The organism is Neptuniibacter sp., assembly GCF_024231755.1.
Lineage (GTDB): Bacteria > Pseudomonadota > Gammaproteobacteria > Pseudomonadales > Balneatricaceae > Neptuniibacter.
In genome coordinates this window covers 1-56,367 of sequence record NZ_JAAEQH010000233.1, presented here as the reverse complement: position 1 = coordinate 56,367, position 56,367 = coordinate 1, and the positions used below count along the sequence as shown (strand labels likewise).

Sequence of the window (56,367 nt, the reverse complement as noted above, 5' to 3'; positions counted from 1 at the left end):
ATCACGTGTAGAATGGCTGTCCCTTTTTGCTGAGTGGCGCATATATTGCAGCAGAAAGAGTTTTCAAGATATTGATTTTTAAGTATTTTTAAGTGGGAATGGCTTATGAGCAAAGGTCTTTATCGCCCCGGTGAGTTTAAAGATAACTGTGGCTTTGGCCTTATGGCACACATGCAGGGTCAGGCTAGTCACGATCTGCTGGAAAAGGCGATTGAAGCACTGGCGTGTATGACACACCGTGGTGGTATTGCTGCTGACGGCAAAACTGGTGACGGGTGTGGCCTGTTGATGCAGAAGCCTGACAGCTTCATGCGTACAGTTGCGCAGGAAGAGTTGGGAGTAGAATTGGGTGAGCACTACGCAGTAGGTATGATTTTCCTACCGCGTGATGCTGCTAAGACAGAAGCTGCACGAGAGGCAGTTAATGCTGCTATTACAGCGGAAGGCTTGGGTGTGGCTGGTTGGCGAGTTGTGCCAACGGATGAATCCTGTCTGGGACCTATCGCGAAAGATACGCTGCCTTTAATTGAGCAGGTATTTATCAAGGCTGAAGGTAAAAGCGAACGTGAGCTGGCGGTAAGCCTGTTTGTGGCGCGCCGTAAGGCTGAAATTGCGATGTCTGCAGATGAAGATTTCTATATCTGTAGTTTCTCCGACAAAGTCATCTCCTATAAAGGTCTGACGATGCCGGTCGATCTGCCGGTATTCTTTAAAGATCTGGCAGACTCGCGTCTGGAAACGGCGGTTTGTACTTATCACCAGCGTTTCTCTACAAATACAGCGCCACGCTGGCCTCTGGCCCAGCCTTTCCGCTTCTTGGCTCACAATGGTGAGATCAATACTGTAGAAGGTAACCGTAACTGGGCTAAGGCTCGTGCGGGTAAATTCTCTACAGATCTGCTGCCTAATTTGGATGACCTGCAGCCAATCGTTAACACTACAGGTTCAGATTCCTCCAGTATGGATAACATGCTGGAATTCCTGCTGGTTGGTGGTGTAGATATCTATCGTGCGGTACGCATGATCGTTCCTCCGGCATGGCAGAATGTAGAAACTATGGATGCAGACCTACGTGCATTCTATGACTACAACTCTATGCATATGGAGCCTTGGGATGGTCCGGCAGGTATGGTAATGACCGATGGTCGTTTCGCTGTATGTATGCTTGACCGAAATGGTTTACGTCCATCACGTTGGGTAATGACCAAGCAGGGTTATATCTGTACTGCATCAGAAATCGGCGTATTCAGCTATCAGCCAGAAGATATTGTGGCTCAGGGTCGAGTTGGGCCAGGTCAGATTCTGGCAATTGATACTGAAACTGGTGATGTTCTACATACTCAAGATGTAGATAACCGTCTTAAAGCTGCTCAGCCATACAAAAAATGGCTAAAAGAGAATGCTCTACGCCTTGAACAGACAATGAATCTGGAAGAAGAGTCACGTTCATTCCCGGAGATGTCCGCGGATGAAGTTAAGACTCACATGAAAATGTTCCAGGTTACCTTTGAAGAGCGTGACCAGATCCTGCGTCCACTGGGTGAATCCGGTATGGAAGCAATCGGTTCTATGGGTGATGACAAGCCGATGGCTGTACTGTCACACCGTGTACGCTCACTGTATGACTACTTCCGTCAACAGTTCGCTCAGGTAACCAACCCACCAATCGATCCTCTGCGTGAGGCGATTGTAATGTCTCTTGAAACCTGTATTGGTTCAGAGCAGAACGTATTTGAAGAAACACCACAGCATGCTCGTCGTGTAATTCTGACTACGCCGGTACTGTCTGCGAGTAAATTCAACCGTCTTCGTGATAACAAAGAAGAGGGTTTTGAAGTTGCTCAGATCGACCTGAACTACAATCCTGAAAAACAGTCGCTGCAAGCAGCGATTGAGGGTATTGCAGATCAGGCGGAACAGAGTGTTCGCGATGGTAAGGTAATCCTGATTCTGACAGATGCTTATCTGTCTCGCGGTTCCCTACCTGTGCATGCCGCTCTGGCAACAGGTGCTGTTCACCATCGCCTTATCGATAAAGGTCTGCGTTGCGACGCAAACATTATTGTAGAGAGTGGCACTGTACGTGATCCGCATCACTTTGCTGTTTTGTTTGGCTTCGGTGCGACGGCTGTATTCCCGTATCTTGCATACCGTGTGCTGAATGATCTTTGTGCTGCAGGTGAGGTTCAAGTGGACCCGCTTCAGTCACATGAGAACTATCGCAAAGGCATCAACAAAGGCCTGATGAAGATCTTGTCTAAGATGGGTATCTCCACAATCGCCTCTTACCGTGGTGCGCAGCTGTTTGAAGCTATTGGTCTGAGTTCTGAAATCGTTGACCTGTGCTTCAAAGGTGTTACCAGCCGAATTGAAGGTGCTCGCTTTGAAGACTTCCAGTTTGAGCAGGGCCTGCTGGCTAAAGAAGCTTGGACTGCGCGTAAGCCAATTCAGGCAGGTGGTCTGCTGAAGTATAAGCATGACGGTGAATACCATGCTTATAACCCGGATGTGGTTCGCACTATTCATGAAGCGGTTGAGACAGGCAGTCAGGACGCTTACCAGCGTTATGCTGATCTGGTTAACAACCGTGGTTATGCAACTCTGCGTGATATGTTGGGGCTGCGTAAGGACGTTAAATCGATCTCCATTGATGACGTTGAACCAGTAGAAAATATTTTCCCACGTTTCGACTCTGCTGCGATGTCTCTGGGAGCACTGTCCCCAGAAGCTCATGAAGCGCTAGCGGTAGCGATGAACGAACTGGGTGGCCGCTCTAACTCTGGTGAGGGTGGTGAAGACGAAGCTCGTCACGGCACGATGAAGCGCTCTAAGATTAAGCAGGTTGCTTCCGGCCGTTTCGGTGTGACACCTCAGTATCTGTCCAACGCAGAAGTTATGCAGATCAAAGTAGCTCAGGGTGCTAAGCCGGGTGAAGGTGGTCAGCTGCCAGGTGGTAAGGTAAACAGTTTGATCGCACGTCTGCGCTACTCTGTGCCAGGTGTGACTCTGATTTCACCTCCGCCGCATCACGATATCTACTCTATCGAAGACTTGGCTCAGCTGATCTTTGACCTGAAACAGGTAAACCCTGAAGCACTGGTATCGGTGAAACTGGTATCTCGTCCAGGTGTAGGCACAATCGCCTGTGGTGTTGCCAAGGCATATGCAGATCTGATCACTATTTCAGGTTATGACGGCGGTACTGCGGCATCTCCAATGACCTCTATCCACTATGCAGGTTCTCCTTGGGAGCTGGGTCTGGCTGATGCGCATCAGTCTCTGCGTGGTAACCAACTGCGTGGTTCTGTACGTCTGCAGACAGACGGTGGTCTGAAAACGGGTCTGGATGTAATCAAAGGCGCCATTCTGGGTGCGGAAAGCTTCGGTTTCGGTACTATGCCGATGGTTGCGTTGGGTTGTAAGTACCTACGTATTTGTCACCTGAATAACTGTGCGACCGGTGTTGCAACTCAGAACGATAAACTGCGTGAAGAACACTTCCGCGGTACGGTTGAGATGGTTAAGAACTTCTTCCGCTTTGTGGCAGAAGAAACTCGTCAGATCATGGCTCAGCTGGGTGTTCGTACTATGGAAGAGCTGGTAGGTCGTGTTGATCTGCTGGAGATTCTAGATGGGGAAACACCACGTCAGAAGAATCTGGATCTGTCTCCAATTCTGACTTCTGCAGGTGATGAGTTCCCGAATACTTGTCAGGTAGAGCGTAACGAACCATACGATCTGGCTGAACTGAATACTCAGATGCTGGCGCTGGCTGAGCAGGCTATCGCAGATAAGACTGGCGGTGAATACGAGCTGGTTATCACTAACTGTGACCGTTCTGTAGGTGCACGTACTTCAGGTGCTATTGCTAAGCAGCATGGCAACCTGGGTATGAGTGATCAGCCGGTAACCTTTAAGTTTAAAGGCCACGCGGGTCAGTCCTTCGGCGTTTGGAACGCTGGTGGTCAGAATCTTTACCTTGAAGGTGATGCCAATGACTACGTTGGTAAAGGTATGGCCGGCGGTAAGATCGTTATCCGCCCATTTGATGAAGTGACATTCAAGTCCAATGAAACTTCCATCATGGGTAACACGTGTCTGTATGGTGCGACTGGCGGTAAGCTTTTCGCAGCAGGCCAGGCGGGTGAGCGTTTTGGTGTACGTAACTCCGGCGTACATGCGGTTGTTGAAGGTGCGGGTGATCACTGTTGTGAATACATGACAGGTGGTCTGGTAACGGTACTGGGTGCAACGGGTTATAACTTCGGTGCGGGTATGACAGGTGGTTTCGCCTACGTACTGGATCTGGATAACAGCTTTGTGGATAAGTACAACCATGAGCTGGTAGAGATTCAGCGTGTCCACACTGAAAATATGGAAGCTTATAAAAATCATCTGCGTTCTGTGATCATTGAGTTCACTAAAGAGACAGGTAGTGCCTGGGGTCAGGAGATCATCGACAATCTTGATGATTACATCGGCAAGTTCTGGTTGGTTAAACCAAAAGCTGCCAGCCTAGGTGACCTGTTGGCAAACATGCGTACCCGCCCTGAATAAGAGCGGGTCTGATCTAAGCAGATGAAGAATAATCCGCAGCTGTTTGTGTTACTGACAGCTGCCATGAAGAGGTGAGGACCATGACTGACCGTTTAAATAACGATTTTCAGTTCCTCGATGTGGGCCGCGAAGGGCCACAGAAAATTGATGCAGACGAACGTAAGCAGGGCTTTGGTGAGATCTATGAGCCGTTTGCGAAAGATGATGCGTCAGAGCAGTCTCATCGTTGTCTAGAGTGTGGCAACCCGTACTGCTCTTGGAAATGTCCGGTACATAACCATATTCCGAACTGGCTGAAGCTGGTTTCTGAAGGAAATATTTTGGAAGCGGTAGAGTTGAGTCATCAGACTAACTCTCTGCCAGAAGTATGCGGTCGAGTTTGTCCACAGGATCGTCTGTGTGAAGGCGCATGTACATTGAATGATGGCTTTGGTGCAGTAACCATTGGTTCTGTTGAGAAGTACATTACTGATACGGCTTTCGCAATGGGCTGGAAACCTGATATGTCTCAGGTGCCTCAGACTGATAAACGCGTAGCGGTAATTGGAGCAGGCCCGGCGGGAATTGCAGCCGCAGACGTTTTAGTACGAAATGGCGTAAAACCAGTAGTATTTGATCGTAATCCTGAGATTGGCGGTTTGCTAACGTTTGGTATTCCAGAATTTAAACTGGAAAAAGACGTAATGTCCCGTCGTCGTGAAATCTTTACTGAAATGGGTGTTGAGTTCCGTCTTAATACTGAAGTTGGTAAAGATATCCAGATGCAGGATCTGATTGACGAATATGATGCAGTCTTCCTGGGTATGGGTACTTATACCTACATGAAAGGTGGTTTCCCTGGTGAGGATCTGGAAGGTGTTCATGATGCGTTGCCATTCCTGATCTCCAATGTGAATAACTGCCTTGGCTTCGAACAGGATGAGAACGGTTTCATCGACATGAAGGGTAAGAAAGTTGTAGTTCTGGGTGGTGGTGACACTGCGATGGACTGTAACCGTACTTCTATCCGTCAAGGTGCAGAGTCAGTTATCTGTGCTTATCGTCGTGATGAAGCCAACATGCCGGGTTCCAAGAAGGAAGTTGAGAACGCTCGTGAAGAGGGTGTTCAATTCCAGTTTAACCGCCAGCCTGTAGAGGTTGTTGGTGAAAACGGTAAAGTTACTGGTATCAAAGTAGTTAGCACGCAAATGGGTGAGCCTGATGAAAATGGTCGCCGTCGTGCTGAGGTAGTTCCAGGTTCTGAGGAAGTGCTGGAAACGGATGTGGTTCTTGTTGCATTTGGTTTCCGTCCAAGCCCAGCACCATGGTTTGCTGACTTTGGTATTGATCTTCACGAAGATGGTCGTGTTAAAGCACCTGAACAATCTTCTTTCCCATTCCAGACGACCAACGAGAAAGTTTTCGCTGGTGGTGACATGGTGAGAGGTTCAGATCTGGTAGTAACAGCTATTGCTGAAGGCCGTAAGGCGGCAGAAGGTATTCTCGACTACCTTGAAGTGTGATCCTATAGATCGAAAAAGGCCGCTTACAGCGGCCTTTTTTACGATCTAAAGAAGCAGGTATTTCTGCTCAGAAATCGTTAGAATAGCGTCCAGATTAAATTTATAGATACTAAGTGATAGAAACAGATGGCTGAATTGAAAAATGATCGTTTCTTGCGAGCTTTGCTTCGCGAACCCGTTGATGCGACACCAGTATGGATGATGCGCCAGGCTGGACGCTATCTACCAGAATATCGTGAAACTCGTGCCAAGGCAGGTGACTTTATCAGCCTGTGCAAAAACAAAGAACTGGCATGTGAAGTAACGATTCAGCCACTGGAACGATACGATCTGGATGCTGCGATATTGTTTTCTGACATTCTGACTATCCCTGATGCAATGGGTCTGGGTCTTTACTTCGAAACGGGTGAAGGTCCGCGTTTCAAGAAAATCATCCGTACAGAGAAAGATGTCGCTGACCTACCTGTACCTGATGCGGCGACTGACCTTGATTACGTGATGAATGCGGTTAAAGAGATCCGTCGTGAGCTGAACGGACGTGTTCCTCTGATCGGTTTCTCTGGTAGCCCATGGACACTAGCAACCTACATGGTTGAAGGTGGTTCCAGCAAAGATTTCCGACACATCAAGCAGATGATGTACGCAACTCCAGAAATCATGCACGAGCTGCTGAATAAACTTGCACAGTCTGTAACGGAATATTTGAACGAACAGATTCGTAGTGGTGCTCAGGCGGTGCAGGTATTTGATACTTGGGGTGGCGCTCTGAGTGGTCCGTGTTACGAAGAGTTCTCTCTGAAATATATGAAGCAGATCGTAGATGGTCTGATTCGCGAACATGATGGTCGTAAAGTACCAGTGATCCTGTTCACTAAAAATGGTGGCCAGTGGCTGGAGTCAATGGCTGAAGCAGGTTCTGATGCACTGGGTCTGGACTGGACAACTGATATTGGCAATGCCCGTGCTCGCGTGGGTGATAAGGTTGCTCTGCAGGGTAATATGGATCCAAGTGTTCTGTATGCGCCAGCAAATCGTATCGAGCAGGAAGTTGATTTTATTCTGAGTCGCTTTGGTAATGGTTCAGGTCATGTGTTTAATCTGGGGCATGGTATTCACCAGTTTGTCGACCCAGCACAGCCTAAAGCCTTTGTTGATGCGGTGCATGAGCTCAGCGCTAAGTATCATTCTTAATTAATAGTTATGGGAATTTAGTTCCCCCGTTAAATAATTCTTCAGATCAAGGAAGATAAAATGTTAAAAAAAGTAGTTCTTTTAACTACGGCAGCAGTTGTGTTGAGCGGTTGTGCTGGTAGTGCCAATCATGAAGTTGTGACTGCCTATAATGCGTCTGACGATTCAATGACTTGTCAGCAGCTGACTTCTGAGCAGGTTCGGGTTCAGGCGATTATCAATGCGGTGAATCAGGACAAAAATGATGTTACTGGTAAAGATTTGCTGGATGGGATTTTATGGTTTCCGTTCAACTTAATTGCAAAAAACAGTAACTATGAATCAGCGCTCAACGCTGCGGGGGCTCGTCTAAGTCGTATCGATAATTTGCGCCGCGATAAGGAATGCAGCGAGGAACAACTAGCTGAACAAACAAAGAATCTGGAAGAGCGGCTCAAGGAGTTAAAGAGCTTAAGAGAAAAAAATCTCATCACGGAAGAAGAGTATGCTGCTTCCAGAAAGGCCGCCTTGTCTAAAGGGTAACCCTTCTGAGAATTCTATAGCGGGCACATGTGCCCGCTTTTGATATAAGAAATAGCGATGGAAAAACTAACCGATTTACTTGAAAAGAACCGCGAATGGGCGGAAAAAATTAATCAGGAAGATCCTGAGTTTTTCGAAACATTAGCGCAGCAGCAAGCGCCGGAGTATCTCTGGATCGGTTGTTCTGACAGCCGTGTACCTGCCAATGAAATTGTAGGCATGCTTCCAGGTGAACTATTCGTCCACCGAAATGTGGCGAACGTCGTTGTACATACGGATATGAACTGCCTTTCTGTAGTCCAGTATGCAGTTGAAGTGCTAAAGGTTAAACATGTGATGGTTGTGGGCCACTACGGTTGTGGTGGTGTTGCAGCATCAATTGAAGAGCAACCTCATGGCTTGATCGATAACTGGCTGCGTAATATCCGCAGGGTTTACCAGAAACACCGCGATTTTCTTTCCACTTGGGATCATTCTCACCAGCAGCTGGACCGTTTATGTGAATTGAATGTTATTGAACAGGCGGTTAACCTTTGTGAAACAACCATTGTGCAGCAGGCGTGGGCTAATGGTCAGGAGCTGACTGTTCATGGTTGGATCTATGGGTTGAGTGATGGCTTGGTAAATGACCTTGAATTCAACGCTTCGGGTGCTGAAGAGGTCGAGCAGCAGTATCAGTTAGCAATGGATAAGATGGGTAAGTTGCGTGAGCTTGCTCAGGCATCTGATAAGAGCCAGCATGATGCGCGAACCCTTTGGGATAAGGTTAAATCTATCTTTGAATAAGATAGGAATATAAAAAAGGCCGCATTAGCGGCCTTTTTTATTTCGGTATTTATCAGATAGCAGCCAGAGCCTGCTCCAGATCTGCAATCAAATCATCAGCGTGTTCGATACCCACTGAAAGTCGAACCATCTCAGGTGATACACCTGCAGATGCAAGTTCTTCATCATTTAACTGGCGATGAGTCGTTTCTGCCGGAATAGCAGCCAGAGATTTACAGTCACCGATGTTAACCAGACGAGTAAAGATCTGCAGTGCATCATAGAACGGTGCTGTTGCTGCACGCCCGGATTTCAGGCCAAAGCTGATAATGCCGGAAGCTTGTCCGTTCAGGTATTTCTGTGCCAGCTCGTAATCTTTATGGCTTTCCAGACCTGCATATTTAACCCAGCTTACCTGATCGTGCTGTTCTAGGTAGGAAGCTATTTTCTGGCTGTTTTCGTTGATGCGTTCCATACGCAGTGCCAGAGTTTCCAAGCCCTGCAAGATCATAAATGCGTTCATTGGAGAGAGCGCAGCACCTGTGTTACGTAGAGGAACGACACGGCAGCGGCCAATAAATGCAGCTGGACCTAGCGCTTCGGTATAGACTACGCCGTGGTAAGAAGCATCTGGAGTGTTAAGTAGAGGGAAACGTTCTGCATTATCCGCCCATGGGAACTTACCGGAATCAACTACTACGCCACCAATAGAGTTACCGTGACCGCCAATGTATTTCGTGACTGAGTGAACAACAATGTCTGCACCGTGTTCGATTGGGCGCCACATTGCTGGGCTTGGTACGGTGTTATCCACAATCAGTGGGATGCCATTGCGATGAGCAACATCCGCCAGCTTCTCAATGTCTGCGATGCCGCCAGATGGGTTGCCTACTGATTCACAGTAAAGCGCTTTAGTGTTTGCATCGATCTTGCTCTCAATATCTGTCATGTCATCTTTATTGGCAAAGCGTACATCAATGCCCTGATGTGGAAGAGTATGAGCAAACAGGTTGTAAGTACCGCCATAAAGCTCGCTGGTAGAGATAATATTATCTCCAGTCCGTGCGATCGTTTGGATGGCGTAAGTAATCGCAGCCATACCTGAAGCAACTGCAAGGGCTGCTATACCACCTTCCATCTCAGCTAGACGTTTTTCAAGCACGTCAGTCGTCGGGTTCATAATGCGGGTGTAAATATTACCCTCGACCTTCAGGTCAAAAAGATCTGCACCATGCTGCGCATCATCAAAAGCATAAGATGTCGTTTGATAGATCGGAACCGCAACGGCTTTGGTGGTAGGGTCAGGTGAATAGCCACCGTGAACGGCAATGGTTTCCAGTTTCATGAACATCTCCTTTGATGCGCAAGTGAGTACTTGTTTTTATGTAAGAGCTCGATTGTAGTGCAATCATAAAATAAAAAAAGATCTATAGGTTATAAGCAGAGCCTTGGGTAGAATCAGCATTAATAACGATTGCTTTGGAGATATAGATGGCACGTCAGAAAACCGCATATGTCTGTAATGATTGTGGCGCGGATTACACCAAATGGCAGGGGCAGTGTACCTCCTGTCAGGCATGGAATACTCTGACGGAGGTGCGTTTGGCTTCCGCTAAAACCGCAGCTCAGGAAAGCCGTAATGTGCGTTTTGATGGTTATGCTGGCGCAGCCGGAAAGCAGGCGGTTGTTAGTTTGTCTGAAGTGGCTGTCGAAGAGATGCCTCGTTTCTCCGCAGGTGCGGGAGAGTTGGACCGGGTGTTGGGTGGAGGCCTGGTTCCCGGCTCTGCTGTATTGATTGGCGGCCATCCGGGGGCGGGTAAAAGTACCTTGTTACTACAGACTATGTGTTTTCTGGCAGAACAGATGCCTGCTCTGTATGTAACAGGTGAGGAATCTCTACAGCAAGTTGCGATGCGGGCGAACCGTCTCGGTCTGCCAACAGGGCAGTTGAAGATGCTTTCGGAAACCAATGTCGAAACGATTTGTAATACGGCTCAGCAGATCCAGCCCAAGGTGATGGTGATAGATTCCATACAAGTAATGCATATGGCTGATGTGCAATCAGCGCCAGGGTCCGTTGCTCAGGTCCGTGAGTCTGCCGCTTATCTAACTCGTTATGCAAAACAGACGGGCACGGTACTTTTTCTGGTCGGGCATGTAACAAAAGATGGTTCGCTAGCTGGGCCAAAAGTACTCGAGCATATGATCGATTGCTCCTTGCAGTTGGAAGGTTCTTCAGATTCTCGTTTCCGTACTCTACGTTCCCATAAAAACCGTTTTGGTGCTGTAAATGAACTGGGTGTTTTTGCCATGCTTGAGCAGGGGCTGAAAGAGGTTAAAAACCCTAGTTCGATCTTTCTGAGTCGTGAAGAAGGACCAAGCCCGGGTAGTGTAGTGATGGTGGTTTGGGAAGGTACTCGCCCGCTGCTGGTTGAGATTCAGGCACTGGTTGATCAATCGCATATGAACAACCCTCGACGGGTCGCTGTGGGTCTGGAACAGAATCGCCTGTCGATGCTATTGGCTGTTCTTCATCGTCATGGTGGTTTGATGACTGGTGATCAGGATGTGTTTGTGAATGTGGTTGGTGGAGTGAAAGTTCTGGAGACAAGTGCGGATCTGGCCTTGCTTTTGGCTGTTGTCTCTAGTTTTAGGGATCAGACCTTGCCACATGATCTTATGGTATTTGGTGAGGTGGGTTTGTCTGGAGAGATCCGTCCTGTGCCAAATGGGCAGGAGAGAATTCGTGAAGCGGCAAAGCATGGTTTTAAGAGGGCGATAGTGCCAAAGGGCAATGTGCCTAAAGAATCATTGCCCGGAATGCAGATTGTGCCGGTAACGAAGCTATCTGAAGCGCTGGAAGCGCTTTAGTCATAAAAACTTAGCCGTGAAACAGGTGATCCATTTCCCGTTCAAGAAGTGCTTCATCACCTAGATTGAGCTCAATTAAACGGCGTAATTGGGTTAGAGAATCCAGATCCAGGTTTTCAATCAGGAAGCCGTATACCAGTTCGTTTGTATGAGCAAGGGTTGCTGGTGTTTTGATCGTAATGTCATTACCTAGAAGATGGATCGTGGCCTGAACCTCATCCCCTTTGCTCAGTGCCAGTGCCTGCTCGCTTTTAACCAGGATGCCATTGAAAGATATATCAACCAGCTTTACTTCCCAGTTGCTACCTTCATGCTCTAATTCAGTAGTGGCATCAAAGGTAACGCGGGTAAAACGTCGGCGTTCGGTTTCAGTTGTCGTCACAGTCTTATTTCCGCTGTTTTATGGTCACTTCTCCATCTTAGTATAGACCTAAGGCGAAATGGAACAGTTCAATACCCTGATTTTATATTAATATTATGGTGTGCTGTTACCGACTCAGTGGTTGGTTTTCTGTTTCACTGTTCTGGATCAACGATGGTAGTCCCACTGAGCTGTATGATCTGCACTCAATAATAAAAACAAATTAAGGATGAATGAGCAGATGTTAGTAGAGACACTTCTGGATGTTTCCAGTGGTAGAAGACATTCTAGGTACTTTAATCAGACTCGTAGCCACTACCTTTTTCGTCGGATACGGATTATCACAATTCTTTTGGCTCTGATTCAGCCAGCATGGTTATTGGTGGATTATCTTCTATTACCTGAAGATATGCTGCAATCGATCTCTATAGTCAGAGCAGTCGCCGCCGCCGCGTGTCTGGTTCTGGCCTTTTGGAGTATGAAGCGCTACAGCCTAAAAGTTTCTTATATACGCTTGGCTGCTCTGGTCATAGTGCTTTCTGCCTTTCAGACCGTTTCCAGCTCCCTTTTGCTTGCTCATGGCCATGAATCCAATGTGGCGGGTTACCACTTTTTCCCTTTCATGATCATCTCCATGATGGCAATTTTTCCGTTGTCGATTGTTGAGGCTGTTGTATATACCGTTGGCTTATTGGTTATTGAGCTTGTTACCCAGAGCTTTCGCGGTACTTTGGGAACTGTTGATGGGATTAATAATCTTTGGTTGCTTGGTGTGCTGGGTTTGATCGCAGGTTGGGCGGCAGTTAATCAGCTGAATATGTTATTGGGTTTGTATCGTCAAGCGACACGTGATCCTCTGACAGGGCTATCCAATAGGCGTCAGGCGATGGAGCAATTATCCGGTGATATGACACAAAGTCGTGAGAGGTCTCAGCCTTTGAGTGTCTTGCTGTTTGATCTGGATAAATTCAAAAGCTTTAATGATACCTACGGTCATGCTGCGGGTGATATCGTTTTGAAGTCCTTCTCAAAAGTGATGCGAAAACATACGCGTAAGAAAGCAGACCTTGCCTGTCGTTATGGTGGTGAGGAGTTTCTGATGGTTTTACCAGGAATGGACACTCAAGAAGCTTCTGAAGTGGCAGAAGCAATTCGAAGCGCTTGTCATGATGAAAAAGTTAAAACGCCTGGTGGGGAGAAAACAAGTTATACAACGAGTATAGGCGTGGCTACTCTGAGCTCAGAGGATACACTTGATACTCTTTTGCAGCGTGCCGACGATGCGCTTTATGTAGCCAAAGACCGTGGGCGCGATCAGGTTTCGCTGGCAGCTTAACTTTTTGTTGAGCAGATACGAATTAATAAAAAAACCGAGGCGTTCGCCTCGGTTTTTTTGTTTCTAAAGGGTTAATTATTAACCCAGATCAGTCATGCGCTTGTACTTGATACGCTCTGGCTGATGTTCTTTGCCGTGACGGCGTTTGTAATCTGCCTGGAACTCGGTGTAGTTACCCTCGAAGAACTCCACATGTGAGTCGCCTTCGTATGCCAACATGTGAGTACAGATACGGTCGAGGAACCAACGGTCATGCGAGATAACTACTGCGCAACCAGGGAATGCCAGTAGGGCTTCTTCCAGTGCTCGTAGTGTTTCAATATCCAGGTCGTTGGTTGGTTCGTCCAATAGCAGAACGTTTCCGCCCTCTTTCAGAAGCTTCGCCATGTGTAGGCGGTTACGCTCACCACCGGACAGATCTTTAACAAACTTCTGCTGGTCGCCACCTTTAAAGTTGAAACGGCCACAGTAAGAACGTGATGGAGTCTGGTAGTTACCTACAGTGATAATATCCTGGCCGTCAGAGATTTCTTCGAAAACGGTCTTGTCGCCGTTCAGGTCACGAGACTGGTTAACGTATGCTAGCTCAACGGTAGAACCGATCTCGATCTCACCAGAATCTGGCTGCTCTTCACCAGCAATCATGCGGAACAGTGTGGATTTACCCGCACCGTTACCACCGATGATGCCAACAATCGCCCCCTGTGGAATAGAGAAGCTCAGGTTCTCGAACAGTACTTTGTCGCCGTACGCTTTGGAGATGTTTACAGCGTCGATAACTTTGTCGCCCAGACGTGGTCCAGGTGGAATATAAATTTCCTGAGTCTCGTTTCGGGACTGGAACTCTTTAGAGTTCATCTCCTCAAACTGTTTCAGACGAGCCTTAGACTTAGACTGGCGACCTTTTGAGCCTTGACGAACCCATTCCAGCTCTGCAGCGACAGATTTACGGTGAGCTGCTTCCTGTTTCGCTTCTTGTTCCAGACGGGCTTCTTTCTGCTCTAGCCATGAAGAATAGTTGCCTTCGTATGGAATGCCGCGGCCACGGTCTAGTTCCAGAATCCAGCCTGCAGCGTTATCAAGGAAGTACCGGTCATGGGTGATCGCCACAACTGTGCCTGGGTATTCCTGTAGGAAACGCTCAATCCAGGCTACGGATTCGGCATCCAGGTGGTTGGTTGGTTCGTCCAGCAGCAGCATGTCTGGTTTATCCAGAAGCAGGCGGCACAGAGCTACACGGCGGCGCTCACCACCAGACAGGTGTTTAACTTCTGCATCCCATGCTGGCAAGCGCATAGCGTCAGCGGCACGCTCCAGAGCTGTTTCCAAATTGTGGCCATCTTTGGCCTGAATTAGATTCTCAAACTCAGCCTGCTTTTTCGCCAGCTCATCGAAATCAGCATCCGGTTCAGCGTAAGCAGCGTATACCGCTTCGAGGCCATCCAATGCTTCTTTTACGTCCGCAACGGATTCTTCAACGATTTCACGAACGGTTTTGCTCTCATCCAGTTCAGGCTCCTGTGGCAGATAACCCACATTGATACCCGGCATTGGACGAGCCTCACCGATTATGTCGGTATCAAGACCCGCCATGATTTTCAGCAGGGTGGATTTACCTGCGCCGTTCAGACCCAAGACACCGATTTTCGCACCTGGGAAAAAGGAAAGAGAGATATCTTTCAGAATTTCACGCTTTGGCGGAACAATCTTGCCAACGCGGTTCATTGAATAAACGTACTGAGCCATGCAGTGACCATCTCTTATCTGTGACAAATTAATGAGCAGATTTTACCGGAAAGCAGTGCTCAAAGGCTATCTTGATTGAGAGGGGGTGAAAATAGAATGGTTAAATTCCTTCGTGGCCTTTAAAAACAAGCATTAACCATCGCCTATAAGTTTAAGAGGACGGTTGAATGGGTTTCAAAAACACTCCCTAATTAGGTAAATGCGTATGGCTATTCCTTGAGGTCTTTTCTTTCGCATATATGGGTGGCACCATCATGCAGACCTTCTACTACTGAGATAGAGAGATCATATGAAATCCCGCATTGGTATTCTTCACCCTGGTGAAATGGGAATCAGTGTTGCCGTTAGCGCAAAGCTTGCTGGAAATGAAGTTTACTGGTGCGAGGATAATCGCAGTGATGCAACCCGACATAGGGCGGAGAAATATGGCATCACGGCCCTATCTGATATAGGGGAGCTCTGTCAGCGCTGCTCGATAATTATTGCTGTTTGTCCACCGCAGTTCGCCGTTGAAACTGCCTATAAAGTTGCAGAAGAGGGCTTCACGGGTATCTATTTAGACGCAAATGCGATTGCTCCTGAAACAGCGCTTATCATCGAAGAGCTGTTTTCAAAAACAGATATTAATTTTGTAGATGGCGGTATCGTTGGTCCCCCCGCATGGAAAAAAGACCGAACTAAACTTTACCTCTCTGGGCCAGCTGCCGATTTATTGGCGAATATTCTTCATGGAGGTAACTTGTCAGTTAAGGTGATTGGCGAGCAGATAGGTCAGGCTTCAGCATTCAAAATGTGCCATTCAGGTCACTCTAAGGCTTTCACTGCTTTGATGTTATCAGTGATGTCTGCCGCCGAAGCTTATGGTGTTTATGACCAGTTACTTGAGCATTGGCAGGAAGAAAGACCTGATGTGGTAAAGGAGGCGGGGGAGAAGATTGAGCGGGCAACTCCGTTTCAGTCCAGAAATGCAGGAGATAGCCAATACGCTCGGTTATAAAGGTATTCCCACAGGGATACATAGCGCGGCCTGCGATATTTTTCAGCGTATTAGCCATTTTAAAGGCAGCGAGCCAGGACAGGTGTCTACCAAAGAGGTATTAAAAGCCGTTATCAGAGAGAATGAAGAGGGATTGATCGAGTAATCACAGCAGTGAAGTGTGAATGGTGGCTACAAGCAAATTCCTATTCTTTCTGTTGAGAAAAATTGAAGCAGTTTTGAAGCGGATTCAAGTGTATCTGGGAAAATGTTTCGCTATAACACTCGCTTTCCCAAATCCCAGAAGATTCTGCGGCCGCTGCTTTCAGCGGCGAGAAAGGTTAGGGGCTTTCTGTCGCATCGTGTCAAAAGTGTTATTCCGCGCCTACCAGCAAGTAGCACCCAGGGGGCAAGCAGGTTTTATTCTGTTTGTGCAAACATGGATAAGTGCAACGTCAAATAAGTAATTGAAGGCGTGTATCTAGAGCTTGAACTTGATAGATGTTAAGGCGGCATCGAAGTTAAGTATCAACGGTTTAGGGTTAACCTGTTTCTTTTATTTTTAGAGTCATGTAGCTTTTGTCATTAGATTTTATACCGCTATTTCATTAGCACTCAGATAGTGCCGGAAATCGGTGGCTAATACGCAAAATTTGGGGGCAATCCCCATTTCTACAATTTGAAGGGATGCACCGATGAGCACACTCACGGAAACAGAGACCAATAATACTTTTCTTACGGCGAATGAACTGCTAATAGGCAATGAGATCAGCGGCGTTGTGGTTGCTGATTATGATCCGGATTATTTTCAGATAGATATAGCCGATCCAGGAATATTAGGCTTACAACTCGATGTTGATGATGGCCAAGAGATTTTTTTGTCTATTTTTGATGAAGAGGGAACACTCCTAAGCAATTACAGAGCAAAACCTAATACCGAGTATCAAACATTAGTTACGAACTCTGGCAAATACTATGTTGAGGTCGGATTGGGCCAATATCCATACTCTAACAATGTTGAATATTCACTTACCGCTTCTCATAGTGAGGGCAACTCGGTTGCCTTGGAGCATGAAAAAAATGACTCTTCATTAACGGCTAACGCACTGGATTTAGATACAGAAATCACAGGGCAGTTAGCCCATTCAACAGACAGTGATTACTACCGCATCGAGTTACTTGAGCCCGGCGTTATAAGTGCTGAGATCAATCTTCAGCTCGATAGTTATGGCTCCTGGCCTCTAGACATGACATTTAAAGTTTCAATTTATGATCAAGCTGGAATTTTAGTTGCTAGTAAAGAGTCTGAAGAAAGCACCAGCTTTGAAACATTGGTTGATCAAGCTGGGGTGTATTTCATTGAGGTCTGTTCGGCTTATAAAGATCACCATTATGAGTTGAATACCCAAGCGTATAGTTTAAAGGCTGGCTTTAGCTCCGAGCCTACTGCAAATATTGAATCCGAAAGTAACGATTCCATGCTTTCAGCTAACCTGATTGCCTTTGACGATGAAATTATTGGTCAGTTAGGAAATGAATTAGATAAGGATTACTACCGTTTAGAAACTTCTGAACCAGGTATTTTGGGTATTGGTTTGCAAACAGATGACGAGCTGTTAAAGGTTTCGCTGTATGACCATAGCAACAATTTAATATTGAGTTATTACCCTGCGAGTGAAGACGAGGTTAGAACAGGTATAGAACGGGTGGGGGAGTATTTTGTAGTAGTTGAAACTTATGCTCATGGGGATGAATTACCTAGCGGTTACAGGTTACAAACTACATTTGATGAGCAGACTGAATCTTTTGAAACTGAGAGCAACAATACATTTATAACAGCTGATGAATTAGTGCTAGGTGAATCGGTTGAGGGGCAGTTGAGCAGTAGTGGTGATAAGGATTTTTATACACTAGATGTACCCGCCTCTGGGGTTATAACGCTGAACTTCGTTTCCGCAGAGAATGATAATAGCGATTATAAGCTTTCTGTTTATGATGCTGCGGGGAATTTATTTTACTCTTCTTTGACAAACTCTGAGGCCTCTGCATTGGTTGCTGTGCCAGAGTCTGGAGCCTACTATATTGAAATCAGCGGGTTCACAGGCTCTGGCTTAGCCTACAGCTTAACAGCCTCTTATTCGAATAGTGGGACGGATGGCCTGGAACTTGAGCAAAACGGCTCTTTGTCAGATGCACAGTACCTTGATTTAGGTGCGGCGATAAGTGGTCAGATTTCAGGCTCAGAAGATCTGGATTTCTATCAGATCAATATTACAGACGTGGGTGTTTTGGAGATTACACTGGAACAAATCGTGTCATTGGAAGACATTGAAAACGAGAGAGCTCTCATCTCGTTGTATGATTCTGAGCAGAACCTTATACGCAATTTTAAATCTCAATGGGGCAGCAGTCATACAGCGGCAATAGATCAACCGGGCAATCATTATATTAAAATTGAGCAAAACCCCGAATATTACTCAGATACAACTCCAGTAGATTACCTTCTCATGACACAACAGAGTGTTGGAAGTGTTGGAAGTGTTGGAAGTGTTGGAAGTGTTGAAGGTTATGAAACAGAAACCAATAATTCTTTTCTTACTGCTGATCAGCTTGCCCTCGATAGCGCTATTCAGGGGCAATTTATAAACACTTCTGACGATGATTATTATCGTTTAGATATAAGCGAAGCGGGCTTTTTGCGTATCGATGTAAAAATTGACGTCGATAGTACTGGGCCATTTGAGAATTCTTCTGAGGACAGCCGCTATCAACTAGAGCTTTATAGTAATGATGGGCAGTTACTAAATAGCGTCGATGCAGTAACCGATGATATTTTCAAAATGGTGGTTCCTGATGCCGGCGCATTTTATCTGGTTATTAACTCATCTTCTGGGCAGTTAGACAGCGCGACCTACATTCTTTCTGCGAGCCATACCCCTGACTCAGAAACGCAATTTGAACATGAGTTGAATGACTCATTTGCTGCAGCTAATTCTGTTGAATTTGATACGCCTATTTTAGGCCAGCTTGGAGGTCATTATGACCGCGATTTTTACCAGCTGGAGACAACAGAGGCGGGTTTACTGCAGCTTAGCTTAGAGCTAGCGCATGAGAATAGTTACCGTGACAGCTTCACTATAGGTATCTACGACGACCAAGGGGAGCTGCGCTATCAATTTCATAGTGGTAAGGATAATGACTATGAAGTTGGGTTGGCTGAGGCAGGGACCTATTACATCGGGGTTAGCCTAGAAAACTATAGTCACTATGATCCACAGCCCTATCAACTGATAGCCAATCATATCCCTGATATGTCTAGTCGGTTTGAAACCGAAGATAATGACATCACTTTGTCTGCTGAATTATTAGTGTCGGGGTCAGCGATAAAAGGACAATTGCTCGATACTGATGATGCTGATGTTTATCGCTTCGAAGTCACTGAAACAAGCACATTACGGGTTGATCTGGAATCATCCCTTAACGATGCTATCGATAAAGGCTTTGGTGCTGCTGTATTTAATGCACAAGGTGACTATGTTGCGGGGGGGATTGACGGAGTACAGTTCACTGCTGATGCAGGTGTCTATTATATCGAAGTCAGTGATGGTTATGGTGACGATCGTTACACCGACTCAAATTATACATTAACAGCAACACAGCTTAACTATGTAAATAGTGCCCCTTCAGGTTCAGTCACTATAGAGGGTGAGGCAATGATAGGTCGAACACTTACAGCGGTTGTTGATATTGCTGACCCCGATGGTTTAGGCGAATTGAGCTACCAGTGGTTGAGTAACGGTGGGACCATCAGGGGAGCTACTAGTGAGACATATGCTATTCGTACTAGAGATTACAATGATGAAATAAGTGTCCGGGTGAGTTATGTCGATGCCCTTGGATCTGAAGAGACCGTAGATTCTGAGCGTATTGGTGATATTGCTCGTTATGAGCAGACCTTAAAAAATGAAATTAAGGAACAGTCCAACTCCTTTATTATTCAGGCGGCCTATATTGCTTATTACGGTCGACCTGCCGATCCCGCTGGGCTAGCGGCATGGAGTGAGCAGCTGGAAAAAACAGGAGGCGAACTTTCTGGTATTTATGATTCATTTAGCACCTCGCCAGAGTTTGATGAGCGATATGGTGGCATGTCTTATGATGATTTAGTAACTGAGGCATTCAGTCAGCAATTTAATCGTCATACAAATTACAATGAACTAAATGCATGGGTCGATGTTCTAGAAAGCGGCGCTAAGACATTCCAAACCATCGTTTTAGACATTCTACTTGGGGCGAGAAACCAAGATGCTTTGACTGTTCTGAGGAAAATAGATTTTTCCGAATATTTTACCGAACGTGTTGAGTCCGGGGAGATTGAATATCAGGGTATTGAACATGCTAATGCAATCGCCGTCGTCCTTCTTGGTGTTACCCATAATACCGATTACAGCGAATTTGATGATCTGATTGCCGAATATCAAGATATTATCGATGGTGATAATTTCTATACGGCTGATCTGACATCTCTTCAGCCGGTTGTTATCACCGGTGCAGATGATGCTGTAGACGCGGCTACCCCTTCATATATCGGACTAGATATGGAGCCAGTCGAACAGACTCTTGGTATGCTGGAGGTTCGTTTTGATCTGGATACAGAGGTTACAAACTTAATCTCACCTTCGAATGACCAGACTTTCAGCAAACATACATCCTATGAACTTGGTTTTGATATTGATGGCGATGATCTGAGTGATCTCTTCATCTCAATGGAGATTGAAGCGGACTTCTATGAATTTGATGTTGAGAATAATCTTATTGCGTTAGATGCTCCTAAAGGTCAAGTAGAGTTCCACTATTTTGATGATTATGGCGATGAGAGCGTGAACTTGAGTAGCGCATATTCTTTGAATGGTGACCGTTCTTCCTCTTCTGATTCTGGCCCTTGGGCTACCTTTGATATCTTGGATGAAAGCATATCGTTGGATATTGATCTTGAAATGAGTTTACCCGAGAGAATAGTAAATATAGATGGTTCAAACTGGCATACATACTTGCTTGTAGAGCGGATCCGGGATAATGCTGAATTATTAACTGGAGATATGTTTAATTCTTTTTCTGTAAGTTACCTAGAGCAACAGGTGGATCTGGATACAGGGGAAATTACTACCCTCCATGATGGCCTTGTTGAGTATCTGTTCGCAGCTGGCGATATCTTGTTTGTCTAACCCTTTTTAATTAGTACGTGGCCCAGTGCCTGGGTCGCGTATTTATAACCCTAGACCTCCTCAACCCTCTCCATTTAAACGAAGTAGTAGCTGTTATAGAATTCTTGCAAACCGATTACATAACCTGCTGATTTGCCAGGAACGTCATTACGGACAGTATGTAAGGCGCCTTTCTGTGGGTGATGATGTTGATCCTGCAACGATCAAAGCATGTTTCGAAAATGGGGTGCTGCAGTTGGATCTGCCAAAACTAGAGCCTAAAGCACCGGAGACCACAAAAGTGGCAATTGACTGAACGGCGTTCAACCAAAGAAAGCCTGTAACCGTAAAACGTTACAGGTTTTTTTTGTTGAGTAAAATTGAAGTAGTTTTGAACTCGTTTCAAGTGTAACCGGTCTAATGTTTCGCTATAATATGCGCTTTCCCAAATCCCAAAAGATTCTGAATCTGTATCTGCAGCGTTCAACGCGTAGTTTTTTACAGAAGAATCGGGTCCATATTCTATTCAGGGGACAGTAAATCCAATGTTTAGCAAAGATATGACAATCGCTGATTTCGACGCAGATCTGTGGAACGCAATGCAGGCTGAAACAGTACGTCAGGAAGAACACATCGAACTGATTGCGTCTGAAAACTACACTAGCCCTCGCGTAATGCAGGCTCAGGGTTCAGCGCTGACCAACAAATACGCTGAAGGTTACCCTAACAAGCGTTACTACGGTGGTTGTGAACACGTTGATGTTGTAGAGCAGCTGGCGATTGATCGAGCTAAAGAACTGTTTGGTGCAACTTACGCAAACGTTCAGCCTCACTCCGGTTCTCAGGCAAACGCAGCTGTATACATGGCTCTATGTAAGCCTGGCGATACAGTTCTGGGTATGAGCCTGGCACACGGTGGTCACCTGACTCACGGTGCTACAGTTTCCTTCTCCGGTCGTATCTACAATGCTGTACAGTATGGTCTGAACCCAGAAACTGGCGAGATCGACTACGAAGAAGTTGAACGTCTGGCTGAAGAAAATAAGCCAAAAATGATTGTTGCTGGTTTCTCTGCATACTCACGTGTTGTTGATTGGCAGCGTTTCCGTGATATTGCGGACAAAGTAGGTGCTTACCTGTTCGTTGATATGGCGCACATTGCTGGTCTTGTTGCTGCTGGCGAATATCCATCTCCAATTGGCATTGCTGACGTTGTTACTACAACGACTCACAAAACTTTGGGTGGTCCACGTGGTGGTCTGATCCTGTCTGCTCGCGCGGATGAAGATCTGCAGAAGAAGTTGAACTTCGCAGTATTCCCTGAATCACAGGGCGGCCCACTGATGCACGTTATCGCTGCAAAAGCGGTTTGCTTCAAAGAAGCGATGGAACCAGAGTGGAAAGCGTACCAGGGTCAGGTTGTTAAGAACGCACAGGCAATGGCTGATACGTTCAAGGCTCGTGGTATCAAGATCGTTTCTGACGGTACTGACGATCACCTGTTCCTGGTTGATCTGATTGATAAAGAGTTCACTGGTAAAGATGCGGATGCGGCGCTGGGTCGTGCAAACATCACAGTAAACAAAAACTCTGTACCAAATGATCCACGCTCTCCATTTGTTACATCGGGTCTGCGTATCGGTACTCCAGCTGTAACTCGTCGTGGTTTCAAAGAAGCTGAAGTAACTGAGCTGACTAACTGGATCTGCGATATCTTGGACGATATCGATAACGAAGAGACAATTGCTCGGGTTAAAGGTCAGGTTACTGAGATCTGTGCACGTTACCCTGTATACAAGTAAGGTATATAAGTAAGTGCTGTTCCCGCTGTAAGTTATAGCTGGAAAAATGTACAATCCCCGGGCCGTTCATAGAACGGCCCTTTTATTCTCTGCATATGTGCATCTACAGTGGAGAATAAAGAACGCTCTTTACTCAGGATTAGTTATGCATTGTCCGTTTTGTAATGCCAATGAAACCAAGGTTGTTGACTCCCGTCTGGTGGCAGAAGGCCAGCAGGTGCGTCGTCGCCGTGAATGCATTAACTGTAATGAGCGTTTTACCACCTATGAAGCTGCCGAGCTTCTAATGCCTCGCCTGATCAAGGCTGATGGCTCTCGCCAACCTTTTGATGATGATAAGCTTCGTGCCGGTATCCATCGGGCACTGGAGAAGCGTCCTGTTTCCATTGAAGAGTTTGAGGCTTGTATTAGCCGGATTAAACATCGCCTGCGTGCGACAGGAGAGCGTGAGCTTCCATCGCGTCAAGTGGGTGAAGAAGTGATGGCGGAACTACGTAAGCTGGATGAAGTGGCTTATGTGCGGTTTGCCTCGGTTTATCGCAGCTTCCAGGATATCAACGAATTTAAAGAAGAGATCGAGCGTTTATCTGAGGCCCATGCCTCTCAGGATAATGGGAGCAAGCAGTAAATGTCTTGGTCTGTCGCTGATCGACAGTATATGGCCCGTGCAATTCAGTTAGCACGTAGAGGCCGATATACCACACAGCCTAATCCACGTGTGGGTTGTGTATTGGTCAAAGAGGGTGAAATAGTCGGTGAAGGCTTCCACTTTCGTGCGGGTGAAGGGCATGCAGAAGTTAATGCTCTGACTGCTGCTGGTGATAAGGCCAGGGGAGCTACTGCGTACGTTACGTTGGAGCCTTGTAGTCACTATGGGCGTACCCCTCCTTGTGCTGAGGGGTTGATTAAAGCCGGTGTGGCACGAGTAGTCTCAGCCATGGTTGATCCCAATCCGCAGGTGGCGGGGCGCGGAATCAAAATGTTGCAGCAGGCGGGTATCGAAGCTGATTCAGGCTTGCTTGAAAACGATGCAAGAGGCCTGAATCCCGGTTTTATTAAAAGGATGGAAACCGGTCTGCCTTTGGTTCGGGTGAAAATAGCGACTAGTCTGGATGGCCGTACAGCGATGGCATCTGGTGAGTCAAAATGGATTACTGGTTCAGCTGCACGAAGTGATGTGCAAAAGCTAAGAGCACAAAGTTCTGCGATTCTGACGGGTGTAGAATCTATTTTGCATGATGATTCAGCTTTAACTGTGCGGGAAGAGCAACTGGGTCTGGATAACGCAAAAGAGATTGTTAAACATCAGCCTCTACGTGTGGTGCTGGACTCAAAACTGCGTATGCCACTGGATGCATCTATTCTTAAACAGTCAGGGCGTACACTGGTTGTGACATGCTCCTCAGAAGTTTCAGCTATAGCTGCTTTGGAAAAGGCAGGTGCTGAAGTATTGCAGATGGACGCAGATATTAATGGGCGCGTTGGTCTGCTCTCTTTGCTTAAATGGCTGGGGAAAGAAGAGCAGTGTAATGAGCTGCTGGTTGAAACCGGCGCGACACTTGCGGGTGCTTTTCTGCAGCAGAGATTGGTTGATGAGATCCGCTTATACATGGCGATGAAGTTGATGGGTTCTGATGCGCGTCCGGCGTTTGCGCTACCATTGACTAAAATGTCAGAACAGATTGAATTAAAACAGGTGGATATGCGCATGTTGGGGAGTGATCTTCGCATGGTGCTGGAGCCTGTTTATGGAGATGGGCAGTAAGTGTTCACAGGAATTATTGAAGCGGTTGGCAGTATTGCCGGAATTGAAGAGCAATCCGGCGATATGCGTCTTTATGTTCGTACCGGAGCGTTAGATCTGGCTGATGTGAAGTTGGGCGACAGTATCGCTACCAATGGCGTTTGCCTGACGGCAGTAGAACTGCCGGGTGATGGTTTCGTTGCTGATGTATCCCGCGAAACCCTAGCTCATACCCGTTTCCACACGCTTAGCGTTGGAGAACGTGTGAACCTCGAAAAAGCACTGATGCCAACTAGTCGTCTAGGTGGGCATATCGTAACCGGCCATGTAGATGGTCTAGGGGAGATTGTTGAGCGTAAAGAAGATGCACGCTCAATCCGTTTCAGTGTTAAGGCTCCGAAAAATCTGCAACGCTACCTTGCGGCCAAAGGTTCGGTGACAGTTGATGGTATCAGCCTGACGGTAAATGCTATTGACGGTGAGTGCTTTGAATTGAATATTGTGCCGCATACGGCACAAGAAACTATCATGACCGAATATGTCCCAGGACGTCTAGTCCACTTGGAAGTGGACATAATTGCCCGTTATCTGGAGCGATTGGTCGGTCATGATTCTGATACAAATAATAATCAAGGCGAGGGCTTAACAATGGATAAGCTGATCGCCAGCGGTTTTAACCGCTAATGACGGTATATATATGAAACTGAATACACCTCAGGAAATTATTGAAGATATTCGTCAGGGTAAAATGGTTATCCTGATGGATGATGAAGATCGCGAGAATGAAGGTGATCTGGTTATTGCTGCGGAGATGGTGCGTCCGGACGATATCAACTTTATGGCGACACATGCTCGAGGCCTTATCTGCCTTACGCTGACACGCGAACATTGTGAACAATTGCAACTGCCTTTGATGGTGCAGAGCAATGGTGCACAGTTCTCCACGAACTTTACGTTGTCGATTGAAGCGGCTGAAGGGGTTACCACAGGTATCTCTGCAGCAGATCGTGCACACACGGTTCGTACAGCGGTTAAGACTGACGTCAAACCTGAAGATATCGTACAGCCAGGTCATATTTTTCCACTAATGGCACAGCCGGGTGGTGTCCTGAGCCGAGCAGGTCATACCGAAGCGGGTTGTGATCTGGCGCGTTTGGCAGGGTTCACTCCAGCTGCAGCGATTGTTGAGATTATGAATGACGATGGCACTATGGCTCGTCGTCCGGATCTTGAGAAGTTTGCCGAAAAGCACGATCTCAAGATCGGTACCATCGCAGATTTGATTCATTACCGTACCACCAACGAACACACGGTGATGCGTGAGAGCGAAGGTATTCTACCAACTGAATTTGGTGACTTTAATTACATTACCTATCGTGATGAAATTTTGGGTTGTACTCATCTAGCGATGACCCTAGGCGATATCAAAGAGTCCGCTTCAACTCCAGTACGAGTTCATCTGAGAACAGAAGTATTGAGGGATGTTGTCGGTGTGGCTCAAGGTGAAGAGATAAAGTGGACCATGCGTCGTGCTTTGGAGAAGGTTTCCCAACTGGGGGAGGGTGTTGTACTTCTTCTCGATACAGGTCCAAAAGTTGATATTGGTGAAGCGGTTGAGCAGCTGTTAAACCCTACTCAGAAAATCCGTCAGCACAATATCAGTTCATCAGGCTCTTACCTAACAGTAGGTACGGGTTCTCAAATCTTGCGTGATCTGGGTGTGCGCAAAATGCGTCTACTCAGTTCACCAATGAAATTTAATGCGATTTCCGGTTTTGATCTGGAGATCGAAGAATATATTCCCTGTGAAGACTAATCGGACAGGTATTTAAAGATGGCTGTAAAAACCTTTGAAGGTGATTTTGTAAACGCAGACGGCAACTACGCAATCGTAGTGGGTCGTTTTAATGCATTTGTTGTTGAAAGCCTGCTGGAAGGGGCGATTGATGCCCTGAAGCGCCACGGTGTAAACGAAGATAATATCCGTGTTATCCGTGTGCCGGGGGCATTTGAGATTCCACTGGCAGTTAAGCGTGTTGCTGCACAGAAACAGGACGACGCAATTATTGCACTCGGTGCGGTAATTCGTGGCGGCACTCCTCACTTTGAATATGTATCAGGTGAGAGCTCTAAAGGTGTTGCTCAGGTTTCCCTGGATTATGATGTGCCGGTTGCTAACGGTATCCTGACTGTTAACAGCATTGAACAGGCTGTTGAGCGTTCTGGTACTAAGATGGGCAACAAAGGTGCTGAAGCAGCGCTGTCTGCTCTGGAAATGGTTAGCCTGCTGAAACAGCTAGAGGTTTAAGCTCAGATGAGTGAGAGCGAAAACAAACCTGCAAAGAAAAAGAAGCCCTCCCTAACTACGCAGCGTCGTAACGCGCGTAGTTATGCGTTACAGGCGTTGTACTCCTGGACGCTGGCGGGTCAGCCTCTTAATGAGCTTGAAGCGCAGTTCCGCGTTGATAATGATATGCGCGATACAGATGTGAAGTTGTTCTCTGAACTACTGCACAATATCGCTTCAACAAAAAGCGAACTGGATGCGTTGTTCACTGACTTTTTGGATCGTCAGATCGAAGATCTGGATCCGATCGAGCTGAACGTGCTGCGTATTGGTGCTTACGAGTTGTCCAAGCGTATTGTGGTTCCATACCGCGTAGCGATCAATGAGAGTGTTGAGCTGGCGAAAACCTTCGGTGCTACAGACAGTCACCGTTATGTAAACGGTGTTTTGGATAAGCTTGCACAAAGAGTACGTATGGCGGAAATCAGAGAGAAGCGGGAAGGAAAATCCTGATCCATGTCTCTGGGTGAGTTCGAACTGATTAAGCGTTTCTTTGCGCCTCTTACAGAAGCATCTTCGGATGCTTCTGTTGTATTGGGCGTAGGGGATGATTGCGCCATCCTTAATGTGCCTGATCAACATCAGTTGGTGTTATCGATCGATACGCTGGTGGAAGGCACGCACTTTCTCCCAGATACACCGGCTGAGCATTTGGCTTCTCGTCTGTTTGGCGCGGCTATGAGTGATCTGGCGGCGATGGGCGCTACCCCTGCTTGGCTCACTCTAGGGCTGACCCTGCCTGAATCTGATATCAATTGGCTGCAGAGCTTCAGCACGAAGCTAGGACAGCTATGCAGGGAATATCAGATAAATTTGATCGGTGGTGATACCACAAAAGGTCCGCTTGCGCTGACCGCGCAGGTACACGGCTTTGTTCCCACAGGTAAGGCATTGCGTCGAACTGGAGCGCAAGTGGATGATCTTATCTGTGTCAGTGGTTATCTGGGGGATAGTCGTGGTGGACTGGAAGGCCTGCTAAACGGCTTTCCTGATCAATCTGCTGCTGAGTATCTGCATAAGCGTTTTTATGCGCCTTCTCCACAGATCGAACTCGGCCAATCACTGCTTAATAAAGCTTCCTCGGCGATAGATATCTCGGATGGTTTGCTCTCTGATCTTGCGCATATTCTGAATAGCAGCGGCAATTTGGGAGCGCGTCTGCAGCTTGAAGCTATTCCTCTATCACCTCAATTAGTTCAAAGCTTTGGTGAAGAGAAGGCAAGGCAGTGGGCTTTGACTGGAGGAGAGGACTTTGAGTTATGTTTTACTCTGCCTCCGCAAGCACTGGCGCAATTGGCGCAGTTGCCTGCTCCCGTCGCTGTGATTGGTAAGGTGACTGAGGATACAGATCTGCAGCTTTTCCTTCGTGGAGAGCTTTGCGAAATCTCTGGTTCTGGGTATGATCATTTCCGCAATTCAGGCCAAGTATCAGAATAAAAGTAGTAAAGATTAACTATGAATAAAGTACCTTCCTCCGTTTGGAAAAATCCTGTCCACTTTCTGGCGTTTGGTTTGGGTAGTGGTGCGGCTCCGTTTGCCCCGGGAACCTTTGGTACCTTGGCGGCAATTATTCCTTACCTGTGGTTTCAGAACCTGAGCCTGCCTTTTTATCTGCTGATGTTGGTGGTTACCACGCTGGTAGGTATCTGGTTGTGCGACAAAACCTCAAAGGATATTGGGGTGCATGACCATGGCGGTATCGTTTGGGATGAGTTTGTCGGCTTTTGGCTGACAATGACCTTAGCGCCTTCTGGTTGGGAATGGATTCTAATTGGTTTTGTACTGTTCCGTATTTTCGACATTCTTAAGCCTTGGCCGATCAAATGGGCGGATAGCAAAGTGTCCGGTGGTTGGGGCATTATGCTGGATGATCTTTTGGCGGGTGTTTATGCCGCTATAATTCTTCAGCTTCTAGCCTTCTTTTGGCTTTGATGCCGATATTATAAAGTTTGCTAAGACCCGCTCTTAGCGAGCATTCCCTCCTTTTCTGTGCAGTGCTGTAGCTCCTGGCTTTGTTCAGGAGCTTGGCTCAGTCAGCTTTGTATTCAAAAACAAAAATTAGAATTTGCTCATATTTTGTGGGCTATACTGCATAAATTCCTATTACGCATTGCCTATCTGACTCTGTGGTCGGTGATATGTTGAAATTCCTTCTGAGCGTTATTGTTTCGTTAATGCCTATAGCGGTTTGTGCGGATATTAGAATCATACCGCCCCAATCTGTCTATGATTCCAGTCATGCATATTTTTCGAGTTTATTAAAACGAGTGTTGGTTGCTACTCAGGATGAGTTTGGCGAAGAGCTCTTGGTGTACAGTTTGCCGATGGAGCAAGGTCGAGCTATACAGGAATTAGAACGAGGGAATCATATTGATGTCTATTGGGCCGGGACTTCGACAGAAAGAGAAGCAAAGTTAGGTGTGGTCAAAATTCCTCTTCTTAAGGGGTTGTTAGGCTATAGGGTGGGGGTTATAAGAAGAGATCAAGCTGAGCGTTTCAAAGGTATTAACTCCTTTGAGCAGCTCAAAAAGTTGAGTGTTTGTCAGGGTAGTCACTGGCCTGATTCAGATATTATGGAAGCCTCTGGCTTAAATGTTCTTAGAAGTCCTGTTTATGAGAGTATGTTTAAACAGGTGTCTTTTGGGCGATGTGATATTTTCCCCAGAGGTGTGCATGAGGCATATGTGGAGATCTCAGTACGAAATGAAGCCTATCCTGAACTAGTGGTCTTTCCGGAGTTACTGATTTATTACCCATTCCCAATGTATTTCTTCACTTCGACAAAAGCCCCGCAGCTGCAGAGGCGCATAGAGGTTGGATTAACAAAGATGATTAAGAGTGGGGAGTTTGCCCGTTTTCTAAGAGAGCATCCTACTACGCGCCATCTATTTCCCCTGAGCAATTGGATTAACCGCAAGACCTTTGTAATCGAAAACCCTCTTCTTCCTGCAGCAACGGATATCACCAATATGGAATTGTGGGTTCAGCCCAATCTGAATTGATTAGTGTTATTCGCTTGGGAGTAAGCTCGTTTAGAAGTGTTCTGGGTTTCTACTTAGAGGCTTGTAACTTCTCTGTGATGGCCTTTTGAATCCCTGAGCTGTCCAATCCACACATCTCCAGCTGTTCTTGTCTGGATGCATGATTAACCCAATGATCTGGGATGCCTAGTGTCAGTAGTGGAGTGCTGATATTCATAAAGTGTAAATACTCACTTACGGCTGATCCTGCGCCACCGATGATGTTATGGTCCTCGATGCTGACAAGCAAATCGTGCTCACCCGCAAGTTTTTGTAGCATTTCTGTATCCAGAGGTTTAACAAATCGCATATCGATCAAGGAGTAATTATGCTGTTCAGCAACCTCGTGAGCGGTATCTAGCAGTGGCCCAAAGTTCAGAAGGGCGACTTTTTCACCTTTCCTTTTAGGATTGCTTTTACCTGTTTCAAGTAACTGCATAGGCTCAGATACATGGTTTGCTACGCTACCGCGTGGATAGCGAACAGCAGCAAGGCCATTAAACTGGTAACCGGTGTAGAGCATATTTCTCAGCTCTTCAGCACTTGATGGCGTCATAATAAGGGTGTCGGGCAAGTTGCGCAGCATAGCGATATCAAAACACCCCGCGTGCGTTGAGCCATCTTCACCAACCAGCCCGGCACGGTCTATCGCCAGGAGCATGTCCAGTCCTTGAATCGATACATCATGAACTAGCTGATCATAGGCTCTCTGCAGGAATGTAGAATAGATCGCGACAACAGGTTTTATTCTTTGGCAGGCCATACCTGCCGCCAGGGTCAGAGCATGTTGCTCAGCGATAGCAACGTCAAAGTAACGCTCTGGAAAGCGTTGGGAAAATTCGACCAGATCGGAGCCTTCGCGCATGGCTGGGGTAATGGCTGTCAACCTTTTATCCTGGTCAGCCATTTCACAGACCCAGCGACCAAAGATATTGGAGTAGCTGATTTTTTTCTCTTTTGGCTGGTGGATAGGTTCTATCTTGGTGATGGCGTGATATCCCACTGGATCATCTTCAGCCGGTTGGAACCCTTTACCTTTCTTTGTCCCAAGGTGAAGAAACTGGGGACCGGATTTGTTGAGTACGGTTTCAAGTGTGGGTAATAGCTGGTCGAAATCATGACCATCTACAGGTCCGGTGTACTCAAAATCCAGTGCTTCAAATAGCGCCGCAGTGGTCTCCCCGTCAGTTTTTCCTTTCAGGTTTTTAGCGAAATAGGTAGCAAGCCCCCCCTCATTATGTGAGATCGACATATCATTGTCGTTCAGGATAACAAGTAGGTTGGTGTCTGTATGAGCCGCATGATTGAGGGCTTCAAATGCCATGCCAGCGGTCATGGCACCGTCACCTATGACCGCTACAGTTTTGGTTTTTTTACCCTGTAGCTTATCTGCGATAGCCATCCCCAATGCAGCACTAATCGATGTGCTTGAATGGCCCACGCCAAAATCATCAAACTTGCTTTCACTTCGTTTCGGAAAAGGGGAAGGGCCATCAATTTGGCGGATTTTCGGCATCTGCTCGCGGCGGCCCGTGATGATCTTATGCGGGTAACACTGGTGGCCTACATCCCATACCAGATGATCTTCAGGCGTATTTAACAGGTAATGCAGAGCGATAGTCAGTTCTATAACCCCTAACCCCGCGCCGAAATGCCCACCACTTTGTCCTACGCTGTAGAGTAAGTATTCTCTGAGCTGATAAGCCAGATCCGTCAGCTGGTTTTTATCCAGGGCGCGAAGATCGGTTGGATCAGATATCTGGTCCAGCAGCGGTGTATCTGGGCGCTGCGTAGGAATGGTATGGAACATATTCTAATGGTCGTGTGTTAGTGGTCGCGCTGAACGATAAAGTCAGCCAGTGCCTTCAGCTCTTCAGCTTTATCGCCAAACGGTTCAAGTGCCTGAAGCGCTTGTTCGTGAAGTTGTTTTAGCTTCAGCTTAGCACCTTCGAGGCCGAGTAGAGCAGGGTATGTGGGTTTATTTTGTTCAAGATCAGAACCCTGCGGTTTGCCGATCGTAGCGGAGTCGCCTTCAATGTCCAGAATGTCATCCTGAACCTGAAAGGCTAAACCGATAGCGCTGACATACTGTTCTAACTGTTTCAGCTGCTGTTCTGATGCTGAGGTATTAAGTGCAGCTCCCATTAGCACTGAGCAGCGTAACAACGCACCGGTTTTGTGTTGGTGCATTGTTTCCAATTCTTCCAAGGTAAGGGGCTTACCTACATTTCTCAAATCAAAGGATTGGCCAACCACCATGCCGTGGTGACCTGAAGCGTGGCCTAAAAGCTGGATCAGATTGATGCGGGTTTCTGCAGGTAACTCCTGATTGTTTGATAGCAACTCGAATGCCAGACATTGTAAGGCATCGCCAGCAAGAATTGCTGTCGCCTCATCAAAGGCTATATGACAGGTAGGTTTACCTCGGCGCAGATCGTCATCGTCCATAGCTGGCAGATCATCATGAACTAATGAATAACTGTGGACACATTCAATGGCCGCTGCAGCACTGTCTGCCTGTTCCAGCTCACCGCCAAGCATATTGTTGACCATGTAAACCAGGGCCGGGCGTACGCGTTTTCCACCGTTAAACAGTGAATAAAGCATCGACTCCTGCAGGATAGGATCAATACTGCATCGGTTAATACATTTCTCTAGATGAACATCTACCCGTTCCTGATAAAACTTGAGCTGTGTGCGGATATCCAAGGTTAGATATCCTCTTCAGGCGTAAAGGGTTGTGTTGTGAGTTCGCCACCGGATTCCAGCAGTACCTGAACTTTCTGTTCTGCCTGGGCCAGGATGGTTTGGCATTCACGGGTTAAACCTACACCCTCTTCAAAAGCTTTGAGTGATTCTTCCAGTGAAAGATCCCCTTGCTCCATTTTAGTAACAAGAGATTCCAGTTCTTTCAGAGATTGTTCAAAATCGGGTGCTTTTTTCTTGCGCGGCATGGGAGAAATCTACATTGAAAGGGCTAAACTTACCTAAGCCTCGGTTCAGAATCAATTATCTCGCATTATTCTTGATTAAACGATTGTAGGATGGATGACTGTGTAGACATTTTTGCTATCATAGGCAGTTCGCAAATAAGGCTTGAACAGGGTTTTCGGCTTTCATTTAAGGAGTACTGAGTGGATATAGCAACGCTCGTCGGCTTATTGGGTAGTTTTGGTATCGTAGTAGCCGCGATGGTTATGGGTGGAGACGTGGGTGTCTTCATTAACCCTCCATCACTATTGATCGTAATAGGTGGCTCCCTATTTGTTGTTTTGATGTCGTATACGCTTGGACAGTTTTTGGCTGCAGGTAAGATTGCGGCTAAAGCATTCATGTTCAAGTCCCTGAACCCTGAAGATATCATCGCAGAAACCGTTGACCTGGCTGATGCTGCACGTAAAGGTGGCCTGCTTTCTCTGGAAGATAAAACGGTAAGTAGTGATTTCATGCAGCGTGGCATTCAACTGTTGGTTGATGGTCACGACCCTGATGTAGTTAAAACCCTCCTGAAAAAAGAAGCCAAGCTTACCCGCGACCGCCACGAATTCGGTGCCACCATCTTTGCTACTATCGGTGATGTTGGCCCAGCGATGGGGATGATCGGTACTCTGGTAGGTCTGGTACAGATGCTGTCCAACATGAGTGACCCGAAGTCGATCGGTCCTGCGATGGCGGTAGCCCTTTTGACAACATTGTATGGAGCGATGTTGGCCAACATGATCTGTATTCCTATTGCGGCGAAATTAGATGTTCGCAAAGATGAGGAAGCGATGAACAGTGACCTAATTATTGATGGTCTGTTGGCGATTCAGGCAGGTCAGAACCCTCGTGTAATCGAGCAGATGCTACGTAACTATCTGCCTGAGAAAAAACGCGCAGCGGCTGAAGGTTAATTCGGATAAGGTACTGAAAAATGAGTGACGACTCCGAAGAACACGAATGCCCCCCCTGCCCCGCGGGCTTGCCAGCTTGGCTGGCGACCTTCGGGGACTTGATGTCGCTGTTGATGTGTTTCTTCGTACTTCTGCTCTCGTTCTCCGAGATGGACGTACTGAAGTTCAAACAGCTTGCAGGTTCTATGCGTGAGGCATTTGGTGTTCAGAACCAAATCAAAGTAGAAGATATCCCTAAAGGTACCTCGATTATTGCGCAGGAGTTTAGCCCTGGGCGCCCGGAGCCTACACCCCTGAACGAAGTTCGTCAGATGACTGTAAACAACGATATGAATACGTTGGATATCCGGTCAAAAGAGGGTGACAGTGACTCACCAGATAAAGAGGCAGGTGAAGCTCAGGAGTTGCAGAAACAGCAGGAGCAACAAGCTAAAGAGGAAGCTGTAGAATTTGCTGCGGCGCTGGCTGAAGAGATTGGTCAGGGTAGTGTTGAAGTTGAGACAGATGGTAAGAAAATTATCATCCGAATTAAGGAGAAAGGCTCCTTTGATTCCGGTTCTGCAGAACTGAAATTTGAGTCTATTCCTGTGTTGGCAAAAATTCGTGACGTACTTCTTGGCGTGCAAGGTAATGTGGCTATCGAAGGCCACAGTGACAACATTCCTTATGCTGGGCGTGAGTTTGAGTCCAACTGGGATCTTTCTGTTGCCAGGGCGTTAGCTGTTGCGCATGAACTGTATGGCGATCCACGAATTGATCAGACCCGTTTCCGTGTGATTGGTTATGCTGATACTAAGCCGCTGGTGCCAAATACAACGCGTGAAAACAGGATTAAAAACCGTCGTGTAGAGATTATTGTGACCAAAGGTAAAGATAAGGAATCTTTGGATAAGATTAAGGCTACCCGTGACGGTGATCCGGATGCGCAGTTGATCGATCTGCGACCAACCGACATTTTCTAAGGTTAAACCTTATAAATAAAAAAACCGCCTAATGGCGGTTTTTTTATGTGGCAGCTCTAAGATTACTTAGAGTTGTCCAGCATGTACTGAATGCCAGCCTGTAGTTCGGTATCAGTACAGTCCATGCATAGACCGTATGGAGGCATAGCGCCTTTACCTTTTTTAGCTGTAGCCATCAGTGCTTCCATGCCCTGAGCCGCACGTGGGCCCCAAGCTGCTGCGTCGCCCATTTTAGGAGCGTTCGCTGCACCAGATGCGTGGCATACGCCACACTTAGTGTTGTAAACAGTTGCACCATCGCGCTCAGCCATAGCTGCAGCAGGTACCATCAGGGCAGCAGCTGCAGCTGCAATCAGTACTTTTTTCATTGTAATTTTCCTGTAAGTGCTCATAAGTTGTCGGTTGGCTCTACTTCTGACTTCCCCACGGAGCAGCCAAATTGCCTAATTAGCGTATATTAGTACACCAACCTGTGTGAATTGTATCTGAACAAAAAGCAGAGAAAAATCGAATAATGCTAAAGATTGAGGAAGATCAGTATCGTTTTAGGAAGGAAGTAGCAATTAGACGGTTAAATTAACCGCCTAAACGCATCGCAAAGCTTGCTTGGTTATGCTGAATACGGATTGTTTGTTCGTTTAAACGCTGGTCAGCATTAAATTCTGCAATAGCCTGGTCTACTAAGTTCTTTGGAGCAATTGCCAGATTGCGTACATCTATTTCAGAGTAACCGCGTTTCAGCAACTGCTTCAGCTGAGTTTTAAGATGGTGATCATTCATTTTGTTAGCCTCATTTAATTATTCAGCTAATCATGCACCCTCTTTGTTACATTAATATTTCGGGCTATTTATTTTTAATACTGATACCTAAAGCCTCATATGCCGCTTGTGTCACCTCTGGGTTTAGTGGTGGTGGAGTGGTATCAATGCCTTCAGCCAAACGTTCGACGACAGTTTTAAGTACTTCGATACGCGCAAACCATTTGTGATTGCCCGCCACAATATTCCAAGGGGCTGAGTTGGTGGAGGTATAACGAAACATGTCCTCAATCGACTCTTCATAATCCGGCCAGCGCTCCCGGTTCCGAATATCCTCGGTTGTCAGCTTCCAGCGCTTAACTGGATTATTTAATCGTTCCTCAAAACGCTTGAGCTGCTCCTCCGGTGATATGTGCATAAAAACCTTAATAATCCGGGCACCATCATCGATCAGACTACGTTCAAACTCATTGATCTCCTGATAAGCCCTTTGCCACTCTTTCTCAGAAGCAAAACCTTCTATCCTCTCTACCAGAACTCTGCCGTACCAGGAGCGGTCAAAGATGGCGATTGCTCCCGCTTCCGGTAGTCGAGCCTGAAAACGATGCAGGTAGTGTTTGCTCTGCTCTTCTGGTGTTGGCGCGCTGATCGGGTGGACGATAACCCCTCGAGGATCCAGTTTCTCTGTAATGCGCCTTATCGCGCCACCTTTGCCGCTGGCATCCCAGCCTTCAAGAACGATTATGGCGCGTTTCTTTTGGTGGAAATAAGCCTGCTGAACTTGCAGCATCTTCTTCTGCCACTTTTTCAGTTTTTTAAGGTAGTCATCTTTATCGGAAAGCTCGCTACTTTCAAAATCAACGGCTTTAAGTGTTGGTGGCGGGAACTGCAGGATAATCGGGCTAGGTTGATACATGGCAAACTCCTTAGCGAACTTACTATGAGCATAAGCAGCTAATAGAAAAGGAGCAATGTGGATAGACCAATAGATGAGTTACGTTATCGAACTGTTATCTGCCGCCATAGAAACCAGAGAGCTGTATAGCTGTATGAGATTCCCTAGTACTACATGGTTATCAGGAAGGTTGATGGCACAGGCATTCAGGTTCTGGATCGCCTTCTGGAACTGCAACAGGAAGTCTAGATCCCCTTCTGTTGGTGGCTCATTGTTTTCCAGACGTTCTTTTAAGGCGTAAGCGTAAGGTAATAGCCGTTTTTCTATATCTAGCAAACAGATATCAAAGGTGTGTTTAGTATTTGAAATAGGCATGTAGTCACCTATTTGTTGATGACGTGTTTATAAGGGTAGTTGATATTTTCTAAAGACGAGGTCAGCTGCAGTTGAACTGCTTTAGCCGAAACGCCTGTGACTAAGGAAAACCTTAAAGACTCGCTAATAGCTATTCAGGCTTAGTTTCACATTTGGTGGATTATTGCGCTGTTACAAATCTTCATCATGAATGTTGAATCTGGCGCACAATCCGGGTGAGGTATTTTCAAGTGTAATTGAACCACCCATCACCACAGTAATCAGGTTATACACTCTATACAAGCCCAGGCCTGAGCTGCCTTGACCAAATTGGGTAGAAAAAAAAGGGTCAAAAGCATGCTTCAGAGCTTCTTCATCCATACCGCAGCCATTGTCTTGAAATTTGATTTCAATGTTATTGTTTCTGCGTGTTGCCTGAACTTCTACCTCGCCGCTACTAGCAATGCCGTGAGTGATGCTGTTTTCCAGTAGACTGAACATAATCTGTTCAAAAGCTTCTTTATAACTGGTGATAGACAGGTCTGCGGGGATCAGATTGTTAATTCGAATGTTCTTTTTCTGGCATTCATGGGCAGAGAGGGTGTAAACATCGTTCATGACTTCATGGGGGGAAAACGGGACCGATTCAGTATGGTTCTGATCATTGGCCATCTCTTTGAAACGATTAATAAGGCTGGTGCATCGCTTGAGATTGGAATCAATAATGGAAAGCGCGTTCTGGTTTTCAGTGATGAAGTTGTCCAGTTGCTTGCGGCTTAACTGCCCTTCATCAAAACTTTCTATCAGATCATCTAACATGGCTTGAGCAACACTCTGGCCCATTAATATATTACCCAGAGGTGTGTTTAACTCGTGTCCAACACCGGCTGCCAATCGTCCTAGTCCGGCTAGTTTCTGAGCTTCCACCAACTGTTGCATGGTTCTCTGTAATTCCAGGTGGGAAGCTTGAAGTTGCTTATAGTGTTTACGTTCCGTCTGCTCAGCTTTTACGCGAGAAGATACGTCCTGTAGCGTTTCTATTGCACCTACTGTATGGCCATTAATGTCTTTTAAGGGGGAGGCATTAAAATGAAGCCATAAACCGTTGCTGCCCATCTGAGGGAAAAAGGCTTCCGCCTCGCAGGCCCCCGGAATCAGATTGGAAAAGGAAAATTTGTTGCCATAATGGTGGCGAACCAATTCTGTTGGGGAAGCGGCGACGACTAAGTCTGCCATAGTGGGGCGCTCCTCCCGATAAAACCCCTTCCAGCTCTCTTTCTTACCGATAATATCCTTCGCCTCAATGCCAGTTAAATTCGCGCAGGCGGGGTTCCAGTGGGTAACAACGTGATCAGAATCGATCACAAAAGTTGGAATAGGGCTGCCCAGTAAGATCTGTAATAGTTTCTGTTGGCTCTCTTTTACCGCATTCTGTGCTGATCTTAGTTCGGTGATATTGCGTCCAATTCCTCGGTAACCGGCAAACTCCCCTTGATCATCATAAAAGGGGGTGCCGCTGATGGAGTAACGCTGCAAACTGTTGTCATCACCTGGTACTTCGTATTCAAAATCACGGAAGGATTGATGGTTCATACAGCAGTCAATATGGGCCTGAAGCTGCTTCTCAGAGAGATCACAAATAGGCATATCCCAGCGCCGCTTGCCGAGAAAAAGCTTCTGATCTCGTTGTAGCTTTTCGGTAGATAGACCGAAAAAACGAGTAAACCTAAGTTCAGAGTTCTGCTCCCAGAACCAGTCGGATGAGAGATCAGCGAAATCGGAAAGTATCTTGTTGTCCTTTTCTAACTCCTTAATCCGTTGTTCCAACTGCTGAATTTTTGTTTTTGGGTCGGACATCAACTCTTTTGCGCCAGTAAACAGTAAGTTATTTCAGAATAGTAAATGCTGGGGGGAATACAAAAGTTGTGTGTGGGAGAGGGGCAATTGATGGTTATAACCATAGTGCCTGAGTAATCCCGTTGAAAGAGTTAAGCAGTCTTGGGGCGATTAAACTTCTTTCTCATTTATCTCTGGTCATAAATACTGTTACTCTGCAGAAAGACTTAGTTAAACAGTTGTTTTAAGGAAGGGTTATGGGGATATATGAGCAGCATGTTTTACCGGAAGGTATAGCTTATGAAGTTTTGCAATATTGTGATGTGCCCTATGCGATAGTGTCTTCCACTTTGGCGATTGAATACTGCGCTTCGCCACTAAGGTGTGATTTGGTGGATGAAGAGGAATTTCTCAACCAGCTTAATCAGGTTTTGACGGATAACTGTATCGGGAGTGAAGAGCCGATAACGTTTAGAGCTAATGAAAGCCTCTTAATGAGAGTTCATGAGCTCAATAACGGAAGCTATCTCGTTATCCGTCAGCAAGAAGATGATGCTTCTGAAGAGCTCTCGATGATCAATCATGGATTGGCGGAGTTAGCTGACTGTAATCTCAATGCTCAAACCAAGCCTAATCAGCAGAAGGATTTTCAATCAGAAGCGTTTTTACAAACGACGATTGCTAACCTTAATGAAGTCGTAAAACAGATCTATAAAAGCTGTTCACGTATTAACGGAACATCATTGCACTTGAATGCTCAGAGTAAAGAACTAGCTGAGCGCTCTTCACAGCAGTCAGAAGCCACAGAGCTTACGAGTTCCAGCATGGAGGAGCTTAACGCGACGATTGCTAGTAACGCCCAGAAAACAGCCCATGCGGAGAAAGTTTCGGTTGATGCTGTGGGCTTGGCAAAGGATGGAAATCGTTCAATTGAAGATATGTCGCGCTCGATTGCCAATATAAATGATAGTGCTGAAGAGATGCACAAAATTATTGAGACGGTGGACCTGATCGCCTTCCAGACCAACATTCTTTCGATCAATGCAGCGGTAGAAGCGGCTCATGCGGGGGAGCACGGTCGAGGGTTTTCTATTGTGGCTCAGGAAGTCAGAGCCTTAGCTCGGCGTTCAGCCAATGCATCGTCAGAAATTAAGGATCTCATTACGTCAACCATTGAGGCCTGTGCCGAGGCCAAGGCGGTGGCTGAAGAATCGAGCAAAGCCGTCACCCAGATGAGCCAGAAGATTCTTGAAATATGCGATGATCTTTCCTCCATCAGTACCGCTTCACAGGAACAAGCCACAGGTATTGGCCAAGTGACAAGGTCTGTTGTGGAAATTGCTTCTTTAGCAGATCTTAATAATAGTGAATCAAATCTGCTATCTAATCACACAGCGCAGCTTCAGCATGAAGTGGAACAGATGCAGGATGTGATTGGGATTTTCAAAATTAATGAAAATAGCTTTTCCCACCCTCTGCATAGAGAGATATGTGACCTCGTTAAGCAAGCGGGTAGTGATATTAAGGCGCGTATTGAAGATTCTATTCTTAGGAATGACATCACTCGCGAAGCCTTATTCGACCGTAACTATATTGAAATCCCTGATACCAACCCTGTCCGTTTTAATACAAAATTTGACCAGTTTACGGATGATTATATTGGCCCTGTTCAAGAGCTGTGGCTTAAGAAACATCCTAGTTTGATTTACCTTATTCTGAGCGATGAAAACGGGTATGTGCCCACACATAATTTGGCCTTCTCACAACCTCTAACCGGGAACTACACATTAGACGTTGCAAGAAATCGCACTAAGCGAATTTTCACAGATAGAGTAGGTCAAACAGTGGGTAAGCATACAGAGCCATTCCTGATTCAGACATACAGAAGAGATACTGGTGAGCTGATGTTTGATCTCTCTATTCCTTTGTTTGTTCAGGGCGAGCATTGGGGTGCGATTAGGGCTGGGTATAGGTTGCAGGTTTGAGGTAGGGTTGGTTAGATAGTTTTGAGATGGTGATATAGGGAGATACGCCTTGATACAAGAATTAAAGCATCTTACTTGGCGACAAGGGTTGATCTCCTTGTTTGTCTTTTTAGGGTCTTTGGCTCCCGGAGCCCTAGTTCTTTTCGTTTTTGATCGTGAACTCTTCATGGCGCTGGACACGTTTAAGCTGGTGCTTCTTTCACTAGCAATTACACTTCCAATTTCATTAATTAATATCTTCTGTGCCTCTGTTTTCTCTGAGGCGCTGGACAAAGAGTGGCATAGCGAAGCGAAGTCTGACGATGAACAAAAAGAGAAGTTGCTGACAGCTGAGACGGCGGTTTCATTTTGGATTACCTCTGCAGTCTACTACACCGCATTAGGGGTTTCGGTGTTTAAGTCTCAAGGTATTCAATCGTTTGCGACAAATGTGTTCATAGCGGAGTGTATTGTTGTATTAGCTGCTGTATTTACTGCTGGGAAACTGAAATGGAAAGCCAGAAAGGAAGATAAAACTGCGGTGGTGGATTAGCTTTGCAATCACAAGGTCAAGTCTTTCATTTTTTCTTAGCAGCCGAAGGCGTTCTCTCCACTCGTAGCGAAGCGTGCTGCTGTTAGGCCGATGGCGGGGGTCGAACCTTGAGAAATCTTCATTAAATTAATTGGTTACGTTTATTAATGAGATTATGGTGCCTAATTAAGAGAAAACCTGCAGCAAGGATTGAATGGTTGCGTGTTGTGAATCGGTAAGAACTTCTTTGCCGAATAACTGTTGGTAGCTCTCTCTACAAGTAGGTTGACCATTAAGTTGTGGGTGTAGTTTGCTTTTACACTCCTTATTTGTTGAAGGTGCTTTTTGCCCCAGAACTTCGAGGAGCATGCCTTCAAGGCATACAGGGGAGGAGATAAAAATTGTTACGCCAAGTTCTTCGGCCAAATCTAATTCTTCCTGTGAAATTGGAATATCTTCATCAATCAGAACAAACTTTTTGTCGTAACTTGCGTGTTGGTATTTAGCTGCAGTTATGATGACATCTTTGGGTGAGCCTCCATCTGCCGCAGCCACTTTAACTTTATTGCCTGTTCTTGAATTTACTGTGTTATGTATATGTTGCAGGAAGGCTTTATCAATCGGCCCTTCTCCAACTATGAGTAATGCTGTTTTATTCTTATGATGTTTTCTTTTTGCCATTAACTAGCACCTTATATGTTAGGAACGGCATCAAGGGCGCCAGCATTGTATTTTGCATACAGGTTATCGTCAGGTCTCAGTCCTTCTATTTCGTCAGCTCTCCAGGCTTCACTCTCCAAATTAATTTTCTCTACCAAATAAATTTGATGTTTCTTTAAAAGGTTGAGAGCTTCAGGTGTATGGCAAGTAAAGATTATTTGAGCATTATGCGGATTCGTATGCTCAAATTTAAAGAGATCTAAAAGAAATGGAAGCATATGAGGGTGTAGATCATTGTCTATTTCATCAACAACGGCTATACCTCCGTCCTCCAAGACAGGCAAAAGGGTCCTTAATAAAACAAAGGCTGATTTTGTTCCGCTAGACTCGTTGAGCATAGGAAGAGCAAAACCTAGTTTCCCTGTTGTGTGATGCACAAACGGGTAGAAGACAGTTTCCTCTTCCCCGGAATCGTTCATTTGCTGAATCTCTTTTAACTCAATATCATCGATTCCAAGATCCATATCTTTGAGAATTCGAGTAGCGTACTCAAATGTGGAGGGGTACTCATTGTAGAAACTGCCGCAATCAATTAAGTCCGCATCATGGTAATCATTCCTTCCATAATGACGCACATTTGAACCTAGCGAGTTCAAAAATTGAAATAAGAAATCAACACTTTCTGCTTTGTAAACCAATGCCGCAGAAATAATGGAACAGTTGGCTTTAAGGTTATCTGCTAATTTATTTGTAAAAGAGAAATTTTTGTATTTATAAGTGTAGGTGTCGCCAGTTCTTTCTCTTTTGAAAATATAACTAAATGCACGGCTTGTTTTCTCAAATAGTGCTTCGGAGATGACATGTTCTTCTGTTAACTCAAGGGAATACTTATACTCTTTACCATTGAGTAAAAATTCATATTCTATAGAGCTGGGCTCTTCGGCATGCAGCATATGAGGACTGAATGGTATCGTTTCATCAGCTTTTAGTCTGTCAAAAGATGAACTCATAAACCAATGTAAAAATACCAAGGGTCTCAATAATTGAGTCTTGCCAGAACCGTTTGGTCCAATCACAGCTAGAGCTTTATTTAATCTATGTTCTCCGATTTCTGTATCAAAATATGTGAGAGCGGGCTTCTTATTCACTGAGAAGTCAATTTCCGTTTTCTCATAAAATGAGTAGAAGTTCCGGAAAGTTAGTTTTTTTATCATTATCTACTCAGGTTTTTACGTTATTTTTGTTAAATCTAGCCTAAAACGTGTTTTTTTTCAATTTCTCTTTAGTCGCTTATCCATCGCCCGTAAACTTTTCTAATCATCCCCCCAGTCTCTATGCTCAATCTGTTGGGCTGCTCAAATGGACGTTGATGCGGTTAACAATAGATTTAGATTGTTCTAGAAAAGCTGACCTGTTTTCTTGGTTTAAATAATCGTACTCAGGTAAAGAATCGAACAGATCATTCAGAACGTATTCAGAGATGCAGCCCAAGTGGTGTTCGTCATTGAGGAAATAGTTAAGGTTGCATGCTGAGCAAATACGGGGTCAAGTCTCCCATTTCCCACTAGTGTGGTTGGAGAGATTGTTCTGGTTGCTAGCAGCCGAAGGCGTTCTCACCACTAGTAGCGAAGTGTGCTGCCGTTAGGCCGATGGCGGGCGTATTCGGCTTATGGCCTCACCCTTCGGGCCGTTGCAACTCTGTTGCAACGTTGTCTCACCAGCAAAGCTGGCTCGGCTCGAACCCGCTACGCGGGTGCTCTCAACACAGCCAAACAAAATCCATAAAAAAGCCCCGCTAGCGATGCTAGCAGGGCTGTTTTATGAATTTGGTGGAGATGGCGGGGTTGCTGGTTGTATTTCTTTTAACTTATTGATTATTTGGGAGTTATAAGGATTATAAGCTGTTGGGGTCTGACACTCAGGTCTGACACTAATCGTGTCCAGAGTGTAAAAAAAATGCCATTTCCAAACGGATATAAAGATAAGTATGGGACATACTATGCTCGGTATGTCTTCGATACCGAAAGTAGGGTTCGAATAGGATTTCTGCCACGAGATATACGAGTATCTCTGCGAACAAAAAATCGACGTGAAGCGGCCTTCCGGGTAAGGTGGTTCCTCTTTGAGATGGACTGTTTGCTGGAGCTGTTGAAGTCGATGGGCGATCAAAAGAGACAACACAATAAATTTTTGCAAAAGGCAGTAGAGATTCGCAGTCAATTGACTGAAGACTTCTCAGTAAGTACAGCAGAGACAGTGCGTGCTCAGATGAATGAATTGCAGACTGCTGAGCGTCTTGCGGATTCTAAAAAAGAATATGCCCAAGAGTTAGAAGATGAGGCCAAGAGTAGGCTTAACGTAGCAAGTAAGCAGGCTGACGTGCTAAGGCGGTTGGCAAAGCTTGGTGATGTTGCTGGAACTGAGATTGATGCCATTGAAGAAAAGGCGTTAAAAAGGGCTGAACGTGCTGCGGAGCTTATCAGTATCATCGAAGATCAATCTCAAAAGCATGCTAATCATGCTAAACAGCTTGGGGATGACTTGCCAGGCCTCGTTCTTCAGCGCATGGTTGAAGCAGAGCAGAGTGTTTTAGAGCGAGGAGGGTACAATGAGCGCCTATCAGTTATAGCGGAAGCCTTCTTCAAGAGAACTAAGAGAAAGACGGAGAAAGGCAAGAAGGAACAAAAGAGGCAGGTGATGCTCTTTATTGAGCTTCTTGGAGATCCGTTGGCTAGAGACTTAACAACAGCAATGTTGGATGACGCTGTTGAGAAAAGTGCTCAATTGCCCAAAGAACAGGGCATTGCTGTTGGAAAAACAGGGGCAGAAATGCTTGAGTTAGGGCTGCCAGCCAGAGCCTTGCAAACTACAAATAACCACTTCAACTCTGTTAGAACGTTTTTTCGTTGGGCTGCTAACCGTAACCGTATTGAGCGAAATTATGCGGGTGTGATCGAAGATTTCGAAATTAATTCCGCGCAAGAAACTTCAAACCGAAGAAGCTGGAATCTTGAGGAACTGCAGCAGCTATTTGACAGTTATGTCTATCGTTTCGATGGAACCGCTATAGGTAAGAAACATGGTAATGAAGATCTGCATGAAGGGAGCTTCTGGATACCGCTGATTGCTCTTTTCTCCGGTGCTAGAGCAGAAGAGATTTGTAGCTTGAAACCAGAGCATATTGTGGAAATTGATAATGTCTGGTGTTTTGACATGGTTGAGTTCGATGAGGATGGAAAGCCTATTAAGAAGAATAAAAGTAGTGTTAGGGTTTTTCCGATCCATAAGAGGCTTATCGATTTTGGCCTTGTAGAGTATGCGCAAATGCGATGTGAAGCCCGCCGAAAAATGCTGTTTGATCTGAAACTCAGTGAAGGTAAGTGGAGCCATGCTTTTAGCAAGTGGTTTAATCGGACGTTTAAAGTCAGGGCGGGTATCGTACCTGGTGAAAATGTCGATAAGAACGAGGTAGTGTTCCATTCTTTTCGAAATAATATTGTTGAAGAGTTTGAGGTCAGAAAAATACCTGAAAGCAGCTATTCATGGGTGACAGGGCATAGTACAGGTGGTGTGGCAAGGCGAACTTACCCTTTTAAAGGCAAAAAGATTTTCCCGCCTCGAGAACTGATTGATGTCGTCAATGCTGTTACTCATGAGGGACTTGATTTGTCGCACGTCTCTTTTGATGGTTTCAAGAAGAAGTACATGAAGAAGAGACGAAAGGCGAGGGTAAGGTGTTGAAGTGTGCGGTTAGAATGGGGGATCGTGTATAATGCTGGTTCAGAAAAATCTAGGATTGGATTGTGAATAATTATTCGTCACTCGTTAGTATTCTGCTCAAGGACGAGGCTCTGGGAAATCCGCAGCACGAAAGGGTATTGCAGTTAGGGCCTACTCCTGAGTATTTAGTTACCCATGCTGGATTTCCTGCACTGGATATAGCTATACAAGCTAAGGTTATTGGGAAAGCCCATTTTGATCATGGTATCAAGGCTTCTCTGATTCAGAGGCTGCCAGAAATTCTTGCCACGCCCAAGTCAGTGTTTAGGTCAGCAAATGTGCATCAAGTAGATTCGGTTGTCGTACTTACTTATGAAGTCAAAGGAGTTGCACCAATCATTGTGCCTATAAGGAAAAATAGGCAGGTTGGTCGTGGTCAGTATTTCAATCTTGTGGGTAGTATTTATGCTAAAGAGGGGCCTGACCCAAGTGTTAAGTGGGCCAGGCAAGGCCTGAAAATTATATAGCATTAGACTAAAGTCTAATACTAACGTGGGCGGCTTCACATATACTTACGCACAGAAGGTCCCTCACACCACGCAATTAGAGCGGAAATGTCATACCTTCAAAATTTAAAGAAAGCGTCTATGTAAATAGGCGCTTTTTTTATGCCTGCTTTTCAGAGAGTACTCTGTACAGAGTTGCACGTCCGATACCGTACTCAGCAGCCAGCGCAGATTTACTCATGGAACCTTCTGCAGCACGTTCACGAATCTCCACTTTCTGCTCTTCAGACAGCTTTGCAGACCGTCCGAATTTTACTCCGTTCTCTTTAGCTTTTGCTATACCGTCAGCCTGGCGCTCTGCACGGATGTCACGCTCAAACTCTGCAAATGAACCCAGCAGGTTAAACATCAAACGGCCTTCACTGGTGGATGTATCAATGTTTTGATCCAGTATGTGCAGATGCACACCCTGTTTGTTCAGTCTTTCTGCAATGTTGGATAGGTCATTCATGGAACGAGCCAAACGGTCGAGTTTAGTTACGACAAACGTATCGCCTTCGCGGACATAGTCTAGAGCTGACAGTAGTTGTGCGCGGTCTGTATTTGCCCCTGAGCGTTTTTCTTCATAAACACGTTCGCAGCCTGCTTGATTGAGTTTGTCCTGTTGTACGTCCAGTTTCTGCCCTGTTGAGCTTACGCGTGCGTATCCTATAACAGCCATGTTCATGATCTCCGGTGTGTCAAAAAGCCCAAGCTTTGAGAGATTTTATTTTGAGACACTTTATGAGACAGCTGTAGGTGGCATTCTGTTTCTGCTCTCAATGTGTCTCGAAAAGTATACATTAAGGACAGTGTATTATTAATTGCATGGTAGATCAATATTGTATTGTTTGGTATTATTAGTGCTCCCTAATATCTAGGAGTTTACATATGGATACACAAAAAAGAGGGCGGGGCCGTCCTCGCAAAAGTGACGATGAGAAAGTCAGTAAGACTGAGGCTCAACGTCGCTATCGCGCAAAAAAGAAGGCCGAAGGCAAGACAGTCAATAATGCTATCTATGTTGATGAGCAGACCGCAGAGTTAATTGCTTTAACAGCTGAAGCATTAAACAAACCTAAAGCCTCTATATACAGAGTTGTTTTTGCTGCTGGGCTCCAAGCTCTATGTCCTCCAATGGGGGAAGAGCGCGAGGTTTGGAAAAGCTTCTTGAAGCGCATAATTGAAATCGATGCTGAAGAGCCTAGTGAGCAAGAAGCCCTGATAGAGCTGCGCAAGTTCTTAACAGGTAACTTCGAGTTGACTGAAAAAGTGCTAGTAGGGCAATCCGGAGGCAAATCATGACGTTCATGGTAAACGATGAAAAAGCAGCTGAGCTTAACGCTAGGCTCTTGCCAAGCGAAGTGCATGAGATGTGCTGGATGGAAACTTTTCAGGCGGCTATGTACTGCGCAGTGGCTACAGGTCGTTATGACCTGGACTGGCACAGCCTTTTACTTGAAAACCGAAGAGCGCAACGAGATCCTGATATGGAGGACATGATAGGCAATGAAGAAATCCAAAGCTCACGAGGAAACGCCCGACGATTGGGTAAGCTTGATACGACAGCTTATCGAGGCCGTATTTTTTATCGCCGTAGCCGCATTGATAGCTGGCTGGACTCCGTAATTCACAAATTGCCACCAGCACCGCCTACGCTGCACTGAGGTGAGCTATGCCCGGCAAACACGCAAATATATCGCAGATTAAAGAGATACTCGCACTACGAGCTGTAGGCGCTACAAGAGCCTCTATAGCAGCATCTACAGGTGTTTCCTACAGTACAATCTCACGTATCTGCAAACGCTTCTCTGCCCCAAAGGGTCACATGAAGGACCGACTGGTGAAAGAAGCACAACAACGAATTAACAACCTCTGTAACGACGAAAAACTGCAACAAGCGACCGCTTGCATGATCGTTGATGATATTGTCCTGAACAAACTGATTCGTGAGAAGATTACTGAAGCTGTATTGTCTCTCGACACCACTAATCCACACGAAGCCGCAAATGCATTGAGAGCGTTAAACTCTGCGTCCAGTGCAGCCGTGAGTACTCAGAAGGCAGCCCGGATAGCTACTGGTGCTGATAAATTTGATGAGTACAGTGAAGAGCTTCCGGAGCTGACAATCAAGGTAATGGACGATGCTGACGTAGCACAGGTAAGAGACCGCCTGCAGTCAGAAGACCTTGACGACGAGTGACTGAATGACACGCTGATGCGCCGCTAATGACCCATCAGCTTGTCAATAGTCTAGAGAAATCGTCCATATATAGACCCTGATGGGCTCATCGCCTATCAGGTGTTTTGAAAATTAATGCTTATACAATACGCCCTGCATGAGCAGGGTAAACTAATTTTTAGGCACATTAAATCATGCTCCACAGAGCTTTTTACGACCATACACTGCCGCGAGTGCTCACGGATAAAAACGACAAAAAGAGCTCACGTAGAGAACCTCGAAACCTACTGAAGAACAAGGGCATCGCCCGTGCGTTGGAGGCTACAGAAGATCGACTTTCAGATCCTGCGCTGTCCACTTTAGTAATATACCCACAGCTACATCAACACTTCCAAGATAACGGTGTTAAGACTCTACCAGAGTGGCGAAGGCTTACTGACAAGACCAAAGCAATTCTGTATCACTTAGCAATGAAACGACTGGCGGCACGTGATGGGTTGGTTGTCGTGCCGTTCACGTTCAACCTGAGCCGGGAACTAATTCAGTCGATGCGCACAGATCAGCGAGGATGCGCAGCTAAGCTTCGCAAGAATGTGAAGCAACAGCTGCAACGAGCTACAGGTCGTGATGTACCTTACTTCTTTCAGGTTGAGGTCGCTGTAAGAGGCTGCAGAGGTCGCCCACACGTGCATGGCGAGCTGCTTTTGACTCGTGAAGAAGCAACGGATGCTTACCGCAAGAACCCTGCGAAACAAGCCCTTCATGGTCTCAACACATATCAGGCAGAAGAGAATTTTAAGCGATTTGCGCTGAGATTTGATACCTACAGATGTGATGCCGGATGGCCCCAGTACCTAACCAAGCACCTAAACATATCCAGCCTATACGTAGATGATCCGCTGAAGGTCAGCCGAGAATGCACAATGGAAGCACGTAAACTATGGGACGATTTGAGAGATCAATCTAAGCTGTACCGCAGTAATAATTATAACCCTGAACAGAAAGCCGCTAAGAACGATCCTGAAGCGTTTCAGCCTCCGGCTTATGAGCCAGAAAACCAAGAGCCGCTGAATGATCATGAAGGAATCGACGATAAAGATCGTTATTCTGTCCCTGAGGCGCTACGCTCCGAGACTGATGAGGATAGATACTCCGGGCCGGGCTTGCCTGAGGCAGAGGCCGAAAGTGAAACCATAACACACGGAGAGCTGCTTAAGCTGTCAGATTTTGGACCTGATAGTGGCACTTCGGGCCCAATGGGCAAAACTGCCCTAGAAGCGATTATTGAAGTACAGAATGAAATACTGAAGAAAGGGCTGGAGATTAAGTCTTAGCTAAACAGCTGTTGAACCAGAGCAGGGCTATGAACATCGAGACTAGAGTGGCCAGAGCACCGGCACAGCATGAACGGCTCAGAGAAAACAAAGGGGAAGCAGAGTGGTTACTGATCCCTCTTTGCTGTTTGTGATGAAGATGAGCAACGGGTGGTAGTCTTTTGCTCACACTGTAAACGGATCACCCACAGCCACACGGCTCGAAGGCCTATCTACCGGTGTCACTCTCAAAGTATCTCTTAACTCTGGCTTCAATACCCCCTCGAACTGACTCACATCATCACATTCAGGATCAAGCCACTTCTCGATCAGTTCACTATCATCATGGGGCAAAAACAACGGTGTCGATTTACTGTGAATCCCTTGCCACTTCGGATGCGGTGGCAACGTAATAACAGAGCAAGAATACGCATGTTCACCCGTCTCAGGGTTCAACCACTCCTTGTACAAACCACCCAGCGCAAAGGCTGTGTTCTCAGGTTCTATCAAATGGTAACGCCGGTTACCTTTAGCGCCTTCACCTTCGACAATACCTGTAGCAGGTACGATACAACGGTGGTTACGATACGGATGAAAGCCTGCAGAGTTGCGCACATGAAGCTTGTCAGAACGAGTATTGAAAGAGGTGTAGCGTGATGGTTTTAGCGTCTCACGATCCAGTAACAACCACCAGATAGCCGGTGCCACTGTTACTTCACCTTCACGTTGAATGATCATATCTACAGATGATGCAGGGCCACTGCCACTGTTCAGTCTGAACTGGCCAGACAAACTAGATAAAGCAGGCACCTTTAACATGCTCTTTGCGCTAAAGGCATCATGATCAAACTCAAAATAGCCGCACATACACCCACCTACTACAACTGTTCATATTGCCACCATCTATCCACTTACTTTAGACTCTGCTTATTCTTTATACACAGTCTCAAGCTTACAGGGAAAGCATAGGATGGCAGCAAGCGATTACTTCGATCAGGTTCAGAAAATCTACATCGCCTATTATGGACGTGCAGCTGATCCGGGTGGTCAGCAAGCATGGGCTGAAGCGCTGGATGCGGTAGGTGGTGATCTATCTGCCATCATCGAAGCCTTTGGCACATCACCTGAAGCAGAAGCACGCTTTGGTGGCTTGAGTTCTGCTGAGACCATTACTGCTCTTTACCAACAGTTGTTCAATCGTGATCCAGAATCACAACTGATACTTGATATATGGGTAGATCAGCTTGAGAACAATCCCGCTGTAACCTTGCAGTCTATAGCATTAGACCTGCTCAACGGCGCACAGAATAACGATGCTCAAGTCATCCAGAATCGTTTGGATGCAGCGAACAGTTTTACCGATACCCTGACGACGCTTTCACTCGAAGACCTTTATAGAGGTAATGACGTAGCAGCTGAAGTTCGTAACTGGCTTTCCAGCATTGGTCATGAAGCTGAAGAGTTACTGAGTGGGCTGGGTGATCTGGCTCGACTGATCACTACACTGGGTGATGATCCTACGTTGTCCGTAGATGATGTATCCATCAGCGAAGCAGAAGACACTGCTACCGTTACGTTTACCCGTGAAGGCTCTATCTATTCTGAGAGTTCTTTTAAAGTCACAACACAGAATGGTACTGCCAGTGCCTATGCAGATTTTGAGTCTGTTGATACAACGGTTACGTTCAAAACAGGTGAGACAACTGCAGCCTTAGACATCACCATCTACAGAGATAACGATATTGAAGAGACTGAAGCCTTCACTGTTACTCTCTCTGAACCGGATAACCTAACCATCCCAGACGACACTGCCACCGTTTCCATACTGGATGATGATGTGGTGATCTCTGTGGAAGATATTGTTCCAACCAGTGAAGGTGATGGCAGTATCACTGTGACCTTCAAACGCACCGGTGATCTCAGCCAAACCAACTCCTTTCTTTACCAAACCGAAGATGACTCCGCTCTAGCGGGTAGCGATTACACAGCGATAAGTGGTGAAGTGACCTTTGAAGCAGGTGAGACAGAGAAGACGATTCAGATTCAGCTGATCGATGACTTTGATCCCGAAGACACTGAAAGTTTTAACCTGATCGCCAACCTGTTTGTTAACAACTCTGATCTGATATTTATCACCACACCAATTTCCATTATTCCGATCACTATCCTTGATAACGATCCATTACTGGCAATGACTGACATCAGCGTTAATGAAGATGCAGGCACAGCACTAGTAACAGTCACCCGTTCAGGGGCAACTCAGGTAGTCACTACGGTGGACTACGCTACCAGCAGCGATACAGCCACTTCAGGTGAAGACTTTACACTGACATCCGGCACTCTGACTTTCGCAGCAGATGAAACCGAACAGCAGATTGAGATTCCAATCATCAATGATGATGAGAACGAAGGCGATGAAAGCTTCCAGCTGAATCTGACCAATGTCACTAACGGTGTAATCAATGATGCCGGAGCCACTGTCACCATTGCAGACGATGAACACAGCATCGACATTACCGATGTATCCGTTAACGAAGGTGATGGCTCGGTTACCTTAACCATTACCCGTACAGGTACAGCCAACAGCACCACAGTTGAATACTCAACAGCAGATAATGATGCCGAAGCCGGTAGTGATTATGTGGCTACCGATGGCACACTGACCTTCGAACAGGGTGAGACTGAAAAGACCCTTGATATAGACATCATCGATGACAACACACAGGAAGAGAACGAAACCTTCTTCTTTAACCTAGCCAATGCTATTACTGCACACATTGAAGAGAATCAGGTTGAAGTCACTATTCGAGATGATGAAGCTGTGATCTCAGTAGTCGATGCAACTGTTGATGAAAGTGCAGGCACCGTATCAATCACTGTCACCCGAGAAGGCTCTACAGGCATTGTAAGCACGGTTGAATACTTCACCGAAGATGTGACGGCTAGCTCAGGGGATGACTACACAGAAGCCAGTGGTACCCTTACCTTTGCTGAAGGTGAGACAGAGCAGACGGTTGTGATCGATATTATCGACGACACACTACCGGAAGATGCAGAGAGCTTCCTGTTTAAGCTAGATAACGCAACTAACTCAACACTGGGTGATGCTGAAGCCACTGTGACCATTGATGCTAATGGTGCATATCTGACGATCTCAAACAGAACCGCCAACGAAAGCAGTGGTACTGCCAACATTACAGTAACCCGCAGTGGAGAACTGGGGGCACAGAGCACAGTTGATTACGCTACTACCGAAGGCACTGCCCAAAGAGGGATCGACTACTATGACACTAGTGGTACTCTTACCTTCGAAGAGGGTGATATTTACAAATATATCAGTGTTGAACTTCGAGATGATTCCAGCAATGAATCGAATGAGCGTTTCTACGTTGAGCTAAGCAATGCCATTAATGCCGAAATTTTGGATGCTGAATCGATTATTACACTTATAGGTAGAGAACCAACTACAGATGGGGGAGATGACGCAGGAGACGGTAGTTGTGGCGGAGGGATCTAGCATATGGTAGTTGATAAAGGCCCTTATTTTCAAAAACTTAAAAAGGATTTACTTTCACTTGCAAGCTTAAATTTAGAATTAAATTTTTCGCAGGAGCTAAAGCAGCTAGATCACTTTGCTATAGAGCTTGGTTACGTATATAGCTTCGCAAAAACTAATTCCCAAGATGGGTTAAGCATCATCGGCAGCTCTAGTGCTTTTGATAAAAACATATACCTATCGATACGTAAAACACTTTCAGAGTCTTTGGAAAGGTATTGCCTATCCATCTTTAGACCTCAAAACCTTGTGATAGAAAAAATCAAGAATACTGGGACTACATTAAACCTAAATGCCTTATGCAATAACAAAAGAGCTTTAGAAAACTACAGCCAAGAGATTGAGCTTCACTGGACAGAGTGTGAACGATCGGATGGCACAAAAACACTAATACCTGCGCAGTTAATATATTGCCCCTTTACTCTAGATAAATTCTACTTCAGAGGCCCAAGTAGTACAGGCACTTGTAGTAGAACTAGTGAATGCTCAGCAAAGCTATATGCAATACTTGAAGTGATCGAACGAAACGATTTCATAACGCTATTCTTATCAGACTCGGCACCATTCTCTATAGTTGAAAACCAACAACTGCAGTACCTTCATTCTGAAATAATTCAAAGATTAGAAATAAGCAATAACAAAATTACTCTATTCAAAATTAACCCCGATCACGAATACGATACAATTATGTGCTGTATAGAAGACAACTCAAATCTAAGCACTAATTATCCATTGTCTATCGGGATTTCTACTTCGCTAAATGGCCATGATGCTATCAATGCCTCATTCCTAGAGGCAGTAAGAAACAAGCTTTGGTGCGAATATCAAATTAGGAATTGGAACCATTCCTCTGAGCATAAGCTTAAAAGAATCGCTTATTGGCGCGATATAAAAAATAAGGTGAAGCTAAAAAAAATGCTATCGTCTTCAAAACACATTGAATTATCAAAAAGAGAAACAGAGCCGAGCGAAGGCCTAGAAAAAGTTCAACAACTGCTTAATAAAAAACAGGTTGATATTTATTACAAAAGGCTCAGTGATCCCGCTATAGAAGATAATGGATTCTTTGTTTACAAAGCTATTATTCCTGATCTTCACCCTTTGCACATTGATGAAGGCGACAGATACGATAGAAGCACTTTTTTTCCAAAACAACTAGCAATTAATTCATTCCCGCACCCCTTTGTATAAGTGCATCAAACATAAGCGGGCTTTAAATGAGAAGAACGAAGGACTCCACAGAAAACAATTTTTGGGATCAAATGGTTGATTATGACAAAAACATAATTAGCATTTTTAAAGACAAAGATGCTTGCCGCCCACTTACTAAGATCATAAAACTACTAGTCGGCAGTGATAGCGTCATTGCTGATTTGGGTACAGGCACAGGCAACCTGCTGCCCTACCTCCATCAAGCTAAACAGGTTTTTGCTGTCGATAAAAGCTTGAACATGCTTGAGCAAGCACGGAAAAAACACTTTGAGTTAGAGAACGTAGAATTCATCCAATCCTCTATTCATGAATTTTCAGCTCCCACCAAATTAGACCTAGCAATAGCAGTTTCAAGCCTGCTACCAGAGCAGTTCTCTGACTTTGAGAAAGCTATCAATGGCATCCTTCGGAATCTCAAACCAGGTGGTGATTGCATCCTGCTTCTACCTTCTTTCGAAGCACGGCTCTACTACACAAATCTTCAGCTAGCTTATTTCATCGAAATCGTAGGCCTCTCAGAATCAGAAGCCTACAAAAAGGTGACAAGTTACCACTCAAAATACATGAATAATTTATTTGGCTATATTCGTGGTCAGGCAGACTTTCCCCAACAGAAGTTCTGGATAAAAGAAGAGTTAGAAGAACGATTGTGCGATCAAGGGCTAGAAGATATTGAGTTAGTAAAATTTCATTTACCTTGGAACGTTTACTTTGATCATGTGGAAGAATGGTATCGCACCAAACCACCCATGTGGATGTGGCTAATCACAGCCAAACGACCCCAGAACCTACCTCTGACGATTAAAGCTCATCACGCACGCTTTCTCGCAAGCAGAGTCATCAATGCAGAGGCTGACTCTCCAACATTGATTAAGCACCTAACGAGCTCTCCTGAAGACCAGACCCAGTTACTTGAATTGGTACAATTCAATAGACATCACCATGCTTGGCGTTTTTCTGATTATTGCGGGCAATTTTCCGATGGGGAACATCAACACTGTTTGAGTACCACCATTCGTGATGAAGTGATAAAGGGCAGCTTTCATACAAGTGTCGCACTTGCGATTTTAGACGTCATGCAAAAAACCAAAACTGCATACTTATCAGCCAGCTCCTCTAACTTGTAGACCGTCTCCACCGGAGACGGATCTACAAACACCCACAACACTACCCTCCGGCACTGTGACCATATTGTGACCACCGGTATATACGCCCCGCAAACGGTACTTGGGTGCGCCTTTGGCTCAGATGGATAGGCCAGCAATATCCGAATAGGAGCAAGGAGATAGGTGTGTAGAAAAAGTGGCGCGCCTTGAGGGGTTCTAACCCCTGACCGTCAGGGTCGGAACCTGTTATAGATTATGTTTAAGCGCCGTCTTCCGTGTGATTATGCCGCCATCAAGTAAGTAAGTCAGAACTTACTTAATATTCAGCTTATCTAATATTATGTAAGATGCGTGTTCCATTCATCGATAGAGGAACGCGCATCATGCGAACAACCAACCCAAACATCGATTGATCAGCTTCGAGCACCTTTGCGACATCTTGGCAGAGGAAGAGCTTGACCACTCATCATACGAGCTACTTAGTCAGTCAGACTGCGACGAATCACTTCTAGGTGCTCGTGTGAGCGTACTACAGCAAGATTCAGCTACGTTCGGTCTAGTTCAGGCTGAAGGCTCGGCAGCACTGATCAAGCAGTACAGGCCGGATCACGTCAAACTGGCGGTATGGATCATTGAAGAGGAGTTAAAGGCCGCGTAAGGTTATGCTTTAAGCATCATTCAGTCAGGCACTGAGGTCTGACACTTTGCAGCTTTTTGCGCTGTTGTCTCTGTCGCTTAACATTAAAAAAGCCCGCTATTTCAGTTGGTTACTGAAAAGCGGGCTTCGAAGAATGTGGTGGAGATGGCGGGGGTCGAACCCGCGTCCGTCAATCCTCCGCCTCAAGATCTACATGTTTAGGCTTCTCTATTGAGTTAACCCGTCACGACCCGAGAGCCAGGGTGTTATGGGCGAGCCTTTTTAGTTTTAGCCGTT

49 protein-coding genes and 1 other RNA gene are annotated in these 56,367 nt (G+C 45.9%); 34 read left to right on the top strand and 16 right to left on the bottom strand.

The window, feature by feature from the left end:
* Nucleotides 1-105 precede the first annotated feature (105 nt).
* From gltB to can, 5 genes are all read left to right on the top strand, one after another.
* Nucleotides 106-4,557 (top strand): glutamate synthase large subunit, encoded by a 4,452-nt coding sequence (gltB, locus tag GY843_RS12240; protein ID WP_297310008.1) that lies wholly within the window; start codon nucleotides 106-108, stop codon nucleotides 4,555-4,557.
* Between the two features lie 80 nt (nucleotides 4,558-4,637).
* Entirely contained in the window at nucleotides 4,638-6,059 is a 1,422-nt protein-coding gene (locus tag GY843_RS12235) for an FAD-dependent oxidoreductase (protein ID WP_297310006.1), read from the top strand.
* A 126-nt stretch (nucleotides 6,060-6,185) separates the two neighbouring features.
* A complete protein-coding gene (hemE, locus tag GY843_RS12230) occupies nucleotides 6,186-7,250 on the top strand; it encodes a uroporphyrinogen decarboxylase (protein WP_297310004.1) in 1,065 nt (354 codons plus the stop codon).
* Nucleotides 7,251-7,310: 60 nt separating this feature from the next.
* Nucleotides 7,311-7,772, top strand: coding sequence for an SHOCT domain-containing protein (locus tag GY843_RS12225; RefSeq protein WP_297310002.1), 462 nt, complete (start codon nucleotides 7,311-7,313; stop codon nucleotides 7,770-7,772).
* A gap of 57 nt (nucleotides 7,773-7,829) precedes the next feature.
* Entirely contained in the window at nucleotides 7,830-8,558 is a 729-nt protein-coding gene (gene can / locus GY843_RS12220; protein WP_297310000.1) for a carbonate dehydratase, read from the top strand.
* Between the two features lie 52 nt (nucleotides 8,559-8,610).
* Here can and GY843_RS12215 read toward each other — a convergent pair whose 3' ends face one another.
* Nucleotides 8,611-9,882 carry an aminotransferase class I/II-fold pyridoxal phosphate-dependent enzyme gene (locus GY843_RS12215; protein ID WP_297309998.1) on the bottom strand — a complete coding sequence of 424 codons (1,272 nt, stop codon included), beginning with the start codon at nucleotides 9,880-9,882 and terminating at the stop codon, nucleotides 8,611-8,613.
* Nucleotides 9,883-10,028: 146 nt separating this feature from the next.
* Here GY843_RS12215 and radA point away from each other — a divergent pair, with 146 nt between their 5' ends.
* Complete coding sequence (gene radA, locus GY843_RS12210; RefSeq protein ID WP_297309992.1) at nucleotides 10,029-11,408, top strand: DNA repair protein RadA; 1,380 nt, start codon at nucleotides 10,029-10,031, stop codon at nucleotides 11,406-11,408.
* A 10-nt stretch (nucleotides 11,409-11,418) separates the two neighbouring features.
* On the opposite strand, the gene GY843_RS12205 is transcribed toward radA, so the two are convergent.
* Nucleotides 11,419-11,790, bottom strand: coding sequence for a PilZ domain-containing protein (locus GY843_RS12205; RefSeq protein WP_297309990.1), 372 nt, complete (start codon nucleotides 11,788-11,790; stop codon nucleotides 11,419-11,421).
* Nucleotides 11,791-12,010: 220 nt separating this feature from the next.
* On the opposite strand from GY843_RS12205, the gene GY843_RS12200 reads away from it, so the two are divergent.
* The gene (locus GY843_RS12200; protein ID WP_297309988.1) at nucleotides 12,011-13,105 is read left to right on the top strand and encodes a GGDEF domain-containing protein; all 1,095 of its coding nucleotides are present in this window, start codon (nucleotides 12,011-12,013) and stop codon (nucleotides 13,103-13,105) included.
* 78 nt (nucleotides 13,106-13,183) lie between these two features.
* Here GY843_RS12200 and ettA read toward each other — a convergent pair whose 3' ends face one another.
* Nucleotides 13,184-14,851 (bottom strand): energy-dependent translational throttle protein EttA, encoded by a 1,668-nt coding sequence (ettA, locus tag GY843_RS12195; RefSeq protein ID WP_297309986.1) that lies wholly within the window; start codon nucleotides 14,849-14,851, stop codon nucleotides 13,184-13,186.
* A 289-nt stretch (nucleotides 14,852-15,140) separates the two neighbouring features.
* On the opposite strand from ettA, the gene GY843_RS12190 reads away from it, so the two are divergent.
* The 13 genes from GY843_RS12190 to GY843_RS12130 all read left to right on the top strand — a co-directional run bounded on the left by GY843_RS12190 (nucleotide 15,141) and on the right by GY843_RS12130 (nucleotide 29,926).
* Nucleotides 15,141-15,848: an NAD(P)-binding domain-containing protein gene (locus GY843_RS12190; RefSeq protein WP_297309984.1), complete on the top strand. Its 708-nt coding sequence runs from the start codon at nucleotides 15,141-15,143 to the stop codon at nucleotides 15,846-15,848.
* A gap of 674 nt (nucleotides 15,849-16,522) precedes the next feature.
* The gene (locus GY843_RS12185; protein WP_297309982.1) at nucleotides 16,523-21,052 is read left to right on the top strand and encodes a DUF4214 domain-containing protein; all 4,530 of its coding nucleotides are present in this window, start codon (nucleotides 16,523-16,525) and stop codon (nucleotides 21,050-21,052) included.
* A 25-nt stretch (nucleotides 21,053-21,077) separates the two neighbouring features.
* Complete coding sequence (locus tag GY843_RS12180; RefSeq protein WP_297309980.1) at nucleotides 21,078-21,347, top strand: Hsp20 family protein; 270 nt, start codon at nucleotides 21,078-21,080, stop codon at nucleotides 21,345-21,347.
* Nucleotides 21,348-21,576: 229 nt separating this feature from the next.
* Nucleotides 21,577-22,833 (top strand): serine hydroxymethyltransferase, encoded by a 1,257-nt coding sequence (gene glyA, locus GY843_RS12175; RefSeq protein WP_297309979.1) that lies wholly within the window; start codon nucleotides 21,577-21,579, stop codon nucleotides 22,831-22,833.
* 145 nt (nucleotides 22,834-22,978) lie between these two features.
* On the top strand, nucleotides 22,979-23,461 hold the full coding sequence (gene nrdR, locus GY843_RS12170; RefSeq protein WP_297309977.1) for a transcriptional regulator NrdR: 483 nt from the start codon (nucleotides 22,979-22,981) through the stop codon (nucleotides 23,459-23,461).
* Nucleotides 23,462-24,598 (top strand): bifunctional diaminohydroxyphosphoribosylaminopyrimidine deaminase/5-amino-6-(5-phosphoribosylamino)uracil reductase RibD, encoded by a 1,137-nt coding sequence (gene ribD / locus GY843_RS12165; RefSeq protein ID WP_297309975.1) that lies wholly within the window; start codon nucleotides 23,462-23,464, stop codon nucleotides 24,596-24,598.
* Nucleotides 24,599-25,261 (top strand): riboflavin synthase, encoded by a 663-nt coding sequence (locus GY843_RS12160; RefSeq protein ID WP_297309973.1) that lies wholly within the window; start codon nucleotides 24,599-24,601, stop codon nucleotides 25,259-25,261. It abuts the gene before it with no gap.
* A gap of 13 nt (nucleotides 25,262-25,274) precedes the next feature.
* Nucleotides 25,275-26,393, top strand: coding sequence for a bifunctional 3,4-dihydroxy-2-butanone-4-phosphate synthase/GTP cyclohydrolase II (gene ribBA, locus GY843_RS12155; protein WP_297309971.1), 1,119 nt, complete (start codon nucleotides 25,275-25,277; stop codon nucleotides 26,391-26,393).
* A gap of 18 nt (nucleotides 26,394-26,411) precedes the next feature.
* Nucleotides 26,412-26,885: a 6,7-dimethyl-8-ribityllumazine synthase gene (gene ribE, locus GY843_RS12150; RefSeq protein WP_297309969.1), complete on the top strand. Its 474-nt coding sequence runs from the start codon at nucleotides 26,412-26,414 to the stop codon at nucleotides 26,883-26,885.
* Between the two features lie 6 nt (nucleotides 26,886-26,891).
* Nucleotides 26,892-27,377: a transcription antitermination factor NusB gene (nusB, locus tag GY843_RS12145; protein ID WP_297309967.1), complete on the top strand. Its 486-nt coding sequence runs from the start codon at nucleotides 26,892-26,894 to the stop codon at nucleotides 27,375-27,377.
* 3 nt (nucleotides 27,378-27,380) lie between these two features.
* Nucleotides 27,381-28,361, top strand: coding sequence for a thiamine-phosphate kinase (thiL, locus tag GY843_RS12140; RefSeq protein ID WP_297309965.1), 981 nt, complete (start codon nucleotides 27,381-27,383; stop codon nucleotides 28,359-28,361).
* Between the two features lie 18 nt (nucleotides 28,362-28,379).
* Nucleotides 28,380-28,856, top strand: a complete 477-nt coding sequence (locus tag GY843_RS12135; RefSeq protein ID WP_297309964.1) for a phosphatidylglycerophosphatase A — start codon at nucleotides 28,380-28,382, stop codon at nucleotides 28,854-28,856.
* Between the two features lie 206 nt (nucleotides 28,857-29,062).
* The gene (locus tag GY843_RS12130) at nucleotides 29,063-29,926 is read left to right on the top strand and encodes a hypothetical protein (RefSeq protein ID WP_297309962.1); all 864 of its coding nucleotides are present in this window, start codon (nucleotides 29,063-29,065) and stop codon (nucleotides 29,924-29,926) included.
* 49 nt (nucleotides 29,927-29,975) lie between these two features.
* Here GY843_RS12130 and dxs read toward each other — a convergent pair whose 3' ends face one another.
* Genes dxs through GY843_RS12115 form a run of 3 tightly spaced genes read right to left on the bottom strand, consistent with a single transcriptional unit; the run spans nucleotide 29,976 to nucleotide 32,898 of the window.
* Nucleotides 29,976-31,754, bottom strand: coding sequence for a 1-deoxy-D-xylulose-5-phosphate synthase (gene dxs, locus GY843_RS12125; RefSeq protein ID WP_297309961.1), 1,779 nt, complete (start codon nucleotides 31,752-31,754; stop codon nucleotides 29,976-29,978).
* 17 nt (nucleotides 31,755-31,771) lie between these two features.
* On the bottom strand, nucleotides 31,772-32,653 hold the full coding sequence (gene ispA, locus GY843_RS12120) for a (2E,6E)-farnesyl diphosphate synthase (protein ID WP_297309960.1): 882 nt from the start codon (nucleotides 32,651-32,653) through the stop codon (nucleotides 31,772-31,774).
* A gap of 2 nt (nucleotides 32,654-32,655) precedes the next feature.
* Entirely contained in the window at nucleotides 32,656-32,898 is a 243-nt protein-coding gene (locus tag GY843_RS12115) for an exodeoxyribonuclease VII small subunit (protein ID WP_297309958.1), read from the bottom strand.
* A gap of 180 nt (nucleotides 32,899-33,078) precedes the next feature.
* On the opposite strand from GY843_RS12115, the gene pomA reads away from it, so the two are divergent.
* Together pomA and GY843_RS12105 are read left to right on the top strand one after the other, a co-directional pair.
* Nucleotides 33,079-33,837: a flagellar motor protein PomA gene (gene pomA / locus GY843_RS12110; RefSeq protein ID WP_297309956.1), complete on the top strand. Its 759-nt coding sequence runs from the start codon at nucleotides 33,079-33,081 to the stop codon at nucleotides 33,835-33,837.
* 20 nt (nucleotides 33,838-33,857) lie between these two features.
* Complete coding sequence (locus GY843_RS12105) at nucleotides 33,858-34,799, top strand: flagellar motor protein MotB (protein WP_297309954.1); 942 nt, start codon at nucleotides 33,858-33,860, stop codon at nucleotides 34,797-34,799.
* Nucleotides 34,800-34,861: 62 nt separating this feature from the next.
* Here the strand turns inward: GY843_RS12105 and GY843_RS12100 are convergent, their stop codons facing one another.
* The 5 genes from GY843_RS12100 to GY843_RS12080 form a co-directional block, all read right to left on the bottom strand.
* Complete coding sequence (locus tag GY843_RS12100) at nucleotides 34,862-35,167, bottom strand: c-type cytochrome (protein WP_297309952.1); 306 nt, start codon at nucleotides 35,165-35,167, stop codon at nucleotides 34,862-34,864.
* A 208-nt stretch (nucleotides 35,168-35,375) separates the two neighbouring features.
* Nucleotides 35,376-35,579, bottom strand: coding sequence for a hypothetical protein (locus GY843_RS12095; RefSeq protein ID WP_297309950.1), 204 nt, complete (start codon nucleotides 35,577-35,579; stop codon nucleotides 35,376-35,378).
* A gap of 64 nt (nucleotides 35,580-35,643) precedes the next feature.
* On the bottom strand, nucleotides 35,644-36,474 hold the full coding sequence (locus GY843_RS12090; RefSeq protein ID WP_297309948.1) for a polyphosphate kinase: 831 nt from the start codon (nucleotides 36,472-36,474) through the stop codon (nucleotides 35,644-35,646).
* Between the two features lie 78 nt (nucleotides 36,475-36,552).
* On the bottom strand, nucleotides 36,553-36,828 hold the full coding sequence (locus GY843_RS12085; RefSeq protein ID WP_297309946.1) for a hypothetical protein: 276 nt from the start codon (nucleotides 36,826-36,828) through the stop codon (nucleotides 36,553-36,555).
* Between the two features lie 171 nt (nucleotides 36,829-36,999).
* Nucleotides 37,000-38,664, bottom strand: a complete 1,665-nt coding sequence (locus GY843_RS12080) for a PAS domain-containing sensor histidine kinase (RefSeq protein ID WP_297309944.1) — start codon at nucleotides 38,662-38,664, stop codon at nucleotides 37,000-37,002.
* A 236-nt stretch (nucleotides 38,665-38,900) separates the two neighbouring features.
* Here GY843_RS12080 and GY843_RS12075 point away from each other — a divergent pair, with 236 nt between their 5' ends.
* A complete protein-coding gene (locus tag GY843_RS12075; protein ID WP_297309942.1) occupies nucleotides 38,901-40,628 on the top strand; it encodes a methyl-accepting chemotaxis protein in 1,728 nt (575 codons plus the stop codon).
* A 49-nt stretch (nucleotides 40,629-40,677) separates the two neighbouring features.
* Nucleotides 40,678-41,160, top strand: a complete 483-nt coding sequence (locus GY843_RS12070) for a hypothetical protein (protein ID WP_297309940.1) — start codon at nucleotides 40,678-40,680, stop codon at nucleotides 41,158-41,160.
* 165 nt (nucleotides 41,161-41,325) lie between these two features.
* Here the strand turns inward: GY843_RS12070 and GY843_RS12065 are convergent, their stop codons facing one another.
* Entirely contained in the window at nucleotides 41,326-41,820 is a 495-nt protein-coding gene (locus GY843_RS12065; RefSeq protein ID WP_297309938.1) for a hypothetical protein, read from the bottom strand.
* An 11-nt stretch (nucleotides 41,821-41,831) separates the two neighbouring features.
* Nucleotides 41,832-43,013: an ATP/GTP-binding protein gene (locus tag GY843_RS12060; RefSeq protein WP_297309936.1), complete on the bottom strand. Its 1,182-nt coding sequence runs from the start codon at nucleotides 43,011-43,013 to the stop codon at nucleotides 41,832-41,834.
* A gap of 913 nt (nucleotides 43,014-43,926) precedes the next feature.
* Between GY843_RS12060 and GY843_RS12055 the strand changes: the two genes are divergently transcribed.
* Both GY843_RS12055 and GY843_RS12050 read left to right on the top strand, forming a co-directional pair.
* Complete coding sequence (locus GY843_RS12055) at nucleotides 43,927-45,540, top strand: hypothetical protein (protein WP_297309934.1); 1,614 nt, start codon at nucleotides 43,927-43,929, stop codon at nucleotides 45,538-45,540.
* 62 nt (nucleotides 45,541-45,602) lie between these two features.
* Entirely contained in the window at nucleotides 45,603-46,046 is a 444-nt protein-coding gene (locus tag GY843_RS12050) for a hypothetical protein (RefSeq protein WP_297309932.1), read from the top strand.
* Between the two features lie 139 nt (nucleotides 46,047-46,185).
* Here the strand turns inward: GY843_RS12050 and GY843_RS12045 are convergent, their stop codons facing one another.
* Nucleotides 46,186-46,746, bottom strand: a complete 561-nt coding sequence (locus GY843_RS12045) for a recombinase family protein (RefSeq protein ID WP_297309930.1) — start codon at nucleotides 46,744-46,746, stop codon at nucleotides 46,186-46,188.
* Nucleotides 46,747-46,955: 209 nt separating this feature from the next.
* On the opposite strand from GY843_RS12045, the gene GY843_RS12040 reads away from it, so the two are divergent.
* The 4 genes from GY843_RS12040 to GY843_RS12025 all read left to right on the top strand — a co-directional run bounded on the left by GY843_RS12040 (nucleotide 46,956) and on the right by GY843_RS12025 (nucleotide 49,580).
* Complete coding sequence (locus GY843_RS12040; RefSeq protein ID WP_297309928.1) at nucleotides 46,956-47,369, top strand: hypothetical protein; 414 nt, start codon at nucleotides 46,956-46,958, stop codon at nucleotides 47,367-47,369.
* The gene (locus tag GY843_RS12035; protein ID WP_297309926.1) at nucleotides 47,366-47,731 is read left to right on the top strand and encodes a hypothetical protein; all 366 of its coding nucleotides are present in this window, start codon (nucleotides 47,366-47,368) and stop codon (nucleotides 47,729-47,731) included. The genes GY843_RS12040 and GY843_RS12035 overlap by 4 nt, the downstream gene beginning before the upstream one ends.
* An 8-nt stretch (nucleotides 47,732-47,739) precedes the next feature.
* A complete protein-coding gene (locus GY843_RS12030; protein ID WP_297309924.1) occupies nucleotides 47,740-48,267 on the top strand; it encodes a hypothetical protein in 528 nt (175 codons plus the stop codon).
* Nucleotides 48,268-48,440: 173 nt separating this feature from the next.
* On the top strand, nucleotides 48,441-49,580 hold the full coding sequence (locus GY843_RS12025; RefSeq protein WP_297309922.1) for a hypothetical protein: 1,140 nt from the start codon (nucleotides 48,441-48,443) through the stop codon (nucleotides 49,578-49,580).
* A 165-nt stretch (nucleotides 49,581-49,745) separates the two neighbouring features.
* Here GY843_RS12025 and GY843_RS12020 read toward each other — a convergent pair whose 3' ends face one another.
* Entirely contained in the window at nucleotides 49,746-50,426 is a 681-nt protein-coding gene (locus tag GY843_RS12020) for an SOS response-associated peptidase family protein (RefSeq protein WP_297309920.1), read from the bottom strand.
* A gap of 103 nt (nucleotides 50,427-50,529) precedes the next feature.
* On the opposite strand from GY843_RS12020, the gene GY843_RS12015 reads away from it, so the two are divergent.
* The 4 genes from GY843_RS12015 (at nucleotide 50,530) to GY843_RS12000 (ending at nucleotide 56,091) form a co-directional block, all read left to right on the top strand.
* A complete protein-coding gene (locus GY843_RS12015; protein WP_297309918.1) occupies nucleotides 50,530-53,076 on the top strand; it encodes a Calx-beta domain-containing protein in 2,547 nt (848 codons plus the stop codon).
* Nucleotides 53,077-53,079: 3 nt separating this feature from the next.
* Nucleotides 53,080-54,306: a YcaO-like family protein gene (locus tag GY843_RS12010; RefSeq protein ID WP_297309916.1), complete on the top strand. Its 1,227-nt coding sequence runs from the start codon at nucleotides 53,080-53,082 to the stop codon at nucleotides 54,304-54,306.
* Between the two features lie 26 nt (nucleotides 54,307-54,332).
* On the top strand, nucleotides 54,333-55,454 hold the full coding sequence (locus GY843_RS12005; RefSeq protein ID WP_297309914.1) for a class I SAM-dependent methyltransferase: 1,122 nt from the start codon (nucleotides 54,333-54,335) through the stop codon (nucleotides 55,452-55,454).
* A 499-nt stretch (nucleotides 55,455-55,953) separates the two neighbouring features.
* The gene (locus GY843_RS12000; protein WP_297309912.1) at nucleotides 55,954-56,091 is read left to right on the top strand and encodes a hypothetical protein; all 138 of its coding nucleotides are present in this window, start codon (nucleotides 55,954-55,956) and stop codon (nucleotides 56,089-56,091) included.
* A 136-nt stretch (nucleotides 56,092-56,227) separates the two neighbouring features.
* Here GY843_RS12000 and ssrA read toward each other — a convergent pair.
* Nucleotides 56,228-56,367: a transfer-messenger RNA gene (gene ssrA, locus GY843_RS11995) on the bottom strand; the annotation flags it as partial.

Bases quoted from the DNA above. Each gene is read 5' to 3' on its own strand.
- gltB (WP_297310008.1), top strand. From the start codon at position 106: ATGAGCAAAGGTCTTTATCGCCCCGGTGAGTTTAAAGATAACTGTGGC.
- GY843_RS12235 (WP_297310006.1), top strand. From the start codon at position 4,638: ATGACTGACCGTTTAAATAACGATTTTCAGTTCCTCGATGTGGGCCGC.
- hemE (WP_297310004.1), top strand. From the start codon at position 6,186: ATGGCTGAATTGAAAAATGATCGTTTCTTGCGAGCTTTGCTTCGCGAA.
- GY843_RS12225 (WP_297310002.1), top strand. From the start codon at position 7,311: ATGTTAAAAAAAGTAGTTCTTTTAACTACGGCAGCAGTTGTGTTGAGC.
- can (WP_297310000.1), top strand. From the start codon at position 7,830: ATGGAAAAACTAACCGATTTACTTGAAAAGAACCGCGAATGGGCGGAA.
- GY843_RS12215 (WP_297309998.1), bottom strand. From the start codon at position 9,882: ATGAAACTGGAAACCATTGCCGTTCACGGTGGCTATTCACCTGACCCT.
- radA (WP_297309992.1), top strand. From the start codon at position 10,029: ATGGCACGTCAGAAAACCGCATATGTCTGTAATGATTGTGGCGCGGAT.
- GY843_RS12200 (WP_297309988.1), top strand. From the start codon at position 12,011: ATGTTAGTAGAGACACTTCTGGATGTTTCCAGTGGTAGAAGACATTCT.
- ettA (WP_297309986.1), bottom strand. From the start codon at position 14,851: ATGGCTCAGTACGTTTATTCAATGAACCGCGTTGGCAAGATTGTTCCG.
- GY843_RS12190 (WP_297309984.1), top strand. From the start codon at position 15,141: ATGAAATCCCGCATTGGTATTCTTCACCCTGGTGAAATGGGAATCAGT.
- GY843_RS12185 (WP_297309982.1), top strand. From the start codon at position 16,523: ATGAGCACACTCACGGAAACAGAGACCAATAATACTTTTCTTACGGCG.
- glyA (WP_297309979.1), top strand. From the start codon at position 21,577: ATGTTTAGCAAAGATATGACAATCGCTGATTTCGACGCAGATCTGTGG.
- nrdR (WP_297309977.1), top strand. From the start codon at position 22,979: ATGCATTGTCCGTTTTGTAATGCCAATGAAACCAAGGTTGTTGACTCC.
- ribD (WP_297309975.1), top strand. From the start codon at position 23,462: ATGTCTTGGTCTGTCGCTGATCGACAGTATATGGCCCGTGCAATTCAG.
- ribBA (WP_297309971.1), top strand. From the start codon at position 25,275: ATGAAACTGAATACACCTCAGGAAATTATTGAAGATATTCGTCAGGGT.
- ribE (WP_297309969.1), top strand. From the start codon at position 26,412: ATGGCTGTAAAAACCTTTGAAGGTGATTTTGTAAACGCAGACGGCAAC.
- nusB (WP_297309967.1), top strand. From the start codon at position 26,892: ATGAGTGAGAGCGAAAACAAACCTGCAAAGAAAAAGAAGCCCTCCCTA.
- thiL (WP_297309965.1), top strand. From the start codon at position 27,381: ATGTCTCTGGGTGAGTTCGAACTGATTAAGCGTTTCTTTGCGCCTCTT.
- GY843_RS12135 (WP_297309964.1), top strand. From the start codon at position 28,380: ATGAATAAAGTACCTTCCTCCGTTTGGAAAAATCCTGTCCACTTTCTG.
- GY843_RS12130 (WP_297309962.1), top strand. From the start codon at position 29,063: ATGTTGAAATTCCTTCTGAGCGTTATTGTTTCGTTAATGCCTATAGCG.
- dxs (WP_297309961.1), bottom strand. From the start codon at position 31,754: ATGTTCCATACCATTCCTACGCAGCGCCCAGATACACCGCTGCTGGAC.
- GY843_RS12115 (WP_297309958.1), bottom strand. From the start codon at position 32,898: ATGCCGCGCAAGAAAAAAGCACCCGATTTTGAACAATCTCTGAAAGAA.
- GY843_RS12105 (WP_297309954.1), top strand. From the start codon at position 33,858: ATGAGTGACGACTCCGAAGAACACGAATGCCCCCCCTGCCCCGCGGGC.
- GY843_RS12100 (WP_297309952.1), bottom strand. From the start codon at position 35,167: ATGAAAAAAGTACTGATTGCAGCTGCAGCTGCTGCCCTGATGGTACCT.
- GY843_RS12095 (WP_297309950.1), bottom strand. From the start codon at position 35,579: ATGAATGATCACCATCTTAAAACTCAGCTGAAGCAGTTGCTGAAACGC.
- GY843_RS12090 (WP_297309948.1), bottom strand. From the start codon at position 36,474: ATGTATCAACCTAGCCCGATTATCCTGCAGTTCCCGCCACCAACACTT.
- GY843_RS12085 (WP_297309946.1), bottom strand. From the start codon at position 36,828: ATGCCTATTTCAAATACTAAACACACCTTTGATATCTGTTTGCTAGAT.
- GY843_RS12080 (WP_297309944.1), bottom strand. From the start codon at position 38,664: ATGTCCGACCCAAAAACAAAAATTCAGCAGTTGGAACAACGGATTAAG.
- GY843_RS12075 (WP_297309942.1), top strand. From the start codon at position 38,901: ATGGGGATATATGAGCAGCATGTTTTACCGGAAGGTATAGCTTATGAA.
- GY843_RS12065 (WP_297309938.1), bottom strand. From the start codon at position 41,820: ATGGCAAAAAGAAAACATCATAAGAATAAAACAGCATTACTCATAGTT.
- GY843_RS12060 (WP_297309936.1), bottom strand. From the start codon at position 43,013: ATGATAAAAAAACTAACTTTCCGGAACTTCTACTCATTTTATGAGAAA.
- GY843_RS12055 (WP_297309934.1), top strand. From the start codon at position 43,927: ATGGACTGTTTGCTGGAGCTGTTGAAGTCGATGGGCGATCAAAAGAGA.
- GY843_RS12045 (WP_297309930.1), bottom strand. From the start codon at position 46,746: ATGGCTGTTATAGGATACGCACGCGTAAGCTCAACAGGGCAGAAACTG.
- GY843_RS12040 (WP_297309928.1), top strand. From the start codon at position 46,956: ATGGATACACAAAAAAGAGGGCGGGGCCGTCCTCGCAAAAGTGACGAT.
- GY843_RS12035 (WP_297309926.1), top strand. From the start codon at position 47,366: ATGACGTTCATGGTAAACGATGAAAAAGCAGCTGAGCTTAACGCTAGG.
- GY843_RS12030 (WP_297309924.1), top strand. From the start codon at position 47,740: ATGCCCGGCAAACACGCAAATATATCGCAGATTAAAGAGATACTCGCA.
- GY843_RS12025 (WP_297309922.1), top strand. From the start codon at position 48,441: ATGCTCCACAGAGCTTTTTACGACCATACACTGCCGCGAGTGCTCACG.
- GY843_RS12020 (WP_297309920.1), bottom strand. From the start codon at position 50,426: ATGTGCGGCTATTTTGAGTTTGATCATGATGCCTTTAGCGCAAAGAGC.
- GY843_RS12015 (WP_297309918.1), top strand. From the start codon at position 50,530: ATGGCAGCAAGCGATTACTTCGATCAGGTTCAGAAAATCTACATCGCC.
- GY843_RS12010 (WP_297309916.1), top strand. From the start codon at position 53,080: ATGGTAGTTGATAAAGGCCCTTATTTTCAAAAACTTAAAAAGGATTTA.
- GY843_RS12005 (WP_297309914.1), top strand. From the start codon at position 54,333: ATGAGAAGAACGAAGGACTCCACAGAAAACAATTTTTGGGATCAAATG.